The following is a 57,671-nucleotide window of genomic DNA, read 5'->3' on the forward strand; positions in this document are numbered from 1 at the left end:
TGAACTCGGCGTTCATCGCGGGGTCGTGCTGCCGGCCCGGCGCCAGGACGCTGCTCACGTCCAGGGTGCGCACGGTCCTCGGCCACCCGCGGGCGTTACGGGTACCGGCCAGATACCTCAGGCTGCCCGTCGCGAGGTCGAAGCGCAGCTCCGCCGCCTCCTCACCGCCGAGCGCGTAGCGGAACACCGGATCGCCGCCCGGATCGTCCACCCGCCAGACGTACAGCTTCTCGTGGTCCACGGCCGCGAGGAACCTTCCGTCGGGGCTGAACCGGACCTCTGCCAGCCCCGGTTGCCCGACAAGGCGCCGTTCCCGCCCCGTGGCGACGTCCCACGTACGCACCCCGTCCCCGTCGGTCAGCGCGAGAGCTTTGGAGTCGGGGGTGAAGCGCACCGCCTCGTTCACGCACCGGTCACCCGGCACGGTGGGCGCCCACGGCGTGACGAGCCTGCGCCGGCGGTCCAGGTCCCACAGCTGCACCGGCTCGCCGGGCAGGCACCGGGCGAGCAGGCTGCCGTCCGGGCTGAGGAACACCTCCTGGACAAACGGCAGTCCGCGCCCCTCCGCGCCGCGCCGGGTGCCCAGTACCGCGGATTCGGGCCCGGTGAGGCTTTCCCCGACGCGCGGCTCGCGCCAGGGCCGGGGCGGAAGGGCCAGCCGCACCGCACCGGTTGCCGCGTCACGGACCGTCGCACGCTCCTTCCGCACTCCCCGTCCCGGCGAGGAGACCGGCTCGTACGTGACGAGAAGGCGTCCGCCCGCCCCGGTCGTGGCACCGCCGACGACCTCCGTCGGCGCGGGCCCGCCCGTGGCGCCGGGGGCGAGGCCGCGCACGGTGACCCGCAGCGCGGGCGGCGTGCCCCCGGAGAACTCCAGGACGCGCGGCCCGTCGCCCCGCACCGGGGCGACCCGGTCCAGGGCCTCCCCCACACCGGGCAGGCGGCGCCGCTCCCGGCCCGTGCGCACATCCCACTCGACGACGTCCTGCCGGCCGATGCTCAGCAACGTGTTTCCGTCGTCGCTGAGTTGCCGCAGCGTGTCGCCGCTCGTGTCGGGGTCGGTGAACAGCCCCTGCTCCGGCTGCGCCGACGCCGCCAGCAGCGCGGCGCGTGTCTCGGGGAGGTCGGCCACCTGCCAGGCGGCGAGGCCGAGGCGCATGGCGGTGACCGGATCGGACAGCCGCAGGCTCTCGGCCACCCCCGCGATGCGCCGGGCCTCGTCCTCCACACGGCGCCGCTCGCCCTGCCGGTTCTGCTGCCACGCCACCAGGCTCGCCAGCAGCGCGAGCACGAGCAGGACCGACAGCGCGCCGCCGCGCAGCCGCCGGGTGCGCTGTTCGCGCGCCGACGCCCGGGTGCTCGCGGCCAGGAACCGGCGCTCCAGCGGGGAGAGCGCGCGGGCATCGGCGGGGCCCGGACCGAAGGACTCCGTGGCCGCCGACAGCCGCGCCCCCCGGTAGAGCGCACCGGGATCCCCGCCAAGCTCCTGCCAGCCGGCGGCGGCCTCGGTGAGCCGGCGGTGCAGCCGCAGCCGCTCGCGGTCCTCGTCGATCCACCCCCGCAGCCGGGGCCAGGCGGTCAGGAGCGCCTCGTGCGCGAGGTCGACGGTGTCGTGGCCGAGGGTGACGAGCCGGGCCCGGCCGAGGCGTTCCAGGACGACGGCCACATCACCGCCCGCTTCGGTGTCCTCGCCGACGGGCACGCCGAGTTCGGCCCGGGTGACGGGCCGCCGGGTGTCCTGGGTGCCGAGGCCCGGGGTGACCAGGCGCAGCAGCACATGGTGGACCGTCTCCCGCTGGGCGGGGGTGAGCCCTTCGTAGCAGTCCTCGGCGGTACGGGCGATGGCCCCGGCCAGTCCGCCCGTGGCCACGTACGCCGCCTCGGTGAGGGTGCGGCCGTGGCGCCTGCGCCAGGTCTCCAGGAGGGCGTGCGACATCAGGGGCAGGCTGCCGGGCTGTTCCCCGAGCTCGTCGATGATCCGGGCGGTCAGCGCTCGCTCGACGAGCAGGCCGCGGGCGGCGGCGGGCCCGGTGATCGACTCGCGCAGCTCGTCCTGGTTCATCGGCCCGAGGAGGAGCGCGCCGTCACCGGCCGCGTCGGCGAGGCGGCGGTCCTGGGCGAGATGGCCGTAGAAGTCGGCGCGGATCGCGATGAGTACGCGGTGCCCGTGCCCGGACCGTGCCGCGTCCAGGAGCCCGTCGACGAACCGGGCCCGCTCGGCGGGGTCCGCGCACAGGGTGAACAGTTCCTCGAACTGGTCGACGACGATCAGCGCCGGGCCGCCCGCCGCCCCGGTGGACAGGGCCTCCGCGTGCGCGGTCGCCGGGCGCGGGCCGGGGGTGAGGACCCGGATCACCGCAGGCCGGCCGGCGGGCTCCGCTCCGGGCCGGCGCAGCCGGGGGATCAGGCCGGCCCGGAGCAGGGACGACTTCCCGCTGCCGGAGGGGCCGCACAGCACGGTGAACCGCTTCTCGGCGACGAGGGCGGCGAGTGGGGCGATGACACGGTCGCGGCCGAAGAACAGGCCGCTGTCGCTCGTCTCGAACCGGGCCAGACCCCGGTACGGGGCGGAGGCGTCGTCCCCGTCGGCGGCGAGGCGTTCCGCCGTCGCCTCGTCCTCCGCCTCGACCCACCGCCGCTCCCAGTGCTCCTCGTCGCCCCCGCAGGCCCGTACGTAGGCCAGGGCCACCGGCAGCGAGGGAAGCCGCTCCCCGGCGGCGGCCTGCGCGAGCGTGGTGGTGGAGTAGTGCGCCCGTAAGGCCATCTGCCGGTACGTCAGCGGCCCGGCCTCGTCGCGCAGCTTGCGCAGTTCCAGGGCGAACCGGGCCACCGGCCCCTCGGCCGGGTCCAGTTCACGTTCGCGTCGTCCCACAGCGGCTCCCCCTCGTCCGTCGTCGGCCCGACCAGCATGCCGGGCTTTGTCCGGAGTGATGAGAGGGGCTCGCCTGACAACTCCGCGCCGCCGAAGACTCGGCATCGGGACGAGCGACATCGCATCGTCCGTGACCAGCAGAGGGGAACCCGAACTCATGCGTATGAAGCGTGCTCTCGGCGCGGCGGCCGTGATGGCCTCGGCCGTCGCCGCCCTGGCCGTCACACAGGCCGAGGCCCTGCCGGCGGCCCCGGTCCCGGTCTCGGTGAAGGCGAACTCACCGGGCGTCTCCCCCGGCACGGGCCACGCCCCGATCTACAACGACGAGGGCCTCATCTCGTGCCAGAAGGGCTCCCTGTGCACCTCCGTCTGGGACCCGGCCAGGAAGAAGTGGCGGGTCGACCGCTTCGAGCGGTGCGACACGTACGACCTGAGCTACTGGGAGGGCAGCGGGGCCTACATCAACAACCAGACCGGCGGCGTCAAGGGCGTGTTCACCCGGACGGACGGGACCACGTTGAAGGTTGCCGCCGACAACAAGGGCCACGCGATCAACTGGTCGCCCTTCGCGAAGATCAAGCCCTGCTGACCCGCCTCACAGCAGCCGTTCCGGCAGCGGCCCCGCGCTCGGTGTCCGGGCGTGGGGGCCGTCCGGGGTGACGTACTCGACGTCGCCCAGGGGGTCGGCCGTCACCTCGCCGACGACGGCGGCGTGACGGCCCCCGGGGTGGGCGCGCAGCGCGGCGAGCACGGTGTCCGTCCGTTCCGGGGGGACGAACAGGCACAGGCAGCCCGCGCAGGCCGCGTCCAGCGGTGCGAGGCCCCGGGTGGCGAGCGCTACCCGGGCCCCGGGGCGCACGGGCAGCGCGGTCTCGTCGACGCGCACGGTCAGGCCCCGGGCGGCGGCGCTCAGGCGCAGGACCTCCGCGAGGCCGCCGGCTCCGACGGGGCGGGCGTGGTGCAGGCCGGCCCGGATCTCGCGCAGGAGGCCGTTGAGGGGGGCGCAGTCGCTGGGCACGTGGTGCTCGTAGCCGAGGCCGTCGCGCAGGGAGACCAGATGGGCGGCGTGGTCGCCGAGGGGGCCCGTGACCACGACGCGGTCGCCGGGGCGGATGCGGTCCGGCCCGAGCGCGGGCCCGCCGCGCTCCCCGAACGCGGTCGCGGTGACGTAGACCCGGTCCGCCTCGCCCGCGCGGACGACCTGGGTGTCCACGGCGGCGACGGTGACCCCCGCCTCGGCGGCGGCCTCCCGGACCGAGGCGGTGAGCCGGTGGACCAGGTCGAGGGGCAGCCCGGCCTCCAGCACGATGCCGAGGGCCAGGTGGCGGGGGTCGGCGCCGGTGGCCGCGAGGTCGTTGACCGCACCGCAGACGGCGACCCGGCCGATGTCCCCGTTGCCGAAGAACGGCGGGTCGACGACGTAGGTCCCGGTCCTCACGACGAGGCCGGGCTCCTGCGGGGCGAGGGCCCGGGTGATCAGTTCGCGCACGTCCGGGCCGAAGCCGACCTGCGTGGTGTACCGGTCCCGCGTGTAGGTCACGAAAGCCACCCCCCGATGCGCGCGTCACGACCGTGCCCATCATGCTGCGGGCGCGCGAGCGCGCCTACCCGTGTTGTGGGCTAGGGGGACTACTTAGGGGCGGTCGTACGCGCGCAGCAGGAGGACCGCCGCGACGGCGGCCAGCGCCGGGAGCGCGCCGAAGCCGGCCAGGATGCCGACGCGGGCCGTGAGGGACTGTGCGGCGGCGTCGCCGGTGCCGGAGGAGACATAGCCGGTGAGCTGGAGGACCAGTCCGTAGAGGAACGGGCCGACGGCCACGCCCAGGCCCTCCGCCGTCGTGAACACCCCGGAGAGCACGCCCCCTTGGCGGCGGCCGGTCCGGGCCGTGTCCCGCGCGACGCAGTCCGGCAGCATCGCGTACAGGAAGAGCAGCTGGCCCGCGTGGCCGGTGCCGGCCAGGGCCATCGTGACCAGGACCGCGCCCTGCGGCAGCACCGGCGAGGCCAGGAAGAGCAGACAGCCGGCGATGAACAGCGCGGAGGCCAGGGCGTATCCGCGCGGGCCGCGCAGCCGGGACCACAGCGGCATGGTCAGCAGGTTCGGCGCGACGAACGCGGCCACCAGCGGGCCGACCCCGGAGGAGTCGTGCAGGACGTGGTCGGCGAAGTACGGGGCGCCCGCGAGGAGTACGCCGGTGGCGACGGACTGGAGGACCACGCAGCGCAGCAGTGCCATGAACGGCGGATTGGCGCGCGCGGCGGCGAACTGCTCGCGCAGGGTGGGCTGCGACGCGACGACGGGTGCGGTGCTCCGGCCCGTACGGGACGTGGCGTCCGGCGTACCGGCTCCGGCTCTCCCCGTACGGGTCCCCGCCCACGCCGGAGCGCTCCCGGTGTCCCCCCTACGGGTCCCCGCGCACACCCACACCGCCCCCGTCGCGACCACCACCGCGCCGAACACCCCGGCGTACCGGTGTCCCGCCAGGCCGCCGCCGCCCGCGTCCACCAGGGCGGGTGCCGCCGCCCCCGTCACCAGGGCCGCCACGCCGATCACCGCGACCCGGCCCGCGACCAGGCGCATCCGGTCCTCCTCGCGGTCCGCGAGTTCGGCGGGCATGGCGACGTACGGGACCTGGAAGAAGGCGAAGGCGGTCGCGGTGAGGAGGTAGCCGGCGGCGGTGAACCAGGCACCGGCCGGGCCCGGCAGCGGTCCCGCGAAGGTCAGCGCGAAGCCCAGGGCCATGACGAGCCCGCCCCACAGCACGTACGGGCGGCGGGAGCCCCAGCGGGTGCGCGTGCGGTCGCTGGCGCGGCCCACGAACGGGTTGAGGACGACGTCCCACGCCTTCGGCAGGAAGACGATCGCCCCGGCCAGCGCGGCGCCGACGCCGAGCGTGTCGGTGAGGTACGGGAGCAGGAGGAGCCCCGGCAGCGTGGTGAACGTGCCCGTGACGAGCGAGCCCGAGGCGTAGCCGAGCCGCACGCGGCGGCTCGGTCCGCCGGCGCGCGCCGGTGCGGGCGGGGCGGAACGGTCGCCGTCGGTGTCGGTGATGGCCATCGCGGTGCCTCCCTCGGGAAAGCCCCGCCGAGGGCGCGGGGGATGTCCCTCGGCGGGGCTGTCGGGGCACAGCATCGCGCCCCGCCCATGGGCGCCGCTTAAGCCCCGCTCCCCTGCCGAACGCACCTTCCTGCCATGCACTTTGTGGCCATCGGCGACGGGTGGCCGGGGCTTGTCAGGGACTCCACCATGTGCTGAGAGAAGGGGAGGGACATGACAGTCGACAACCGCATGACCTCGGCTCCCGCCATCCACGGACGTGCGACAGCGGCTGCGGGGAACGCGGGGGCCGCCCAGCACCTGATCCACCGCCCGGCCGCCCGGTCGTCCTACACCCTGGACGCGCCGAGCCTGGGTGAGGAGCACTTCACCCTCGTCGGCGACACCCCCGTGGCCCATCCGCTCTTCAACGACGGCCCCGGTCGCTTCCACGACCTCCAGATCGCCACCGCCGGTGTGCGGGACGTCGGCGAACTCGTCGGCCACCGCTACTTCGGCGTGCCCGGGGAACGTCCCGGCCTCTTCTACCGCTTCTCCCTCGACCTCACCGACCTCTCCGCCTGGCGCACGGACCCGGCGGGCGGCCGGGGCGTGGTCATGGAGACACGGATCAGGGCCCGGCCCGCCAACGTGGTCGCCGAAGTCCCGCGCGGGCTCGACTTCCATCTCGACGTACGGATCGACGGGCGGCCGTGCGGGACCGGGGCGGCCGGGATGGTCTTCCTGATGCCGAAGCTGTACCGCAAGCACGTCGCGCACGCCCGGCAGGCGATGCGCGCCGTGCCCGAGCTGAACGACGCCCCCGACGCCCCGCCGCGCCCGGCCGGTGCCGCCGAAGTCGGCCGGTCCGCCGGGGAGAACGTGGTGATCAGCGAGCCCGTGGACGCCTCGCGCGGCCGGATCAGCACCTGGGTGCTGTCCGCGCCGGTCAGCCCGGTCTTCGACGTCACGGACGGGCGCCAGGAGGGCCAGTTCTCCGGGCTCCACCTGCTGGAGGCGCTGCGCCAGAGCTCGCTGCTCACCGCCGGCCGCGCGCACGGTCTGGACCCGGAGCGCAGCACCCTCGGCGCCTGCCAGGTGCACCTCCGGGGGCAGGCGGAACGCGCGCTGCCGCTGCGCTGCGTGGCGGTGGCCGGGCCGCTGGACCGGGATGCCGAGGGGCGGCCCTCGGTGCCGGTGACCCTGACGCTGACCCAGCAGCGGTGGGCGGTCGCCGAGGCCCGCACCTGCGTGGTCCAGGACTACTGAGCGATGGGCGCGGTGCGTTTCGGCATCCTGGGACCCCTGGAGGTCAGCGGCGGTGCGCCGGCGGCCGCCAAGCTGCGGGGTGTCCTCGGGACGCTGCTGGTCCGCGCGAACGAGGTCGTGTCCGTGGACAGCCTCATCGACGAGCTGTGGCCCGACTCCCCGCCGCGCACCGCCGCCACCACCCTCCAGGTGTACGTGTCCCACCTGCGCAAGGCCCTGCGCACCGCCGGCCCGCACCACGACGCCGAGACGCTACTCACCCGCCGTCCCGGCTACCTGGCGCGGGTCACCCCGGACGAGCTCGACAGCACCGCCTTCCTCGATCTGTCCCGGCGCGGCCACCTGGCCCTGCACGACGGCGACTTCGCGGGGGCGGCCGACCTCCAGCGCCGGGCCCTCGCCCTGTGGCGGGGGCCGCTGCTCTCGGACATCCCGCACGGGCCGCTCCTGGAGGGCGCCGCCGTCCGCATGGACGAGGCCCGCACCACGGCGCTCGACGAGCGGGTCCGGGCCGAGCTGCACCTCGGCATGCACCGCCAACTCGTCCCCGAACTGCACGAACTGGCGGCGGAGTACCCGCTGCGCGAGGAGTTCCACGCGCATCTGATGGTGGCGCTCTACCGGTGCGGGCGGCAGGCCGAGGCGCTGCGCGTCTTCACGCTGCTGCGGCAGACCCTGGTGGACGAGCTGGGCATCGAACCGGGTCCGAGGTCCCGCCGGCTCCAACGGCTCATCCTGGCGGGCGATCCGGACCTGGCCCGCCCCGGACCGGACGGGCGCCCGGCGGCCGGCCGTGCGGGCAGTGGCGCCGGCACCGCGCTGCCCGCCCCCGACCCGTCGTTCGTGGGCCGTACGGAGGAACTCGCCGCGCTGGAGCGCCTGTTGCGTACGGCCTCCGGCGGCGATGTCGTCGCCGTGACGGGGATGCCCGGCGCCGGGAAGACGGCCCTGGCCGTCGAGGCCGCGCACCGGGCCGCCGACGCGTTCCCCGGCGGACTGCGCCTGCTGGACCCGCGCGGCGGCGGAGGTCCACCACACCCCGCCCCCGCGCGCGCAACCCTGCTGATCGTGGACGGTGTGGCCTCCGAGGCCGAGGTACGGCCGCTGCTGCCGCTCGGCTACACCCTGCTGCTCACCGCGCGCCGGGTGCCGGCCGGGCTGCCGGGGCTGCGGACCGTGCTCCTCGGGCCGTGGCGCCCGGCGGAGACCCGGCAGCTGACCCGGCTGTTCGACGGCCACGGTGAGGGCCACCGGCCGACCGCCGACGAGACCGGGGAGATCGCCGGCCTGTGCGGGCGGCTGCCGCTCGCCGTGCGGGCCGCCGCCGCCCAGCTCGCGGCCCGGCCGCACTGGACGCCCGCCACCCTCGCCGCCCGGCTGCGCGCGGAGGACGGCCGGCTCGACGCGCTGCGCACCGGTGACATGGACGTACGGGCCCGGCTGCTGACCGCGTACGTGGACTGCGACGACGGGCGGCGCCGGCAGTTCCGGCTGCTGTCCCTGCTGCCGCCGGGCCCCTTCGACGCCGCGCGGGCCGCCGCCGCCCTGGGCACCGGTGAGGCACGGGCGCTCGCCGCGCTCGAAGGGCTGGCCGACGAACGGCTGGTGGAGGCGGACCGGGGCGCGTGGCGGCTGCCCGAGCTGCTGCGGCTCCTCGCCGCCGAACGGCTGGCCGCCGAGGAGGACCCGCAGACCGTGCGGGCCGCCGTCCGGCGCGTGTGCCTGGCGTACCTGCCGGGCGCGGCGGGGCCCCGGCGCGCGGCGGACCCGGACGCTCCGGCGCTCGCCCGGCTGGCCCGGTCCGCGTACCACGCCGGACTGTGGGAGCCGGCCGTACGGCTGACGGACGGCCTCGCCGGGTGCGCGCGGCCCGACCCGGAGGCCGAGGAGGCGTGCTACGCCCTGGCCCTGGACGCCGCGCGGCGCTGCGCGGACCGCCCGGCCGAGGCGCGGATGCTGCGGCTGCTCGCCGAACTCGCCGGTCGCTACCGGCGTTTCGGGCGCTCCCGGGAGCTGTTCGCGCGGGCGCTGGAGATCGCCCGGGAGTGCGGCGCCGAGGAGGAGGCGGGGCACGCACTCGTCGGACTGGCCGAGCTCCTGCTGGACGGCGGGGCGGTCGGGGACGCGGCGGAACTGCTGGAGCAGGCCCTCGCCGCGCTGACCGCCCCCGGTCACGCCCGGGGCCGTTACGAGGCGGCGCGGGCGCGGGCCCTGGTGGCGCTCGCCCAGGACGGCCCGGAGGCGGCCCGGGTCTGGTTCGCCGAGTGCCTGGCGCTGGCGGACGCGCTCGACGACCCCCGGCTGCGGATGTACGTGCGGCGCTCGCTGCGGGCGCTGGACGCGGGTGCGCCGGAGTCGGGCTTCGGTGCCGTGGAGATACGGCCGGGTCTCTGGAGGATTCATCAGGGCGGCCCGTTCGCCGGGGCGTCCCGCTCGGTGGGGGAACCATGTCGGTAACGCTCGGCCCGGCCACGGAACCGGTCGGCAGGGAGCGGGAGTCCGCCGCCCTGCGGGAGCGCCTGCTCTCGCCCGGTGTGCGGCTGGTGACGCTGACCGGGCGGGCCGGGGTCGGCAAGACCCGCCTCGCCCGGGAGGCCGTACGGGACCTCGGCGAGGCGTTCGCCCGCGTGGAGAGCGTGGACGCGGCGGTGCCGGGCGCGCTGTCGGCGGCGGTGACGGCGCGGCGCGAGGGAGCGGCGGACGGCCGGCCCACGGGCGGCCACGAGCGGGTTCTGCTGCTGCTCGACGGCTGCGACCACGAGGCCCGGGAGCCCGCGGCGGAGGCCGCCGTGGCACTGGCCGCCGACCCGGGCGTGGTGGTCCTGGCCACCGCTGTGGAACCGCTCGGGGTCTACGGGGAACAGCTGCTGCCCCTCGGACCGCTGCCCGTGCCCGGCGAGGGCGACGGCGAGGACCCGCACGCCGTGGCGTCGGTGGCCCTGTTCGTCCGCCGGGCCCGTGACGCCGACCCGTCGTTCGCGCTGACCCTGGAGAACGGCGCGGCCGTGGCCGAGATCTGCACCCTGCTCGGCGGACTGCCCCTCGCCCTCGAACTCGCCGCCCTGCGCCTGCGGTTGCTGCCCCCGCATCTGCTGGCGGCCCGGCTGCGCGGGCGTACGACCGTCCTCGCGGGCGGACCCGTGAACGCGCCCGCCCGGCACCGCTCGCTCACCGCGCTCGCCGAGTGGAGCTGCCACGGACTGGACCCGGCGGCCCGCGCACTGCTGGGGCGGCTCGCGGTGTACGAACCGGGCTTCGGGCTCGCCGCCGCCGGGCTCGCCGAGGAGGAGGGCCTGGAACCGCTGATGGACCGGGGGCTGCTCACCGTCCTCGGCGAGGAGCGGGGCGAACTGCGGTTCGCGGTGCCCGAACCCGTACGGTCCCACGCACGTGCCCAGGCGGCGGAGACGGCGGCGGACGCGCACGCCGAGCGCTACCGGCGGCTGGTGGCCGCCGCGCTGCCGGGACTCGCCGGCACCGGCCAGGACCGGCTGCTGCGGGAGGCGGCGGCCGAGGGCGCCAACGTGCTCGCGGCCCTGCGGCATCTGCACGAGCGGGGCGACGGCGAGGCCGCGGCGGCGATGGTGCTCGGCTGCCATCTGCCGTGGCTGGCGCAGGGGCGGCTGCGGGAGGGGCTGGAGTGGTGCGACGCGGTCGCCGACGCCGGGCCGCTCCCCGAGGCACCGCGCGCCCGGCTCGCCGATCTGTCCGGGGTGTTCGCGCTGGCCCTGGGCGACCCGCAGGAGGCCGTACGCCGTCACCGGCGGGCCCTCGCCCTGGGCAAGAGCGTCGGCGACCGGCGGCAGAACGCCCTCGCCTCCCTCCGGCTCGGCGCCGCCCTGCTCAGGGCCGGTGACGCGGCGGCGGCCCACAGCGTGCTGGTCACCGCGCACAGCGCGCTGTCCACGATGGGCGTGACCGGGGGCACCGCCGAGGCCGCCGTCGCGCTCGCCGCCGCCCTGCACGCCGAGGGCGACCGGCGCAAGGCGCGGGACATGCTGGTCAGGGCCGAGGAGACGTTCCGCCGCAGCCGTGACGGACGCGGGCTCGCCGGTGCGCTGCGGGCCCTGGCCGCGCTGGACCTGGAGGGCGACGAGCCGGAACCGGCCGAGACCGCGCTCAGGGAGGCGCTGCGGCTGTACGAGGCGATCGACGAGCGCACGGAACTCCCCGGCCTGCTGGAGGAGTTCGCGCTGCTCCTGCTCCGGTCCCAGCCCGCGCAGCGCCCGCGCGCGGTCCGGCTGCTCGCGGCGGCCGACGTGCTGCGGCAGCGCACCGGCGCCGAGGTCCCCCAGGAGTGGCGCTCACAGGCCGAGCGCGCCCGTACGGAGCTGGGCGCCCGGCTCGACTGGCCCGACTTCGCGACCGCCTGGGCGGAGGGCGTCCGGATGTCCGCGCCCACGGCGGTGGCCGAGGCACTGTCCTCGCCCGTGCCCTCGCGCCGCCCGGTCGCCGGCGCTGCGGCCGAGGCGCAGTCGCTCACCCCGCGCCAGGCCCAGGTCGCGCTCCTGGTCGCGGAGGGGCTGACCAACCGGCACATCGCGGCGCGGCTCGACATCTCCGAGTGGACCGTCGTCAACCACGTCCGCCAGGTGATGCGGCGGCTCGGGTGCACCTCGCGGGTGCAGGTCGCCGGGGCGGTGGGGCGGTGGGGATGACCCGAGGCACCGGCACGGCGGAGCGCCGCCTCCTGGAGCTGACCGCGCCCGACGAGGTCGTCCGGCGGTTCCGGGCGGCCGGATGGTGGCGGGAGGAGACCTTCCTCGACGACCTGCGCCGCACGGCGGCCGGTGCTCCGCAGCGGCCCGCGATCGTCGCGGAGCGGATGCTGCGGCCGGAGGGCGAACGCCGGGTCACCGTCACCTACGGCCAACTCGCGCTGTACGTCGAACGGTTCGCGGCGGCCCTGGCCTCGCTCGGGGTGGCGCCGGGCGACCCGGTCGCCTACCAGCTGCCCAGCTGGTGGGAGACAACCGCCCTCACCCTCGCCTGCTGGCGGGCCGGCGCGGTCGCGGTGCCCGTACTGCCGACCGTACGGGCCCATGGGCTGCGGCACATCCTGGACGGCACCCGGGCCCGGGTCTGTGTGGTCCCGGACGCCTGGGAGGGATTCCCGCACGCCGAGGCGCTGGCCGATCTCGCGCCGGGGCTGCCCTGGCTGCGGCACCGCGTGGTGGTGGGGGACGCGGCGGCGACCGGGGCCGTCGACTTCACCGCGCACTTCGTGCGCACCCCGCACGAGCGGACCGCGGCGGGCCGCCGCCTCGCGCCGCTGCCGGGGCGCGCCGACCGGCCGGCGCTGCTGATCAGCGTGATGGGGCTGCGCGACGCGTACACCTCCGTGGTGCACTCCCCCGACACCCTGTACGCCAACGTCTCGGCCCAGCACCACCCCGAGGGCCCGGGGCGGCGGCCCGGCGAGGTCTTCCTGTCCACCCTGCCGCTGACCTCTCTGGCCTCGCTCATCTACACCGTGTGCTGGCCGCTCGCGGTCGGCGGCACGGGCGTCTGGCAGGACGTGTGGGACCCGGGCCGCTGCCTGGACCTGATGGCGTACGCGGGGGTCGACCAGGTGTACGCGGAGCCCGCGTACTTCGCTGAGCTGCTGACCACCCAGCGGGAGCGGCCCCGGAGCCTGGAGCGGCTGCGGCTCGTCCTGTCCGGCGGGCGCACCAGCACCCCGGAGCCGCTGGCGGCGGAGCTGCGGGAGGTGTTCGGGGTGCCGGTGCTTTCCGCGTGGGGGGCGCCGGAGCTGGGCATGGGCGCGCTGTCGGCGGCGGCCGGCGAGTCACAGTTGTTGCGGGGCCTCGAAGTACCGGCCGGGGACGGCCCGGGGCCCGTCCCGCTGCGGGTGCGCGGGCCCTCGGTGGCCCTGGCGACCTGGCGGCACGGGGAGGCGGTGCCCGTCTCGACGTGGGAGGACGGGGACGGCTGGCTGGACACGGGGGACGTCGCGACGACGGACACCGGCGGCGGCATCCGCGTCCGGGCCCGCGCGGGGACCCGGACCGGGGCGATCTTCATGGTGCCGGTCGCGGAGGTGGAGGAGTCCCTGCTGACCCATCCCCGGGTGGGTGAGGCGGCGGTGGTCGCCTACACCGACCCGGAACACGGGGAGCTGCCGTGCGCGGTGGTGGTCCCGGTCGCGTGGGACCGGCCGCCCGGCCCGGCCGAACTGCGCGAACACCTCACCGCACGGGGCGTCGCCGAGGCGTTCCTGCCCACGCGCCTGGAGATCGTGGGCGCCCTGCCCCGCGACGAGCACGGCCGCCTGCGCCGGGACGCGCTGCGCACATGGCTGCTACGGGGACGGCCGGGGAGCCCGCGGCCGGCGCCGGAGTAGAGGACGCTCGCGGAACGCATACGGGCATCCGCGTAAGCGCTCGCGGGCCGCGGCCGGCACCCCCGTAACGGCGCCGACGCCGTCACTCGCAGCCCGCCACCCTGCGGGCGAACGCGCTCAGTTCCGTGCGCCAGCGCGGGGGGACGGGGGCCTTCGACGCGACCTCGTCGGCGCGGTCCAGGAGGCCGGCGATGGTCTCCTCCGCCTTCTCGCGGGCCTGCGCGTCGAAGAAGATGTCCCGCAGGAACTGCGCGTCGCCGTCGAACCCCGGCCCGCCGCGCAGGAATCCGCGGATGCGCCACGCCGCGTGCAGGGCGCGCGCGTACGCCTCGTACGGCTCGCGCAGGTCGTCGCGGCCCGCGAGCGCGGCGCCGATCAGCAGGGCGTGGCGCAGCCCGTACCAGCCGGCTCCGCAGCCGTCGCCGCAGCCGTCGAGGCACTGGCCCGGCCACGCGTCGTCGAGGTACTCCGTCGCCGCGGCGGCCTCCGCGTGCGCGCCGATGGCGCGCTCCGCGCGCAGCCCGTCCCACAACTCCCAGGCAGGCAGCGGCAGCCGGGCCGCGAGGCGGTCCCCGTACACCGTCGCGAGGTCGCCCGCCAGGACGGCGGTGTCCTCGCCGAAGCGGCGGGACTCGCCGCGCCAGCCGTTGCGCTCGTGCTCGGCGGCGTGGCTGATGTGCAGGGTGGGGATGCCCCGGCGCAGGGTCGCGTTCTTGCGCACGTCGTCCCGGATCATCAGGCAGGTGTCGAGGAGTTCGAGCGCGGCGCACGCGGACACCACGTCCTCGCCGGCCGGATCGCCGCCGGCCGCGAGGTAGCCGGTGAGGCAGATGACCGGATGGGCCCGCTCCGCCCCGGCCTGGACCAGCTCGGCCACCCCCGCCACCAGGACCGCGCTGCGCGGATCGGCCGTGCGGCGGCTCCGGGTCTCGTCGGCGAGGAGGCGGGCCAGCCGCTCCTCGACCCGGTCGAGCAGCGCGTCGCGCAGCTGTCCGGGGCTCGCCGCGCTCCCCGCCCGCCCGTGCGTCGGTGTGGTGGTCATGGTGCCCTCCCTGGTGGGCTACGGCCTCATGACCGACCTTCCAGGCGGCGCCGCCGGTGAACCACTCCGCCTCATGTCCAGGGGTATGGACCACTGAATGTGGGGTCGGCACACAGCAGGTGTCTGCCATGGCCGGCCGCACCGGGACGCCGGGCTGCTACGACCTTGCCATGCCGTCAGATGAACTCGGCGACCCCCAGGTGGAAGTCGACCGGGAGGGCCTGGCGGCCGGGGATCTCCAGCTTGCGGTAGACGCGGGTCAGGTGCTGCTCGACGGTGCTCACGGTGATGTACAGCTTCTGGGCGATCTCCCGGTTGGTGTGGCCGTGCACGGCCAGCAGGGCGACCCGCTTCTCCGACTCGCTGAGGCTCGCCACCAGGTCGGCGTTCGGGGCCTCGGTCTCCGACGCGGCCTGCGGGGCCTCGCCGGTGTGGCCGGGCAGGATCCTCACGCACAGGGCCTGCGCCCCGCACTCCTTCGCCACGTGCCAGGCCCGGCGGTTGACCATGGCGGCGCGGGCGGGCTCGCCGAGGACGCGGAGCACCTGCCCGAAGTCGCTCATGGCGCGGGCCAGTTCGTAGCTGTCACCGGAGCGGTGCAGGTCGTCCACGGCCTTGGTGAGCATCGCCTGCCGCTCCTTGGGCTCCCGCAGCGAGGCCCGCAGCCGCAGCGTCATCCCGCGCACCCAGGGGTCGCCCGCGTCCCGGGTGGTCAGCTGGTCGGCCAGGAAGCGGTCGGCCTGCTGGGTCTCGCCGAGCCGGAGCAGCGCCTCCGCCGCGTCGGCCCGCCACGGCAGGACCCTCGGCCGGTCCAGACCCCAGCGCTTCATGTGGCGGCCGATGTCCAGGAAGTCGCCGAGCGCCGCGTGGTACCGGCTCGTCGCCAGCGCGTAGTGGCCCCGGGCCCGCAGGTAGGCCAGGCCGTGGACGCTGCCGGTCAGCCGCTCGGGGACGGGCCTGCTGAGCACGGCGGCCGCCGCCTCGGGCTGCCCCATGGCGGTCCGGGCCCGCACCAGCGTCGCCATCAGCCCGCACAGCTGGACGCCGCCGCCCCGGGCGGGCACCACGCGCAGGGCGTCCTCGGCCGTCTCCGCCGCGCCGGTCAGGTCGCCCAGGCGCAGCCGGGCCTCGGCCAGCAGCCCGGCGAAGACGGCCTGCCAGCCGGTAGCGCCGCGCTCCGCCGCCTGCCCGGCGAACATCTCGCACCACGGCACCGCCCGCTCGGCCCCGTCCAGGAAGAGCAGGGTGCGCACGGCCTGGACGGCGGGCTCGACCATGCCCTCGGCCAACGTGGCGCCGCGCAGGAAGAGTTCGGCGGCCTGCGCGGCGGCCCCCTCGTCCGGTTCGGCCGGCAGCGCCCACAGGGCGGCCGGGTGGACGGCGCCCCGGACCGCGCGGCCCAGGTGCGGTCCGGGCGCGCCCGCGCAGCGGCGTCCGGCGGCCCCCCACTGCGGGAACGCCGACAGCCCGTCGAGCGGGTCGTCGCCCGGGATCTCCCCGTGCCTGCGCTCGGCGCCGGGATGCCTGCCCTCACCGGCGGCGAGCCGTTCCAGCACCTCCGCCGACTCGTCGATGCGGCCCTGCGCGGCCAGCACCCGGGCGAGCGGGCCGAGGGCGCGCGCGTCCAGCCGTCCGGCGGCGAGGTCGGCCAGGGGTCCGGCGAGATGGCGTTCGGCGCCGGCCGGGTCGGTGCGCGCGGTGACCACGGCGAGCCGCACGCTCAGCTCGGCGCGGCGGGCCTCGTCCGCGCACGCCTCACGGGCGAGCGCCAGCAGAGCGGTCGCCCGGTCGAGCGAGGCGTCGGCCGCGTGCTGGTCGGCGGCGGCGCGCAGCACGGGCAGCGCCCAGTCCTCGCCGGTGTGCCGGGCGGCGAGGAGCTGGGCGGCGACCACCGTGTCGGGGGCACCCGCGGCGCGGGCCAGCAGGGCGGCCTCCCGGTGCAGAGCGCGGCGGGCCTCCGGCTCCATCCGGTCGAGCACGGCGGCCCGCGCGGCCGGGTGGCACAGCCCGCGCCCCCGGGTCAGCAGCCCCGCGTCCTCCAGGGCGGCGAGCGCGCGGGCGGCGGCGGGTTCGGTGGTGCCGGCGAGGCGGGCGGCGAGCGGGGCGGTCGCCAGCGGGTCCAGTACGGCGATGGCCTCGGTCAGCGCGGGGGTGGCGGGTCCGCAGCGGTGCAGGCAGGCCAGGACCGCTTGGGCATAGGCCTCGCCGGGGCGGGTGCCGGGGTCCTGGAGCAGGGCGCGCAGCAGCAGCGGGTTGCCGCCGCCGGCCCGGTGCAGCCGAGCGGTCTCGGCCTCGGGGCGGTCGGGGAGCATGGCCCGGACCGCGTCGGGCGTGAAGCGTTCGAGGCGCAGGCGCGAGAAGTGGGGCAGCCGCAGCAGTTCGGTGCGCAGCAGCGGATCGTCGCCGTGCTCGTGGACGGACTCGGTGAGGGCGAGGAGCACCTTGGCCTCGCGGGTGCCACGTGCGAGGTGGAGCAGATAGCGGCCGGACAGCTCGTCGACGTGGTGCAGGTCGTCCACGCAGATGACCACGGGCGCGGTGGCGCTCAGCTCGCGTACGGCGGAGGCGAACTGCCGCATGGCCCCGACCCGGCCGGCCTCGGCGGGCGACGGGGGCAGGGGCGGGAGCGCGCCGGGCGGGGCGTCCGCGGTGAGCTGGCGCAGTACTCCCAGTGGATGGCGCCGCTCATCGGCGGTGGCCATTCCGCGCAGCACCAGGGCCCCGCGTTTCTCTGAATTTACGGCAACGGTCTCCAGGAATTCGCTCTTCCCACAGCCGACCGCTCCTTCGATGAGAAGCAGTCCGGAATTCCCCTCCCCGCAGCCTGCGATCAGCTTTTCCAGAAGAGACAGTTCTTCGGCGCGACGGAACAACACCATGAGATCCCCCATGCCCATGCTCCGGCTCTCGGTAAAGACACGGAATGCGAACCGGATTCAGGACCGATCGAGCGGCGCTTGAGAAGCAATCGAGCTTCAGCATAGGGGCGCGCCCGGCGCGTTCACGGTGGCCGGAACCTGCCAGTCAGCTATCCCCGGGGACGGCCGGAAAGATGCGGCGGGGCGCCACCCCTGTCTGCCCCCGGTGGCGCCGCTCCCTGGGGTAGCCGACCGAGACCTCCTCGAAGCGCACGCCGTCGTACCACGTGGTGCGCGGGATGTGGAGGTGCCCGTACACGACGGCGGCGGCCCGGAAGCGGGTGTGCCAGTCGGCCGTCAGCTCGGTGCCGCACCACTGGGCGAACTCGGGGTGGCGCAGGATGCGGGTGGGGGTGCGGACCAGCGGGAAGTGGTTGACCAGCACGGTGCGCAGCTCGGGGTCGCAGGCGGCCAGGCGCTGTTCGGTGGCGGCGACCCGGGCCCGGCACCAGGCCTCGCGGGACGGGTAGGGGTCGGGGTGCAGCATGAACTCGTCGGTGCACACCACGCCGGCCTCGTACGCCTGCTCCAGCGCCTGCTCCCGGGTGGCGGCCGTGGGGGTGCGGAAGGTGTAGTCGTACAGCAGGAAGAGGGGCGCCACGACCAGCGGGCCGCCCGGTCCGGACCAGACGGGGTACGGGTCCTCCGGGGTGTGCACTCCGTACGAGCGGCAGATTTCGACCAATCTCCGGTACCGGGCGTCTCCACGCAGCGGCACAGGATCGTCGCGAAGAGTCCACAGATCGTGGTTTCCGGGTGCCCAGATGACGGTGGCATAGCGGCGGGTGAGCAAATCGAGCACCCAGCTCAGATCGTCCGGGGACTCCCCGACGTCGCCGGCGACGACGAGCCAGTCGGCGGGGCTGTCGGGATACAGCTCCTCGACGATCCGGCGGTTCTCCGGGAATGCGACATGGAGGTCGCTGATGCCCATGAGGTTTCCGTGCGCCATTCACCCAGGCTGGACGTCCCGCGTGCGGGCGAACACCCCTGACGGACCCCTGAGTTGACTGTGCGTGACCGCTCCACGGGCGGACCGCACCGGGGATGACAAGGGTATGACAGGCGTGCGCAGGGCCGGTGGCAGCCCGCCCGCAGGCGGTGCGGGCGGAGCCGTACGCATGGCAGCGGGCTGGCACGAATCGGCGCCGGAGCGGGGCTGTCCGCCCGGCCGGGGGCCGCTCAGCCGGCCGGTGCGGGGCGCCTGCGGGAGCGTGGGAAGCGTCCACCCGACGCCCCGACCTGAAGGACTGTCGTGCTCACCAAGCTCCTGCCTTCGACCGTCGCCACCGCCGAGGCCACCGCCGACCCGGCCGATGTGTTCCTCTTCCCGGAGGAGGAGTCCCTGATCGGCAACGCTGTCCCCAAGCGCCGGCTGGAGTTCGCCACGGTGCGCATGTGCGCCCGGCGGGCCATGGGGGCGCTCGGGGTGGCACCGGCCCCCGTGCTGCCGGGCCGGCGCGGGGTTCCGCAGTGGGCGCCCTCGGTCGTGGGGTCGATGACGCACTGCGCGGGCTTCCGCGGCGTGGCGCTCGCCCGCAAGGAGGACTTCCTGTCGGTGGGGATCGACGCGGAGCCCAACGCCCCGCTGCGGCCGGGGGTGCTGAAGTCGATCGCGCTGCCGCAGGAGCTGCGCCGGACGCGCGAACTGGCGTGGGCGGTGCCGGAAGTGGCCTGGGACCGGCTGCTGTTCTCCATCAAGGAGGCGGTCTACAAGACGTGGTTCCCGCTCACCGGCCAGGAACTGGACTTCACCGACGCGCTGGTGCGTGTGGACGCGGTGCAGGAGACGTTCACCGCGCGGCTGCTGCCGGACCCGGCCTCGCTGTCCCCGGCGGGGCCCACCTCGTTCAGCGGCCGCTGGTCCGCCCGGGACGGGGTGCTGCTGAGCGCCATCGCCGTGCCCGCGCGCAGACCGGCCGGGGCCGCACACGGCGATGCTCCCCGCACGTGTGCTGCGGGGAGCATTCGCTGAGCCTCGTCAGGCCGGGTGGCCCGGTATTGATCAGGTGATGGGGCCCCAGCGGTCGTCCTCCGGCCGGTCCCCACCGGTCGCTCCGAGGTCCGCGGACGCCGATCTCACCGCGCTCACCGCGGTGTGGCCGGACGTCCCGTGCGAAAGCCCCAGCATGAACTGCCCCCCGATAACGGCCAGAAGTACACCCATCAGCAAAGTCAAGCGAACCAAAGATTCTTTACCATAACTTGCCATTGCGACTCCCCTAGGTCGACGAATGAGCCTTACCTCCGGCTACTGCGTCACCCGAAACCTCCGGCTTCGGAGCTCTCCGGCGACGGGAAAAGAATCTCGAACGCCGATCATTCGCGCCAAGGGCTGCACGTTGGCGTAAAGTTACGTGGCAGCAATTACACCGACCAGTGGGGGCTGGCGTGTTCCAAGGGGAGTACGCGGATTCGGGCTTCGCCGAACTGGATGACGTGAGCGCTGCGGCATACGGGATCGCCGTCGAGTGCGGCCGCTTCGACCGGGAACGGATTGCCAAGGACCTGTCCCTCACGCACGACGAGGTCGCCCGGGTCGAGAGCGTCCTGGTCGGTGTCCGGCTGCTCCAGTCGGTGCCGGGTCACTCGCACCAGCTGACGCCCGTCACGCCCGACGCGGCCGCCGCCTCCCTGGTGGGCCCCGCCGAGCGGCAGATCCGCGATCTCCAGCAGGCCGTCACCGAGGTCCGGGCCCAGCTGATGTCGCTGACTCCCCTGTATTTCGAGGGCCGCCGGGTGCGCAACCACCTGGAAGCCATCGACATCATCAGCGACCCCGCCCGCATCCAGGCCCTCCTGGACCACCTCGGGCAGACCTGCAAGAACGAGCTGATCACCGTCCAGCCCGGCGGCGCGCGACCGGCGGACATGCTCGACGACGCCAGGGCGAGCGCCCTGTCCATCCTGGCGCGCGGGGTGCGCATCCGGACCATCTACCAGCACACCGCGCGCAACGACCTGCCCACCCGCTCCTACGTCCGTGACGTCACGGTGCAGGGCGCGGAGGTCCGGACCGCCGACGAGGTCATCGACCGGCTGATCATCTACGACCGCGAGGTGGCCTTCCTGCCGGCGCGGTCGGCCTGCGAGGGCAGCTTCCCGGGCGCGGCCGTCGTCCGCGAGCCCACCCTCGTGGCGTTCCTCTGCTCCGTCTTCGAGTACCTGTGGGAGGGCGCGACCCCGTACGTCGTGGAGTCGCAGCGCCCGCCGTCCTCGACGGACGAGCTGAAGTGGTCGATCATCCGGCTGATGACCAAGGGCTACAAGGACGAGATGGTCGCCCGCAGGCTCGGCATGTCCGTGCGCACCTGCCGGCGCCACATCGCGGAGATCACCGAGCAGTTGGAGGCCACCAGCCGCTTCCAGGCGGGCTACAACGCCGCCCGGCAGGAGATGCGCACCGGCGAATCGGCCCCCCGGACGTTCTGACCGGGGCGCCGCCGCACCGTGCCTCACGCGCCGGCGCCCCCGTCCCCGGCCTCCTCCGCGTCCAGCGCCTCCGTGATCGCGTCCACGCAGTCCTGGTCGAGCATCGTCGTGACGTGCGCGTCCTGCAGCTTGCCGAAGCCCGCGTCGTACACCGCCGCGCTCACCACGTAGCCGTCCTCCAGCGGGAAGGTGCGGAAGGTCCACTCCTCGCCGGTGCCCGGGGTGCCGTCGGGCCGCTGCACGCGCACCGGCCGCCCGTCCGGCCCGAAGCCGAACTCGGTGAAGCGGAACTGCATGCCCTGCCCGATCGCCTTGGAGTACGCCTCCTTGAGCGTCCACAGCCGCACCAGCGCGCCGTTGCGCTCCTTCTCCGGCATCCCGGACAGCAGAACAGCCTCGTACGGGGTGCAGATGTGCCGGACGAGACCGCCGCCGTACATGTCGCGGTCGGCCCGCTCCGCGTCGACGCCGATCAGCCCGCAGGTGGTCAGGCCGACGAGCAGCAGGTCCTCGGTGTGGCTGAGGCTGATGTCGATCTGGTCGCAGCCGCGCAGATACGGGCGCCCGGTCGGCCCGTACGCCAGCTCCAGGTCGGCCGGTTCACTGGCGAGCACCGCTCCCGCTGCGTGCTTGAGCAGCATCCGCGAGGCCACGTACCGGTTGCGTACGTCGGAGTGGGTCAGGTCCAGATAGCGCGTCCAGTCCCGGCCGAGGAGCTCGCGCAGATCGTCGCCCGCGGGCACGGCGGGCTCCAGGTCCTTCAGCCACGCGTAGGCCAGGGCGCTGCCGTGCGCGGCGAGGTCGTCCCTGACCCTGTTCCACGAGTCACCCCCGGGAACCACGGCGACGGGCTCACCGAGCGGTGAGCCGGGCGTGACGCTGCCCGGGGCGGTCATCGGTACTCCTTCACAAGGGTGTGGATGTCCCGGAAGCTCTGCGCCTCCAGCAGACGGTGCACCGGTACGGGATGGCCGGACTCCTCCAGGAGGGCCACCAGCCGGAGCAGGTTCAGCGAGTCCCAGCCGGGCACGTCGGTGAGGGCGAGGTCGGCACCGGCGGGGTGTTCCACGTCCAGGCCCAGGTCGTCGCCCACGATCCGCAGGAACGCGTCGAGACCCGTCAGATCGGCGGCGCTCATCGGGGTGCCTTTCCGGACTCGGTGACACGGATGTGGCCGGGGACCTCCGGCAGCACCGTCAGATCGTGGCGGTACTCCGAGACCCCGTCCCCGCGCTCCCCGGCCCCGGAGGGCCGGCGGGGGACGAACCCACAGGACGGATAGAGGTCCCGGGCCCGGTGATTGCGGGCGGTGGGTACGTAGCGGGCGCCCACGGTGTGCAGTCCGAGGCGCCGGGCTCTACCCAACAGTACGGCGACGAAGGCGTGCTCGACGCCGCGCCCGAGCACCCGGCAGCTGAGCCACAGGTTGTCCAGCTGCCACCGGTCCCCGGACCCGGTGATCAGCACCGCGCCGACCAGCCCGTTGTCCCCGAACCGGTCGGCGGTACGGGCCACCAGCAGCTGCCGTTCCGCGCCGGCCGCCAGGTCCGTCACGGCCGCCTCGGTGAGACCGCCGCCGGCGAGATTGAACTGATTGGTGCGTAACGTCAGCTGGGAGATCCGGGCCGCCTCGTGCGGGCGCGGCGGCCCGACCTCCAGCCGCACGTCCAGGGCGCGCAGGAACTCCTCGTGCGAGCCCGCTCCGGCGTGCAGCTCCGCGCGGTCGCGGCGGGCCCGGTACTCACCGGTCCTGGCCCGGTCCTCGTCCGTCAGGCTCACCGTGTCGAACCAGCCGTCCGCGAGCAGCCGCCCGATGTGCGTCGCGGGCTCCTCGTCGAGCGGCACCACGGCGACCCCGGGCAGGCCGTGGCGCACCTGCGCCCGCTCGGCCGCCGAGTCGTCCACGAAGACCAGCGCGTCGGTGGACAGGTCCAGCTGCCGGGCGATGTCGGCGAGGTTTCCGTCCTTGGGCTCCCAGTTGGCGTTGACCGCCACGAAGTCCCGCTCGCGGAGCACCAGATCGGGGTGGTCCGCCAGCACCCGTGCCACCTCCGCGGCATCGTTCTTGCTACTCACCGCGAGCAGGACGCCCTGGGAGCCGAGCTGCTTCACACAGGTCTGGAAGGCACCGAACGCCTCGCCGCGCAGGGTTCCCGCCGCGGCGATCCCGTCGGGCCCCTCCTCGGCGAGCACCCCGTCCCACAGCGTCCGGTCGAGGTCGAGCACCAGGCATTTACGGGCCCTGCCGCGCAGAGCCCGCGCCAGATGGGCGACCTCCCTGGCGTATCCGGCCAGCAGCCCGGCCCCGAGCCGCACCTTGGCGTACCGGACCAGGCGGGGGTCGGCGACCGGGCCGCCCTCGGCCACGAGCGGGTCGAGGTCGACGACCACCAGGGCCGGCGCGCGTTCGGTGAGCCGCAGCAGCCCGGCGTTGAACTCCCGCCACACCGCGCCCAGCCGGGCCCGCGAGCGGTGGTCGACGAGCTGCCTGCTGTACGTGAGGGGCAGCGGAAGGGTGTTGAGGACCAGGGTGCCCGGCGCGGCGTCGGCCAGCGCGGCGCACCGGGCCAGCACCTCGCCGGCGGCCGCTTCGACGTCCTCGGGGCGCCACACCCCGGGGACCTGCTCGAACACCGTCTCGGCGTCCAGCAGGCACAGGGTGAGGTCGGGTGCGGCCGCGTGCAGCTCGCTCGTGGGGTCGGTCAGGTCGCGCAGGTATGTGCCGTGCTCGCCGAGGACGGGGCGCAGGAGCAGTCCGTGGCGGGCGAGTTCACCCCGGAGCGGGTCGAGGACCTGGCCGACCGTGGACTGGCCGGTGACGGCGACCGTGACGACCGGGGTCGCCGGGTGGTGGGTCAGCACGGCCTCGGGATCGAGGGAGCCGAGGAGCCGGCCGGCCGCGGCGGTGTCCGCCCGTACGCCGCCGGGCTCCTCCTCGGCGAGGGCGGCGGCGACCTGGTCGTACGCCTTCTCCAGGAGCCCGCGCTTGCGGAGATCGCGGAGGTGGTCCAGTCCCGTCGTCATCGCCGCCTCACACCTTCTCCAGGGCGAACCCGGCCCGGATCCACCGGCTGGACTCGACGCACAGGCCCAGCGCCCGGTCGCCCTCGGCGAGTTCGGGCACCAGCCGGTCGAGCTGGAGGAACGGCAGGGCGTTGCCGGTGTTGCCGGTGTCGGCGACGCAGGAGACCTCCCGGGCGGCGCAGTCGGGCAGCCGCTCCACGATCCGGGCGGTCATCCGCTCGGAGAGCTGCGGCGGGAGCAGGAAGCCGATGTCGTCCAGGCTCCAGCCCAGGCCGCCGAGCAGGTCCCACAGGATCTCCGAGGCGATCGGCGGTACGTGCTCCTCGATCGCCTTGTAGTCCTCGGCGAGCATCGGCCGGTCGGAGTCGCGGTCGGTGGTGCCGTACCAGTCCAGGAGCTGGCCCGGCTGCCGGCCCCGTCCGGTCCAGGAGTTGAGCACCGACCGCACGGCGATCCGCTCGCCCTCCGGCTCGGCGGTGAGGACGGCGGCGCCGGCCCCGTCCCCGAACAGGACGTAGTTCACCAGCTCGTTGGTGGGGATCTTCGTGGCGTCCTGCCGGGGCGACAGAAAGCGGTACGTGACATCGCCGCCGATGACGAGCCCGGCGTGCCGCCCGCCCGCGATCAGGCTGCGGCCCAGGTCGAGCGCCTGCACGGCCCCGGAGCAGCCCGCCTGGATCTGGTAGACGGGCAGGTGGTCGAGGCCGAGCCGGTCGGCGACCTCGGTGGCCGTGGTGGGCAGCAGGGTGTCCGGGGTCGCGGTCGCGAGCACCAGGAACTCGATGTCCGCGAGGCCGAGCCCCGAAGCCCGTACGGCCTGGGCCGCGGCCTCGGCGCACAGGTCGGCCAGCGAGCCGTGCACCTTCCCGGTGGCCGGGTCCCAGCCGAAGTAGCGGGTCCGGGTGCCGACGAAGAGGTCGATCCACTCCTTGCTGGCGCCGAGCATCGTGGCCAGCGTGGTGTTGTCGACCGGGTCGCCCGGCAACGCCGTGCCGGTCGCGGCGATATGGACGTCGGTCATGCCGACCTCGCCATGATCACGCCGTCCAGGAACTCGGCCAGCGAACCGACCGAGCGCAGTGCGGGCAGCATCTGCTGCACGGATACCTCACCGACTCTCGGGAGCCGGGCCTCGACCCGGTTCTTGAGCTGCATGATCATCACCGAGTCGAAGCCCAGGTCCTCGTGGAAGCGGGCCTCGCGCACCACGCGCTCCACGGGGTAGCCGCCGACCTCGGTGACGGCTTCGACGACGGCGACCAGCACGGGATCGTCACCGCCGGTTCCGTCACTCTCTGTTTCACGTGAAACAACGGGCTGCGGTGGCGCCTCGGGCCGCCGTTCGGCCGACGGCCCGACCGTGGCCGGTGGCCGGTCCCAGTAGCGCTGGGCGAACGAGAAGACATACGGGTCGAGCGCCTCGGGGACCCGGTTTTCCGGCGCGTACAACTCCTCCCACTCCGGGTCGAGTCCGCAGCGGTAGAGGGCGGCGACCGTCTCCGCGAGGTCCCGGCCGGTGCCCTCGGGGCCGGGCACGGGAAGCAGCAGTTCGGCCCCGCCCAGGCGCCCCGCGCGGGCGGCGATCCGGGTGAGCTGGGGCCGCGGCCCGATCTCGATCAGATGGGTCGGGGCGATGTCCTGCACCAGGGCGCCGAGCGCCGCGTCGAACAGCACGGGCTCCTCCGCCTGGCCTGCCCAGTAGCCCGCGTCCATCGGCTCGTCGCGCAGCATCCGGCCGTACCGGGTCGAGGCCACCGGCAGCTCGGCGGGCGCGCAGGGCACGGGGGCGGCGCGCAGTCCGGCGGCGACCGGGGCCATCAGCGCGGAGTGGAAGGCGTACGGCGCTGCCAGTTCCCGGGTCCGCACACCGAGCCCGGTCATCTCCTTGCCGACCCGGGCCAGGGCATCCAGCGGGCCCGAAAGCACGGTTTCGGCGGGCCCGTTGAGCGCGGCGGCCACCACCTCGGGCTCCGCCGCCAGGGCCGGGGCCAGCATGTCCGGGGCGGCCGCGACGGTGATCATGCCGCCGCCCGGGGGCAGCGCTGCCGTGAGCCGGGCGCGCAGGGCCACGAGGGCGGCCGCCTCGTCGAGGTCGAGGACACCGGCGGTGACGGCAGCCGCGTACTCGCCGAGGCTGTGGCCGAGGACGGCGGCCGGGGTGACGCCCAGATCCGTCAGGGTGCGGGCCAGGGCGTAGCCCACGGCGAACAGAGCGGGCTGGACCAGCTCGGGCGCCCCCGTCCACTCCTCGCCACCGAGCACCGCCGCGCGCACCGAGGCGCCCAGGTGCGCGGCCAGCGCCTTGTCCGCCACGTCGAAATGGCTGCGGTAGAGCGGGGATTCGCGGTACAGGCCGGCCGTCATCGCGGGATACTCGCTGCCCTGACCGGTGAAGAGGAACGCGACCACCGGGCGGCCCCAGGGCCGGTCACCGGCGGGCCGCACTCCACCCGGCGCGGGGGTGCGCAGCGCGACCGCCCGGCGCAGTCCTTCGACCAGTTCCCCGGTGTCGCGGGCGGTGAGCGCGAAGCGGTGCGGCAGACCGGTCTTGACCCGGTTGCTGCTCCGGCACAGGGCCGCCGCCCCGCCCTTCGGCCGCGCGGCAAGCGCGTCGGCCTGGGCGGCGAGGTTGCGGCACAGCGCCTCAGGGGTATCGGCGCTGACGGTGAACACCCCGGCCGCACCGGCGTCCGCGCGGGCCCGTGCGGGGACGGCGCGCGGGGACCTGGGTGCGCTCGCGAGGACGGCGTGGGCGTTCGTACCGCCCATGCCGAAGCTGCTGACCCCGGCGATGCTCTCGCCGCGCGGCAGCCGGGCCGGGGACTTCAGGAGCCGCAGGCCGCGCTCGCCCAGCCGCAGCCGGGAGTTCTCGCGTTCCGCGAAGAGGCTGGCGGGGACGATGCGGTGGTGCAGGGCCAGCGCGGTCTTGATGAACCCGGCGATCCCGGCCGCGCCCTCGGTGTGGCCCAGGTTGCCCTTGACCGAGCCGATCGCGCAGGGAGTCTCGCGCGGGACGCCGTGCACCGAGCCGAGGGCCGCGCACTCGATGGCGTCCCCGAGCACGGTCCCGGTGCCATGCGCCTCCACGAACGCGACCTCGGCGGGGGCGACCCCGGCGCGCCGGTACGCCGCGTTCAGGACGCGCTCCTGGGACCAGCGGTTCGGGGCGATCATCCCGTTGCTGCGGCCGTCCTGGTTGACCGCGCTGCCGCGCAGCACGGCGTAGATGCGGGCGCCCTCGGCGAGCGCGTCCTCCAGCCGGCGCAGCACGACCAGGCCGACGCCGTCGCTGCGGCCGATGCCGTCCGCGTCGGCGCTGAACGGCTTGCAGCGCCCGTCGGCCGCGGCCAGCCCGAGCTGCCCGTAGACGAGGCCCAGCGAGGGCGAGAGCACAACGTTGACCCCGCCGGCCAGCGCGGTGTCGCACTCCCCGGCGAGCAGCGAGTTGGCGGCCAGGTGGACGGCGACCAGCGAGGACGAGCAGGAGGTGTCGACGGCGAGGCTCGGGCCGGTGAAGTCGAAGTGGTACGAGATCCGGTTGGCGGCCATGCCCGCGCTGCTGCCCGACCCGAGCAGCGGGGTGACCTGGGCGAGGTCGCTCATGGTCAGCCGCCCCCACTCGCCGCCCATCACCCCGACGAAGACCCCGGTCCCGGAGCCCGCGAGTGCGCCGGGAGCACGTCCCGCGTCCTCCAGGGCCCGCCAGGCACAGGGCAGCAGCAGCCGCTGGTGCGGGTCCATCGCGGCGGCCTCGCGCGGTGTGACGGAGAAGAAGTCGCTGTCGAAGACATCGGCGTCGTCGAGGAAACCGCCGCTGTCGCCGACCGCGGGGAAGTCCCGTGGATCCCAGCGCTGTCCGGGGACGGGCCCGATGCCGGCCCTGCCCCCCACCAGCAGGTCCCAGTACGCCTGTACGCCCGCCGCTCCCGGGAACGCGCAGTCGATCCCGACGACGGCGATGTCCCCCATCAGACCTGGTCCCGCGCGGCGGCCGGGTCCGCCGGGGTGTCCGGCAGCACGGCGGTCAGATGGCGGACGAGGCCGGTGACGGTCGGGAAGTCCCACAGCAGCGTCGGCTCGACCTCCAGGCCGAACTCCTCCTCCAGGTCGCCGCAGAGGCTGAGCGCCGCCACCGAGTCCATGCCGTACTCGGCGAGCGGCACGGACGGGTCGATGGTCTCGGGCGCCCGTCGCAGGTAGAGCGAGAGGCGCGCCGACAGCCACTCGTACACGCCGTCGGCCTTCGCGGTGTCGGCGGCAAGGGTGTGCCGGCCGGTGGGGATGGTCATGGCGGACTCCTTCGGTCAACCCGGGATCGGGGTCGAGTAGAGGTCGTAGCTGGTCCGGGTGGAGAAGCGGAGCTGGACCTCGTGCCTCAGGCGTGTCTCGCACTCCGCGGGGAGGGCGTCGACGCGCGTGCCGAGCCGCCCGCAGATGCGGTGCAGCGCGGCGGCGGCCCAGGACGGGTCGGCGAGGAACGGGTCGGGTCCGTAGCGGGCCTGGTCCCAGACCCCGAGCACGGCGGCCCCGGCGAGCAGCAGCGCGTACCGGTCCATCAGGGCGAACCTGGCGGGCTGCGCACCGGTGGCCGGTCCCGCCGCCTCCAGCCGGAGCACCCGGCCCCGCACGTCCCGGAACTCCTCGACGAGCAGCCCCGCGAGCGTGCGCAGCGCGCGCTCCACGGGGCCGTGGCCCTCGATGCGCGCGGCGACCGCGAGCAGCGAGGCGCTGAGCGAGTCCCGCCCGCAGGCCAGGGCGAGCCGGCCGGTGCGCAGCGGCGGCAGATCCCCGTCCAGCCGGAAGAGCCCGGCGGGTGCCTCGTCCTCGATGAACCAGGAGCGGCGGGCGAGCCGGGGCATCTGCGGGATGACGGTGGCCTGGCAGGCGACGGTCCCGGCGTGGCCGAGGCTGAGCACGGGCACGTCCCTGACGTGCTTCTGGAAGATGCCCCGGGTGCCCTCGCGGGTGTAGAAGTCGGAGCCCAGCACGATCGACAGGTCGTACATCGTCTCGCCGAGCACGCGCGGCATCAGGTACTTGAGCGCCGCCGAGGTCACGCTCGTCTCGGCGGGCAGCAGGTGCAGGGCACGGGCCGCGACCACGGCGAGCGCGTCGTAGAGCAGCAGGCTGACGAAGGCATGGGTGAGGGCCGCGCCGGTGCGGCTGTTGTCGGTGGACCGGCCCTGCCAGCCGCCGGACTGCTCGCGGTCGATGCGGACGGCGGTGCGCAGGCTGGTGTCCAGGGCGGCGACGGCGGTCGCGGCGATCACGGTCCGGCTGATCTGGAAGGAGCGCAGCGCGGTCTCGATCCCGCTGCCCTCCGGCCCGAGGAGCGCCCCGTCGGGCACCGGGCAGTCGTCGAACTCCACACCGGCGAACCGGCAGCCGCGCAGCCCGACCGGGGTCCTGCGGGCGGTGACGGCCGCGTGGGCGTCCGACAGCTGCTCCGGTGCCAGCAGCAGCACGGAGTGGCTTCGGCTGCCCGGGGCGGGGTCGGTGCGGCAGAACAGGACGAGCGCCCCGGCCCGTTCCAGGTTGTTGACGAGCGGCTTCCCGCCGCTGATCAGATAGCCGCCGCCGGGGCCGCGCCGGGCGGTGACCTGGCTGCGGACGAAGTCGTTGCTGTGCGCGGTCTCGTGCTGGGCGATGGCCGCACGGCCGCCCGCGCGCAGCAGCCCGGCCAGCCACTCCCGCTGCCGTTCGCTGCCGGTCGCCCAGACGTCGGACGCGGCCATGAAGGTCGTCATGCCGTGCCCGATGGCCAGGCCCACGTCCCGGCGCATCACCGGGCGCATGACCCGGACCAGGGTGTCCATCGCGTCGAGCCGCCCGCCCAGCGCGCGCGGCACGTACTCGTCGACGATGCCGAACTCGTCGAGCAGCGCCTCCCCCGCGGCGAACGGCACCGCGGCCCGGTCGGCTTCGAGCAGCGCGGTGTACCCGGCCGGGTTGGCCGGGTCGGAGGGGTCGCCGAACAGGTCCTCCAGCTCGGCCACCCGGGCCCGGACGGCGCTCTCTCGCCGCCGCGCGGCCGGTTCGCGGGTGTGGGGAGGCTCGGTGGGCAGGGCCGTCACCACCGCCTTCCCCCGTCGGCTCCCTCCGGCCGCAGCAGGTCGCCTCCGAACAGCACGTCCTCGGCGCGGGCCAGCGCCCACACGTCCGGGGTCAGCACCTCGTACTCGCCGCGCACCACACCGTCGAGGAACAGCGTCCGCATCAGGGTGCGCTGGACCTTGCCGCTGCTGGTGCGGCGGACGGCACCCGGGCGCACCAGCAGGACGTTGCCGGCCGGGATCTCGAATTCCTGGCCGATCAGGGCCTGGATCTTCTGGGCGACCGTGCGCAGTTCGGCACTGTTCGCGACGCCGCGCACCTCCTGGACGAGGACCAGGTGCTCCCGGCCGGCGTCCACGGAGAACGCGGCTCCGGCGCCGAAGGTCAGCGCGGGGCTGACGGTCCGGGCGGCCCACTCGACGTCCTGCGGGTAGACGTTGCGGCCGTTGATGATGATGACTTCCTTGAGCCGCCCGGTGACGAACAGCTCCCCGTCGACCAGCACGCCGAGGTCTCCGGTGCGCAGGAAGTTGCTCTCCTCGTCGTTGAGGCTCGCGCGGAAGGTCCGCACGGTCTCGGTGGGCCGGCGCCAGTAGCCGCGGGCGACGCCGTAGCCGCGTATCCAGATCTCGCCGACCGCGCCTGGCGGCATCTCGTGGTGGGTCAGCGGGTCCACGATCCGTACGTCGGCGTCCACGGGCACGCCGCAGCCGACGAGGGTCCGCCCGCGGGACTCCGCACCCGCCGCCTCGGCCCGGTCCTGCTCCAGCTCCGCCCGGTCGAACTCGCGGCGGACGTAAGGGGTGCCGGGCTCGCCGCCGGAGACGACGAGCGTGGCCTCCGCGAGCCCGTAGCAGGGGCGCAGCGCCTCCGGCCGGAACCCGGCGGGCGCGAACCGCTCCGCGAAGGCGTCGAGGCTCTCGGCGCGCACGGGCTCGGCGCCGTTGAGGGCGAGCCGCCAGCGGGAGAGGTCGAGCGCGGCGATCTGCTCGTCCTTGACCCGGTGGACGCACAGGTCGTAGCAGAAGTTGGGGCCGCCGCCGACGGTGACGCCGTACTCGTCGATGGCCTGGAGCCAGCGCAGCGGGCGCTTCACGAAGGAGAGCGGGGTGACCTGGACGCTGTGGCTGCCGAGGTACACGGGGTGCAGCAGGTGCGCGACCAGGCCCATGTCGTGGAAGTAGGGCAGCCAGCTGCCGAAGACGTCCTCGCGGGTGGTGTGCAGCAGCTTCTTCAGGCTGGCCTGGTTGGCGAGGAGGTTGCGGTGCGAGACCGTCACGCCGCGCGGTTCGGAGACCGAGCCGGAGGTGTACTGGAGGAAGACCAGGTCGTCCGCGCGGGCCGCGACCGGCCGCCAGACCTCCGGGTCGCCGATCCCGGGCACGTCGGTGACCAGGCACTCGGCGGTGGAGCGGGTGTTGCGGGCGAGCCAGAGCGCGACCTCGGGCGCGGCGTCGGTCTCGGTGAGGACGATCGCGGCCCCGGTGTCCTTGAGCACGGCGGTGGTCCGGTTGAGCCGCTTGTCGCGGCCGGCCTCGCCGGGCAGCGGTACGGGGACGGCCACGGCTCCCGCGTACAGGCAGCCCGCGAAGCCCTTGAGGAACTCCACGGTCGAGGAGTAGGCGAGCAGCACGGGCTGTTCGGCCACGCCGTAGCTCTGGAGGCAGGCGGCGATGCGTCTCGCCTCCCGGTCCAGCTCTCCGTAGGTGAGGTGCTCGGCCACCGGACCGTCCGCGGTGTCACGGAGGAAGACATGCACGTCCTCGTCGGCGAGTTCGGCCGTCCGGGCGCGGAGCAGTTCGGTGAAGGTGGCGAAGCGTGACTCTGACATCCGCGGCATCCCCTCGCGTCTGCGGGCCCGTGGATGTGCGGCCCTCGTTCCCGCCGATCCTCCGCAACCGCCCTTGCGGTTCGCTTGCGCGCCCCGGCGCACGCTCCGGAGTCAGGGGGCGGCAGGGGTGCACCGAGGGAGGGGGTACGGGTGACGCTCGGCCCATGGACACTCACACCGAACCCGCAGAGGCGACGCGGACGGCGATCGTCTTCCCCGGGATGCAGCCGACGGCCTTCTCCGAGGTCTCCCGGTTCATGCTGGTCAACCCGTACGCACGCGAGCTGTACGCGCTCGCCGACGACACCCTCGGCTACCGGCTGGCCGACCGCTATCAGGAGACCGAGGGCGACTACTCGCTCTACGGGCAGATCTCCTTCGTGGTGAACTGCCTGGCCCTGGCGCGCTGGGCCGGTGAGCGGCTGGAGGTCGACCCGTCCCATGTGACCGGGCCGAGCTTCGGTGCCCGCGCCGCCGCCGTGTACTCCGGGGTCCTGGACTTCGCCGACGCCGTGACGATGACGGCCCGGCTGGCGGAGACGGTGGACGACTACTTCGCCCGGGAGCACCCCGCCCTGGTCACTCAGTCGATGGCCCGGGTGCCGCAGGAGGGGGTTCAGGAGCTGCGCCGGGAGCTGGAGGAGCGCGGCGAGTGGAGCGACATCGCCTGCGTCGTCGACCACGACTTCACGATGCTCACCGTCCACGAGTCGGTCCTGGACTGGCTCCAGCGCCGTATCCGCTCGCTCGGCGGGATGGCGATGTACACGATGAAGCCGCCGATGCACTCGTACCTCTTCGACGGGCTGCGCGACCGGGTCGACGAGGAGATCTTCGCGGGGCTGACCTGGTCGGACCCGCGGCTTCCGGTGATCGCGGACCAGGACGGCCGTACGGTGACGACGGGCGCGGGCGTGCGGGAGATGCTGCTCGACGGCTTCGTGCGCACGGTGCGCTGGCCGGACGTGGTGGCGTCCCTGAAGGCGGCGGGCGTGGGCCGGCTCTGTGTGTCCGGGGCGGACGGGCTGTTCACCCGGGTCGCGTGCACCACGCGGAACTTCCGGGTGATGCCGGTGACCCCCCGCTCGGCGATGCAGCCGGCTCGGCGCCGGATGCCGGTGGCGGCCTGAGGGCCGTACGGACGCGGAAGGGGCCGGTGCCACGAAGGCACCGGCCCCTTCCGTCGTAGCGCTTACTTGCCGTCCACCGTGAAGGCGTAGAACGTGCCCTCGGTGCTGCTGCCGGTGGTGCCGGCGCCGTCGGCGAACCGGGCGTAGCCGTTGCCCCAGTAGACCGTGCCGTCGACGACGGCCGGGCCCGCGTTGGAGGAGTACGGCGCGGTGAACTCCCACAGGTACGCGCCCGTGGCCGCGTCGAACGCGTACATGTGGCCGCTGGTGGAGCCGCCGAAGACGACGCCGTTGGCGGCGGTCAGGGCGCCCCAGGCGAAGCCGTCGGTGCGGTCCGCGACCTGCCAGATGATCTTGCCGGTCTGCGGGTCGAGCGCGGCGAACGAGCTGCGGTTGGTGACGGTTCCGTCGGCCATCGGGTAGTCCAGCTTGTTGAAGTTGGCCTCGGCGATGTAGATCCGCTTGTCGTCGTTGGCGGTGCCCCACTCGATGCCGCCGACGTGTCCGCCGGGACCGGCCGCCGCGCTCCAGACGACCTCGCCGTTGGCGGCGTCCATCAGCCAGTACTCGCCGCTCTTCTCACCGGCGCCGATCACCTTGCGGGCACGGCCCTTGGCGTCCTTGATGGTGAACAGGTGGGCGCCGTCACCGAAGTCGTAGTCGTAGCCAGGGTTCGGCGGGCAGTTGTTCGGCGGGAGCCCCGGCAGGCAGCCGGTGTTCCAGGCGTCGAACCGCTTGGCGCCGGTGTGCCACTTGATCCGGCCCGTGGTCATGTCCAGGGCCAGGACCGTGTCGACGTAGTTGTCCTCCTGGTAGCACTGCGCGGGGGTGCCGCCGGCCGTCTGGCAGTCGGAGACCTCCTTCGGCACGGTGTAGTTGTTGCCGGTGGTGAAGTACACCGTGTGGGTCGACGGGTCCAGGGCCGGGGTGCCCCACACGGCGACACCGCTGTAGCCGCCGGTCTTCCCGCCGTTGTCCGGGGTGGTGAACTGCCGCCACAGCACCTTGCCGGTCTTCGCCGACACGGCGTTCACGCTGCCCCGGAAGGTGCAGCAGGGGTACGAGGGGTCGTAGGCGCCCTCGGACTCGCGCGAGGAGACGCCCTGGTAGATGACGCCGTCGTGGACGACCGGCGACTGCGTCAGCACGGCCTTGTACTGCGTGTCGATCTCGCTGGTCCAGATCTTGTTGCCGGTCTTCGCGTCCACGGCCATCAGGACGGCCTTGGTCCAGTCGGCTATGTAGACCTTGCCGCCCACAACGGTCGGGCTCGACCGGGAGACGGACGCCGCGTCACCGGTGTACTCGGAGACCTTGTGCGACCAGATCTCCTTGCCGGTCTTCGCGTTGATCTTGTGCAGGTAGCCGCCCCAGTCGGGGAAGTACACCGCCCCGCCCACCACCGCCGGGGTCGCCGACACGTCGCCGTGCGTGGCGTACGTCCACTTGGCCTTCAGCCGGCTCGCGTTGTCCTTGGTGATCTTGTGCTCCGCCGAGGCGGAACGGCTGTTGGCCAGGTCGTGGCCGCCGGTCGACCAGTCGACCTGCGCCGCGCACGCGTTGGAGGGGGCCATACCGAGCGTGGTCGCCAACGCCGCGGCGGCGAACAGGGTGAACCTGCGGGCCGTCTTACGCGACGACCGGGGTCTCGTGAACATGACTGACTGTCCTCCTGAGGACGGTGGTGAAGGTGGTGAGGGTGATGCCTGTGGGGTCTGTGGGGCCGTACGGGCCCTGGGTGACGCGGCCGGGCCCGCGGCGCGGGCGTCACCGCCGCTCGGGGCTCAGGCCGCGCGCGCCGGCTCCGGCGCCTTCGTGCCGTGCCGCTCCGTCGCGAGCGCGGTGAGCGCCAGCCGGTCGGTCTTCTTGTTGGTGTTGAGGGGGAACTCGTCCAGCCGGTGGTAGTGGCGCGGGATCAGCTGCGGCGGCAGGACGGCCGACAGGTCCCGGTGGAAGTCCCTCGGGGCCCGCCGCTCACCGAGGTAGTACGCGACCAGCTCGGTGCTGTTGGCCACCGGCACGCCGACCACGACCGCCCCCGTCACCGGGCACGCCGCGCGCATCGCGTGTTCCACCTCCGCCAGTTCGACGCGGTAGCCCTGCACCTGCACCTGCGAGTCCATCCGGCCGAGGTAGACCAGCTGCCCGTCGGCGAGCCGGCGGACCCGGTCCCCCGTCCGGTACCAGCGCAGCCCGTCCCGCTCCAGGTACTTGCCGCGCCCGTCCTCCTCGTCGAGGTAGCCGGCCGACAGCTGCGGTCCCGCGAGCCAGAGTTCGCCCTCGTCCGCCGCCTCCTCGCCCCGCTCGTCGAGCAGCAGTTCCGCGTGGCCCGCGTGGAGCAGGCCCAGCGGGACGACGCCGTTGACGCCGAGCCGGGTCGACTCCTCGGGCGACCAGCGGTGGCGGTGCGTGGTGATGGTCATCTCGGTCGGCCCGTAGACGTTGATCACCGCGGAGCCGGGCGCGGCCCGCTGCCAGGAGTCGGTGTCCTCGAACTGCAGGGCCTCGCCGCCGAAGTACGTCCAGCGCAGCGTGGGCATCGAGCCGGGCAGCAGCCGTCCGGTGCGCCGGGACAGCGAGATCACGCTCGGCGCCGAGAACCACACGGTGATCCCGTGCTCCGCGACGAACCCGGGCAGATCGCGGTACGCGTGCGCCGGCACCGACACCAGCGGCGCCCCGGCCGCCCAGGCGCACCACAGGTCCGACACCGCGGAGTCCCAGTTGAGCCCGGCGGCCTGCGAGAAGACGTCGTCGGCGGAGAAGTCGTACCAGGCGTCCATCAGCGCGAAGTAGTGCGCCATGTTGCCGTGGGTGAGCCGGACCCCCTTGGGACGCCCGGTGGAACCGGAGGTGAACAGGACGTACGCCACGTCCTCGGGCGCCGCGTCCCGGGGCGCGGCGAGCGCGGTGTCCGGGCCCGCCGCCAGCACCGGCAGCCCGGCGGCCTCCGCGAGCGCCTTGGCCCCGGCCGCGTCCAGGTGGGGCGCCAGCACCGGCAGGCCGCCCAGCTCCGCACCCGTACCGCCGGCGAGCAGGGCCGCGCCCTCCTCGTCGACGACCAGGGCGGAGACCTCGGCCGCGCCGAGCATCGAGGCGATCTTGCCGACGGGGAAGTCGGCCGGGACCGGGACCGCCGGCAGGCCCGCGTACAGGCTGGCCAGGATGCCGACGTACGCGGTGATGCCGCGGCCGGTCAGGATCCCGATGGCCTTGGGGGGCCCTCCGGGGGCGGCCAGCAGGGCACCGGCCCAGGCCAGGGCCGTCGCATGGGCCGTCGCGTAGTCGACGGTGTCCCCGCCCACGCGGACGGCGATTCCCGCCGGGGATTTCTCCAGGCCCCGCAGGAAACGCGCGTGCAGCGCCTTCGACGCCGTTGATTCCATTTCAGCTCCTCATTTCCCGGAACGCTCCCGGAGCACTCCCGGCACTTTCCCGGGACATTTCCGTGACGCGTTGACAGCCGCCGACGGACGCCCCCATCATTTCCCGTATGCCAGAACTCACGAATCACACCTGGGACGAAGCCTTCGAGGCCGTCGTCCGCCCGTTCCTGCCCTACCTCGACCCGGACGAGAAACTGTCCGACGATTCCCCGCTCAAGGACCTCGGCCTGGACTCCATGGGCACGATCGAGCTGCTCGCCGCACTGGAGAGCGCCTACTCCGTACGCTTCCTGGACGACGCCCTGAAGCTGGAGAATTTCGCCAGCCCGGACATCCTCTGGAACACCCTGATAACCAAAACGGAATCCGCTGCGTGAGAAAGCGGACCCACCGCCCGGCCCGACAAGGATTTCGCATCCGAGTCGGGCCGATCTCGTTCACCGGGGTTCACAAGAGACAGCGGAAGCCTTTCTCAGCTGTTCACTGAATCCGCTGGAAGCTTTCCTCCACCCGGTCGAGCACGGACCGCACATGGGGCAGTTCGAGCGGATTCTCGGCGGCCAGTGACATTTCCTGCTCCTCGGCGTTGTCGCCGTAGAGCATGCTGGTCGCGCACTTGAAGCGCAGGGCCCCCGGCTCGTCCCCGAGGAGGTGCCCCGCCAGGACCACGGTGCCCAGATCCAGCATCCGCCGGGCCAGCGACGCCGAGTCGGTCACCTCGTGCTTGCCCAGCTCCTCGCGCAGCGGCTCGAAGTCCGGGTAGACGTAGAACGCCCCGGTCGGCGGCCGGCAGCGCGCGCCGGCGCCGACGGCGATGCGGTGGACCTCCCGGGCGACGGCCCCGTGCAGCCTGGCGCTGACCCGCAGCCGCTCCCGGATCTCCTCCGGCTCCGCGAAGGCGTACTCGGCGGCCTCCTGCATCGGGCCCGCCAGCGTCGACCAGACCTCACTGGCCACCGAGAGGACCCCGGCGCGTATCGACTCGCCCCACGGGCCCTCGGGGAAGCGGGCCGCCCCGATGCGCCAGCCGCCCACGGCGAGCGACTTGCTGAGCCCGGTGCAGACGACGGTGCGGGCCGGGGCCACCTCGGCGGGGCTGAGGTAGTCCGCCTCCGGGTCGTGCATGACGTCCCGGTAGATCTCGTCCGAGACGATGAGCAGGTCCTCCTCCTCGGCGATGGCGCACAGTTCGCGGATCATCGCCTGCGAGGCGAGGGTGCCGGTCGGGTTGTCCGGCAGCGTCAGGATCATGAGGCGCGGGTCGCGGCCCTCGGCGCGCGCGGCCCGGATGTGCTCGCGCAGCACGGCCGGGTCGGGCACCCCGCCGCACTCCTCGGGGATCGGCACGGCGATCGGCCGCTTGCCGGCCAGCCGGGCCTGCGGGGCGTAGGTGTTCCACGCCGGACGCGGAATCAGCACATCGCCGGGGACCGTGTGGCCGACCGCCATGAGCAGCGGTTTGCTGCCCGGGGCGACCACGATCTGCTCCGGTGCGGTGGGCAGGCGGCGGCGCCCGAAGTACCCGGCGACGGCCTCCCGTACACCGGCCGAACCGGCCACCGGGCCGTAGGCGTTGCGCCGCGCCCCCGCGACGAGGCGCTCCACGAGCGGCCCGAAGGCGGGCAGCCGCGATTCGCCGAAGCCGAGGTGGACGAGCCGTTCGCCGGCCGCCTGCCGTTCGGCGACGAGCTGGTTGAGTGCGAGATTCGGTGACATGCCCATGGAAGTCATACCTGGCTCCCTACCCCTGCCGCGGCCGTGCGACTGCCGAACAGCTCGGGCTCCTGCGGCCGGGCGGGTCCGGCGATCGCACGGGCGATGTCGGCGGGCACCGAGTGGTCCAGGCGCAGTTCGTCCAGCCACGCCGCGTCGGCGTCGTAGTGCGCGAGGAAGGGGCGCCCGACGAGCTTCGGGTCGCGCGCCTGCATCATGCGCAGCTGGAAGAACAGCCCCTCGGCCTTCTCCACGACCCCGTCGACGGCCACCTTGCCGGGCGTCGCGGACATCACCGGTCCGCGCACCGTACGGGCCAGGCCCGGCAGCGTCGCGTAGGCGTCCCGGTAGATCTCCGCCGCCCGCGCGAGCGGCACCCGGAAGTAGTCGTACGGGCCGGTGTCGCGCTCCACGAACATGTAGTACGGCACGGCGCCGACGGCCAGTTCGGCCCGCCACATCCGCGCCCACACGTCCGCGTCGTCGTTCACCCTGGCGATCAGCGGCGCCTGGCAGTAGACCAGCGCACCCGTGGACCGGATGCGGGCGATGGCACGCCGCGCGAGGTCGGTCTCCAGCTCGCGCGGGTGGCTGAAGTGCGCCATCACGGCGAGGTTCCGGCCGGTCGCGACGACCTCCTCGAACAGCCGCAGCACGTCGTCGGCGTCCGGGTCGGTGACGTAGCGCTGGGGCCAGTACGCCACGGACTTCGTCCCGATCCGGATCGTCCGCACGCTCTCCAGCGACAGCAGCGGCTCCAGATGGCTGCGCAGCCGCGCGGTGGACATCACCATGGGGTCGCCGCCGGTGACGAGCACATCGCCCGCGTCGGGGTGCGTCTCCAGGTACGAGATGAGGCCGCGCGGGTCGGGCGCGGCGAACCGCAGTTCGCTGTCGCCGACGAACTGCGCCCAGCGGAAGCAGTACGTGCAGTACGAGTGGCAGGTCTGGCCCTGGCTCGGGAAGTACAGCACCGTCTCGCGGTACTTGTGCTGGAGCCCGGGGAGTTCGACGCCGTCGCGGGTGGGGACGTTGAGTTCCTTCTGCCCGGAGGGGTGCGGGTTGAGCCGGCCGCGTATCTGCTGCACCAGCGCGCGCAGGGCGACCTTGCCGGAGGGATCCGCGGAGAGCTTGGCCAGATCGCGTTCGTTCTGCTCGCTCAGCATCCCCTTCTGCGGGAAGACGAGCTGGAACATCGGGTCGTCGGGGATGCGGTCCCAGTCGATCAGCTGCGACAGGACGTACTCGTTGACCCGGAAGGGCAGCACCATCGACACGAGCCGGACGGTTTCCCGTATGCCGGCGGGCAGGCCGTGGCGGTCGGCGATCTCGTCGAGCTGCCGTGGCCCGTAGGCGCGGAACCGTGCCGCCTCGGCAGAATCGGTTGCCAGCAGGGACATGCGGATATTCCTCCAGCCTGGTGCCCGGCAGTCCGAGCGTCTGCTCGAACACGATGCCGATGCTAGGGACGGGAATCGGCCACCGGACCCCAGAACCGACCCCAGCCGGACCCTTACGAAGACCCCCCACCCCTGGGCCGTTCCCCCAGGCCCGCGGGCATGGCGAAGCCGCCCAGGAGCAACGGGGGACGCGCTCCTGGACGGCTGCTTTCGGCCCCCTGAGGGGGTGGGTGTTACCTGCCGGACCCGCGCGGGAACGGCCTTACGCGAGCCCTGCGCGGGTAGGCGTTACACACCGGGCCCGCGCGGGAACAGCGTTATGCGAGCCCGGTGCCCGGCTCCTGCGCACCCGCCTTCGAGGACGGGGCGCCGGCCCCCTCCCCCTCGGCCGGCTCGGCCGCCTTCGCGTGGTCCTGCTGCACGGAACGCAGCCCGACGAGCGCCACGACGGCCGCCCCGGCCATCACGACCGCGCCGGCCACGGACGCCGCGTGCACCTCGGTGGTGAAGGCGGACCGGGCCGCGTCGACGAGGTTCCCGCCCGCCTCGCCGGGCAGCCGGGCCGCCGCCGCGAGCGCGCCGCCGATCGTCTCGCGCGCCGCGTCCAGCGCGCCCGCCGGCACCCCGGCGGGGTCGTCCAGCGCGGAGCTGTTGCGGTAGGCGGTGGCGCCGATGGAACCGAGGACGGCGACGCCGAGGGCGCCGCCCAGCTCCTGGCACGTCTGGAGCAGCGCGGAGGCGGTACCGGCGCGCTCCGGCGGCACCTGGCCGACGACGAGTTCGGTGACCAGGGTCAGGACCGGGGTGAGGCCGACCGCGAGGGCGATGATGCCGATCAGGATCAGCACGAGCCCGTCCTCGTCCGGGACCTGAGTGAGCATCAGCAGCGCGACGGTCGCCAGCCCGAACCCGCTGGCGATGATGACGGCCGGGCGGATCGTCCGGACGAGCACCGTGGCGAGCGGCACGACCGCACCGACCGCGATGGTCCCCGGGATCGTCCACAGCGCGGACTTCAGGGCGCTCATCCCGAGCACGGACTGCATGTACTGCGTGGAGAAGAGCGAGTACCCGACGAGAGTGAAGCAGGCCAGCATGTTGACGGTCACCGAGGCGCCGAACGCCCGGTTCCGGAACAGCGACACGTCGATCATCGGATCGGCACTGGTGCGCTGGCGGCGCAGGAACACGGGGACGAAGGCGAGCCCGACGACGATCGCGACGACGTACGGCACGGTGAAGCCGTCCACGGCGATCTTCTTGAACCCGTAGACGACCGGCAGGATCGCGGCCAGCGAGAGCACGGCGCTCACCAGGTCGAACCTCCCGGCGGCGGGGTCCTTGAACTCCGGCAGCAGGAACGGCCCCGCGACCAGCAGCAGCACCATCACGGGCACGTTGATCAGGAACACCGACCCCCACCAGAACCCGGCCAGCAGCGCCCCGCTCACCACGGGCCCGAGCGCCGCACCCGCGGCCATGCCCGTCGACCACACCGCGATGGCGGTACGCCGCTGGGTCTGCTCCCGGAACAGGTTCCGGATCAGCGCCAGCGTCGACGGCATCAGCGTCGCCCCGCCGATGCCCTGGAACGCCCGTGCGCTGATCACCATCTCGGGGCTGTTGGCGTACGCGGCGAGCAGCGAACCGGCGCCGAAGACCACGGCCCCGATCAGCAGAAGCCGCCGGCGCCCGATGCGGTCACCCAGCGCGCCCATGGTGAGCAGGACACCGGCGAGCACGAAGCCGTAGATGTCGATCATCCACAGCTGCTGACTGCCGGACGGCCGCAGGTCCTCGCTGATGGACGGAATGGCGAAGTAGAGGACGGTCAGGTCCATGGAGACGAGCAGCACGGGCAGGAGCAGAACGCCGAGGGCGATCCATTCCTTCCGGCCCGCTCTGGCCTCCGGTCCGGTAGGTGCGTTCTCGCTCTGGGAGCTGGTCATGGAGACGGTCCAATGCTGGGGGGACGGGACGTACGTATCAGTGAACGGAAGTACTGGCGCGTAGGGGCCCCGCGCGCAAGGGAACAGGGGTGCAGTCAGGGCCCCGAATAGGGGTGGGGGACGCTTGCGACCGGGTAGCGAAGTGAAGCGCGCGTAGGTCCGAGGTCGCAGAACGCGACACCGTGGCATACTTGAAGTATGGCAACCAGGAAGATCACCATCACCGTCCCGGAAGAGCTGGTGGAGTCGATCAGAGAGCGGGTCGACTCCCGAGGCGTATCCGCCTATATCGCTGCCGCTGCCGCCCACCAGGACGCGATGGACCGGCTGCGCGATCTCGCGGACCGGCTTGAGGAAGAGCACGGTGCTGTGACAGCCGGCGAGCAGCAGGCCGCACTGGATCGCATCGCCGCGATCGATGCCTGGCACGACGAACATCGACCGGCCTCGGACGAAGCAGCATGAGCCGAGCCGTCCGGCCGAAGTCACTCCCGGCACGGCAGCGCGTCTTCGTGTTCGACTCCGAGGCGCTCTCCAAGGCGATCCGGGGAGACCGGGAGTTGACGGCGCTGCTCAAGGCGGCCCCCGGCCTCGACATCCCGGTCATCACCTCGGCCCTCACCACCCTGGAGGCCTGGGACCCGCGCGAGGGGTCCAGGCAGGCGCTGTGGAACTGGGCTCTGTCCCGGATCCGCGTCGTCCACACGGACGACCAGGTGATCATCATGGCTCGCGACATGCTGAGGGAAGCCGGCCTGCACGGCCACAAGTACGCCGTCGACGCCGTTCTGGCGGCGGTGGCCGGGCGGGAGGCCGCACGGGGTGCCCAGGCCACCGTCTTCACCTCCGACACCGACGACATGCGTCAGCTTCTCGCCGGTCACTCCGTGCGGATCGAGCAGGTGTGAGGGAAGGCCCCTACCCCTCCCCCGCCACCAACGCCGCCAGCGCGCGCCTGTCCGTCTTGCCGTTCGGGGTGAGCGGGAGCGACGGGGTCAGGGAGACCTTGCGGGGGACCATGTAGTCGGGGAGGGTCTTCTTGCAGAAGGCGCTCAGGGCGACCGGCTGGGCGTCGAAGTCGCGGCCCGGGACGACGTACGCGTACAGCTCCGGGTCCTCGCCGGGGCGCGGGCGGACCACGACCGCCGCCGCCTCCACGCCCGGGAACTCCAGGAGCCGGCGCTCGATCTCGCCCAGTTCGACGCGGTTGCCGCGCATCTTGACCTGGAGGTCGGAGCGGCCGACGAAGTACAGCTCGCCGCTCTCGCCCCGGTACGCCAGGTCGCTGGACTTGTAGACGAGCTGGCCCGAACGGGGGTTGAGGGGGTCCGGGACAAGGACGGAGCGGGTGGCCTCCGGGTCGTCCCAGTAGCCGGTGAAGAGGGACGGGCCGCGCAGGTGGATCTCGCCCACCTCGCCCGGCTCGTCGACCGGGCGGCCCTCCTCGTCGAGCAGCAGCATCTCCGCGCCCGGGTAGGCGAAGCCGATGGAGAGCTTGTCGATGGCGTCGGGGAGCGGGTTCGGCACATCGGTGAGGGAGAACGCCATCGCCTCGGTCGGACCGAAGCAGTTCACCACCCGGACCTGGCCCAGCAGCGTTTGCAGTTGACGCAGTTCGGGAAGCGGGAACGCCTCGCCGGAGAACAGCACCCCGCGGATCTGCCCGGACAGCGCCGCGAGGCCGGCCGCCTCATGGCGCAGTACCGGGCGCCAGATGGACGGCACGCCGTCGACCTGCGTGGCCCCCGTGTCCGCGAGGAAGCGCAGGAACCTGCGCGGCCAGTGCATGAGTTCGCGCGGTACGGGAATGAGCTGCGCGCCCGACCCCAGGGCGAGGCCGATGTCGAGCAGGGCGAAGTCGAACTGGAGCGGGGACGTCGTCGCCAGCCGGTCCTGCGGCGTGACGATGGAGTGCCGCAGCATGCCCCGGTAGAAGGAGAGCACCCCGCGGTGGCTCATCACGACGCCCTTGGGGCGTCCGGTGGTGCCCGAGGTGAAGATCATGTACGCGGCGTCGGTGGTGACGGCCTCGCGGCGGTGACGGGTTCGTGCCACCGGGACGCGCTCCACGGTCACCCCGTCCGGGCCGAAGCGGGCCGTGCCGACGGTCGACGGGATGCCCTCGCGGGCGCCCTTCAGCGTCTGGAGGTGCAGCGCCGGTTCCGCCGTGTCGATGATCGTACGGAGGCGCGGGTCGGGGACGTCGGGGCTCACCGGGATGAAGGTGAGCCCGAGCATCGAGCAGGCCAGCAGCGCGGCCACGGCGGCGGCCGAGTTGTCGGACTCCAGGACGACCCGGTCCCCGATGTCGAGGCCGAGGGAGTCCAGGGTGACCGCGTAGTCATGGGCTCTGCGTTCCAGTTGGCGGTAGCTGAGGACCCGGTGCGAACCGTCCTCCGCCGCCTCCCAGGCCGCCGGGCTGTCCGGCGCGGTGCGGGCCGCGGCCAGCATGAATTCGTGGATGCGCTCGGCCGGCGCGCCGACCGCCGCCGGGTGCTCCGTGCTCAGGCTCATCGGCCCGCCTCCTGCGCTCGTCCGGGTATGGGGTGGTCAACAGTCACGAGGAGATCCGCTCCTTCAGGTCCTTCAGCCAGCCGTCGATGACGGGGGCCGTCGTGTCGACGTGCTGCTCGACGATGGTGAAATGCGTGCCGGGCACGGTCGCCACGGTCTCGGCGCCCTGCCAGTCGGCCTGCCAGCCGCCCTCGCCGACACCGGCCCGCTCGCCCGCCTCGAAGAGGTCACCGGCCCGGACGAACAGCACCGGCGCCTCGATGTCCGCCTGCGTGAACTGCGGCAGCAGCTCCACGTACCGGCCCATCGCGGAGAGTTCGGCGCTGCTGAACGAGCCGAGGGTGGCCGCCTTGTCGGGGACGGCGGACGCCATCTGGTCGAAGATCGCGTCGTTCGCCGCGCCCATGTAGTACGTGTCCAGCAGGACGAGCCCGGCCGGCCGCACCCCGTGCACCCGCTCCAGACGGGCGACGGTGGCGTGGGCGAGGAGCCCGCCGGAGGAGAAGCCGAGCAGGACGAACGGCTCTCCCTCCGCCGTACGCAGCACGGCTTCGGCGAGGACGTCGACGGCCGCGTCGAACGACTCCGGCAGCGACTCGCCCCGGGCGAATCCGGGGGTCGGGATTCCGGACACCGGCACGGACAGCCTGGCCGCGAGCCGCGCGTGCTGGTGCACACCGCCCGCCACCGTCGGGGTGCTGAGGCAGATCAGCCGGGGCACCGGGACCTCGGCCTTGGCCCGAGCCCCGTACGAGACCGCCTCGGGGAGTACGTCCAGGTCGGCCGCCGTGGCGAACGAGGGCCGCAGGGCCGCCACCGAACGCAGCATCGCCAGGCCGGGCTTGATGTTCCCGGCCATGATCGCGTCCAGGAACAGCCCGTACAGGGTGTCGTCGACCGGGCTCGCGGCCTCCGGGGCGGGCGTGGCACCCGGCCCCGCCTCTCCCCCCTCGGCTGCCAGCCGGCCGGCGACGAGCCGGGCCAGCTCCAGCGGGTTCCTGCTGTCGAAGACCACCATGGCCGGCAGCGCGAGCCCGGAGGCCGCGCCCAGCCGGTTACGGAGTTCGACGGCGGTCAGCGAGTCGAAACCGGCCTCCAGGAAGCCCGCTTCGGCGTCCACCGCACCGGCGTCCGCATGCCCCAGCACCTCGGCGGCATGGTTCAGCACCTCGTCCAGCACCGCCTTGAGCCGGGCCGCCTCGTCGAGCCCGCGCACCTTCTGCCCGAGCCCGCCGGCCTCGCGGACGACGGCCGCCGCTCCCGCGCGCCGCCGTCCGGCGGGCGCGAGTGCCCGCAGCAGCGCGGGCACCTCGTCGGTGCGGGCGCGCAGCGCGGCCAGGTCGACGCGGAGCGGGACGAGCGCCGGGGCGTCGGCGGCGACCGCCGCGTCGAACAGCCACAGGCCCTCCTCCTCGGTCAGCGCCGGGGTCCCGGTGCGCCGCATCCGCTGGAGGTCCGCCTCACCGAGCCACTGGCTGAGCCCGGTCTCGGTGGCCCAGAGCCCGAACGCCATGGAGGTCGCGGCCAGTCCCTGGGAGCGGCGGTGGGCGGCGAGCGCGTCCAGGAAGACGTTGGCCGCCGCGTAGTTGCCCTGGCCGGCGGCCATGACGAGCCCGCCCGCCGAGGAGAACAGCGCGAACACGGACAGGTCTAGGTGGGCGGTCAGTTCGTGCAGATGCCAGGCGGCGTCCGCCTTGGCCCGCAGGACGTGGTCCACCTGCTCCGGGGTGAGCGCCCCGACGAGCCCGTTGTGGGCGACACCGGCCGCGTGGACGACACCGCGCAGTGGGTGGTCCGGGCCGATGCCCGCGATCAGCGCGGCGACGGCCGCCCGGTCGGAGACGTCGCACGCGGCGATCTCCACCTCGGCGCCGAGCGCGGTCAGTTCGTCGCAGAGCCCGGCCGCGTTGGGCGCGCCGAGGCCGCGCCGCCCGGCGAGCACCAGGTGGCGTACGCCGTGCTCGGTCACCAGGTGGCGGGCGACGATCGCGCCGAGGCCACCGGTTCCGCCGGTGATCAGGACGGTCCCCTCGGTGTCCCAGGGGGCCTCGCCGCCGGGCGCCGAGGAACGGGCGAGCCGGGGCGCGAGCACCTTGTCGCGGCGCACGGCCAGCTCGGGTTCGTCCGTGGCGAGGGCCGCGGCGAGCGCCCGGGGCGAGGGCTCGCCCTCCTCCAGGTCGAGGAGGACGAACCTGCCCGGGTTCTCCGCCTGCGCCGCCCGCACCAGGCCCCAGACGGGCGCCTGCCGCACGTCGACCGGGTCGCCGTCCGCGACGGCCGCCGCGGCCCGGGTCACCAGCACCAGACGCGACCGTGCGAACCGCGGCTCGGCGAGCCACTGCTGTACGGCGGCCAGGGCCCCGTCCACGGCGGTACGCGTCCCGGCCGGGATCTCGTGCTCGGTGCCGGCGCCGTCCGCGTCGGCGAGGACGGGCAGCAGCACCACCTCCGGTACGGCGTCGCCGAACGCGTCGAGCCCCGCGACCACGGGCACCCCGGCGACCACCAGACCAGTCCCGGCGACCGCCCAGTCACCGCGCGGCCCGCCGGAAGCGCCGGCCGGCTGCCAGTCGACGGAGAGCAGCGCCTCCCGGAACCCGCCGCCGCCCAGCTGGCGCGCGGCCACCGGCCGCAGTTGCAGCGCCTCCACCGAGGCCACGGGCGCCCCGGCCGGGTCGCTCAGGTCGAGCCGTACCGCGTTGCGCACGCCCTCGACCGGCGCGAGCCGGACCCGTACGGCGGTCGCGGACGCGGCGTGCAGGGTGACCCCGGTCCAGGAGAAGGGAAGCAGTGCCTGTCCCCCGTCCTCCTCGGCGCCGAGCCCGCCGAAGCCGAGCGCGTGCATGGAGGCGTCGAGCAGGGCCGGGTGCAGGCCGAAGCGTCCGGCGTCCGGGTGCGCCTGCTCGGGCAGCGTGATCTCCGCGTACAGCGCGTCGCCGTGCCGCCAGGCCGCCGTCAGGCCCTGGAACACCGGCCCGTACCCGAACCCGCGCTCCTGAAGCCCGTCGTACAGACCGTCGGCGTCCAGCTCCTCCGCGCCGACGGGCGGCCATGCGGTGAGGCCGGAGGCGGGCGCGTTCCCCGTTCCGGGGGCGAGCACACCTTCGGCGTGCCGGGTCCACGGCTCGTCCGGGTGATTCTCGGGCCGCGAGTAGACGCGGACCGTACGCCGGGCCTGTGCGTCGGGCTCACCGACGACGACCTGGAGCGAGACCCCGCCGCGCTCCGGGAGCACCAGCGGCGCGTACAGCGTCAGCTCGTCCAGCAGCCCGCAGCCGACGTGGTCGGCGGCCTGGAGGGCGAGTTCCACGAATCCGGTGCCGGGAAGCAGGATGCTGCCGTGCACCGCGTGGTCGGCGACCCAGGGCTGGGTGTCCAGCGAGACGCGGGCGGTGAGCGTCACGGCCTCGGAGTCGGGCGACGCCACGACGGCCGCGAGCAGCGGGTGGTCGAACGCGTCCTGCCCGACGGCGACCGCGTCCGTGGCCGGCTTGGCCGCGTCCACCCAGTAGCGGGTGCGCTGGAAGGGGTACGTGGGCAGCTCGACGGTCCGCGCCCCCGTACCTGCGTGGAACGCCTCCCAGTCGACCCGCGCCCCGTCCGCGTACAGCCGCCCCAGGGCCGTGACCAGGGCCTCGGGCTCGGAACGGTTCCTGCGTACGGACGGTACGAGCACGGCCGCGCCGCCCTCGCCCCGGTCCAGGACCTGCTGGGCGAGGCCGGTCAGGATGCCGTCGGGGCCGATCTCCAGGAACCGGGTGACGCCCTGCGCCTCCAGTGCCTCTACGGCGGCCACGAAGCGGACGGGTTCACGGACCTGGCCGACCCAGTACTCCGGGGTCTGCCAGTCGGTGGACGGGGCGCCAGTGACGGTGGAGACGACCGGGACGCTGGGCTCGTGGAACGTCAACTGCGCGGTCACCGCACGGAAGTCGTCGAGCATCGGCTCCATGAGGGAGGAGTGGAAGGCGTGCGAGACGGGAAGGCGGCTGGTCTTCCGGCCGAGCGCGGCGAAGTGCTCGCCGATCGCCAGCGCCTCGGACTCGACACCCGAGACGACGATCGCCTGCGGACCGTTGACGGCCGCGATGCCCACCCCGCCCGTGAGGAGGGGAAGCACTTCGTCCTCGGTCGCCTGGACGGCGACCATCGCGCCACCGACCGGGAGCGCCTGCATCAGACGGCCACGGCTCACGACCAGCTGCGCCGCGTCCCCGAGGGACAGCACCCCGGCAATGTGCGCGGCAGCGATCTCACCGATCGAGTGACCCGCGACCACGTCCGGTGTGACGCCCCAGGCCTCCACCAGCCGGAACAGCGCGACCTCGAAGGCGAAGAGCGCGGGCTGAGTGTACGAAGTGGCGTTGAGCGCCTCCGCGTCTTCCCCCCACACCACGTCCTGCAACCCACGATCGAGATGCGCGTCCACCTCCGCGCAGACCGCGTCAAACGCTTCCGCGAACACCGGGAACGCGTCATGCAGTTCACGGCCCATCCCCAGCCGCTGCGCACCCTGCCCCGTGAACAGGAACGCCGACTTTCCGCTCCGGCGGGCCTGGCCGCTGGCGACTGCGGGGGCGTTGCGGCCCTGTGCCAGGGCGGTCAGGCCGCGCAGCAGCTCTTCGGTGTCCGCGCCGAGGACGACGGCCCGGTGGGGGAAGGCGGTGCGGGTGGCGACCAGCGACAGGCCCAGGTCGGCCGGTGACAGCGCGGGCTCGTCCGTGAGCCGGTCCAGCAGCCGTTCGGCCTGGGCGGCCAGGGCCTGCGGGCTCTTCCCCGACAGCACCAGCGGAAACACCGGGAGTTCGCGGTCGCCGGCGGTCGCGGCCACGTGCTCCGGTGCCTCCTCCACGATCACATGCGCGTTCGTCCCGCTGATTCCGAAGGAGGAGACACCGGCGCGGCGCGGCCGGTCGGCGGGCTGCCACGCGCGGGCCTCGGTGAGCAGCGCGACGTTGCCGGCCTCCCAGTCGACCTGGTCCGAGGGAGCGTCCACGTGCAGGGTCTTCGGCAGGACGCCGTGGCGCATGGCCATGACCATCTTCATGACGCCCGCGATGCCCGAAGCGGCCTGTGTGTGGCCCATGTTGGACTTGATGGACCCGAGCCACAGGGGCTGCTCGTCCGCGCGCCCCTGCCCGTAGGTGGCGAGGAGCGCCTGCGCCTCGATCGGGTCGCCCAGGGTCGTGCCCGTGCCGTGCGCCTCGACCGCGTCGACCTCCGCCGCCGTCAGGCCCGCGTTGGCCAGGGCCTGGCGGATCACGCGCTGCTGGGACGGGCCGTTGGGGGCGGTCATCCCGTTGCTGGCGCCGTCCTGGTTGAGGGCGGAGCCACGGAGGACGGCGACGACGGGGTGGCCGTTGCGGCGCGCGTCGGACAGCCGCTCCAGGAGCAGGACACCGGCGCCCTCGCCCCAGGCGACGCCGTCCGCCGACGCGGCGAAGGACTTGGACCGGCCGTCCGGGGCGAGCCCTCGCTGCCGGCTGAACTCGATGAACATGCCCGGGGTGCCCATGACGGCGACCCCGCCGGCCAGCGCCAGCGCGCACTCACCGGAGCGCACGGCCTGGGCCGCCATGTGCAGGGCGACCAGCGAGGACGAGCACGCGGTGTCGACGGTGACGGCCGGGCCCTCCAGGCCCAGCGTGTAGGCGGTACGCCCGGAGACGAGGCTGCCGCCGGAGCTGGCGGCGGCCTCCACGCCGAGCGCGTAGTCGTGGTACATCAGGCCGGCGAAGACACCGGTCGACGAGCCCTTGAGCGTCGTCGGGTCGATCCCGGCCCGCTCGATCGCCTCCCAGGACACTTCCAGGAGCAGCCGCTGCTGCGGGTCCATCATCAGCGCCTCGTTGGGGCTGATCCCGAAGAACACCGGGTCGAACTCGGGGGCGTCGTAGAGGAAGCCCCCCTCGCGTGCGTAGGTACGGCCGGGCGTTCCGGGCTCGGGGTCGTACACCTCCGCGTCCCAGCCCCGGTCGCCCGGGAAGTAACCGATGGCGTCGACCCCGTCCGCGACGAGCCGCCACAGCTCCTCCGGAGTCGTCACCCCGCCCGGGTAGCGGCAGCCCATGCCGACGATGACCACCGGGTCGTCGTCCGCGTCGGTCCCGCCCGCCGCCGGAGCGCGGGTGGGCGCGGGAAGGGCGCGGTCCGAACCGGCCACTTCCTCGCCGATGTGGGCCGCGACGGCGTCCGCGGTCGGGTAGTCGAAGATCAGCGTCGCGGGGAGCCGGAGGCCCGTCGCCGCGCCGAGCCGGTTGCGCAGCTCGACGGCGGCGAGCGAGTCGAAGCCCAGCTCGCTGAAGGCCCGCTCCGGCTCGATCGCGTCGGCCGACGCGTGACCGAGGACCCCGGCGACGTGCGTCCGTACGAGGTCGAGAAGCGCGGCAGCGCGTGCCTCCGCGTCCAGACCCGTCAGCCGGGCGAGGAGCCCGTCACCCCCGTCCGTGGATTGCGCGGTCCTGCGCACGGGTACGCGGACGAGTCCTCGGAGCAGGGCGGGGAGTTCGGTGGCCCGGTCGCGCAGGACGTTGGTGTCGATGCGGAGGGGGACAGTGGCCGCGAGACCCGACTCCAGGGCGGCGTCGAACAGGGCCAGGCCCTCCGCCTCGGACAGCGCGGGCAGCCCCTGGGCCGCCATGCGCTCCTCGGCCAGGCCCAGCATGTCGATGCTGGTCATCCCGGTGTCGACGCCCCAGAGCCCGAAGGCCATCGAGGTCGCCGGAAGTCCCTCGGCGTGGCGTTGGGCGGCGAGCGCGTCGAGGAAGACGTTGGCCGCCGCGTAGTTGCCCTGCCCGGCCGCCAGGACGAGCCCGCCGGCCGAGGAGAACATCACGAACGCCGACAGGTCCAAGTCCCGGGTCAGCTCGTGCAGGTGCCAGGCCGCGTCCACCTTCGGCCGCAGGACGGCGCCCATCCGGTCGGGGGTCAGGGCGCCGACCACACCGTTGTCGACGACACCGGCGACATGGACGACACCGGAGAGCGGGTGCGCCGGGTCCACGGACGCAAGGGCGGCGGCCAGGGACTCCCGGTCCGCGACGTCGCAGGCCGCGACGGCGACCGAGGCGCCCAGCCCGGACAGCTCGGCGACAAGGTCACCGACGCCCGGCGTGCTCGCGCCCCGGCGTCCCACCAGCAGCAGCTGCCGGACCCCGTGCTCGGACACCAGGTGGCGGGCCACCCGCGCGCCCAGACCGCCGGTGCCGCCGGTGATCAGTACGGTCCCGTCCGCGTCCCACACGGGGACGGCGTCGGCTCCCGGCGGGGCGAGCACCAGACGCGGCACCCACACCTCGCCGTCGCGTACGACCAGTTCCGGTTCACCGAGCGCGGTCACCTGCTCCCAGGGCACGGAGCCGTCGGAGTCGACGAGCACGAAGCGCCCCGGGTTCTCCGCCTGCGCGGCCCGGACCAGCCCCCACACGGGCGCCTGGCGCACATCCACCGGTTCGCCCTCGGCCACGGCCACCGCGCCGCGCGTGGCGACCGCCAGCACCGCACCCTCGGGCCGGTCCTCCGCCAGCCACTCCTGTACGGCCTCCAGCGCCTGGTTCACCAGCCCGTGCACGGCGCCCGGCATGTCCGCGTCCAGGCCTCGCGTCCCAGCGGTGAAGACGACCGGCGCGGGCGCGTCGGACGGCGTGCGGGCGGGGGCGGTGGGCAGCTTGTGCCAGGCGATACGGAACAGGGAGTCGTTCCCGCTTGTGGCCAGCTGCTCGGTGGAGACGGGCCGGCCGACGACCGCGCCCACGGTGGCCACGGGGGCCCCGGTGGCGTCCGCGACCTGCAGGGACAGGCTCTCCGGGGTCGGCTGCGTGATCCGTACGCGGACGGCGGAGGCGCCCGCCGCGTGCAGGGACACCTCGCGCCACACGAACGGCAGGACGGTCTCGTCGCCGCCGGTGCCGTTGACGAGGGCCGCGTGCATGGCGGCGTCCAGGAGCGCCGGGTGCAGCCCGAACTTCTCGGCCTCCGGGTGCGCCTGCTCCGGCAGCGCGACCTCCGCGAACAGCACATCACCCACGCGCCAGGCGGCCTTGAGCCCCTGGAACGTCGGGCCGTACCCGAACCCGCGCTCGCGCAGACCGTCGTACGCGCCCTCCAGGGACAGTTCCTCCGCCCCGGCCGGCGGCCAGGCCGCGAGGTCGAACGCGGCGGTCTCCGTACCGGGCGCGAGTACGCCGTCGGCGTGCAGGGTCCACGGCAGGTCCGGGCGGTCCTCGGCGCGCGAGTACACGCTCACCGAACGCCGGGCGGTCGCGTCGGCGGCCCCGACGACCATCTGCACGGTCACGGCCCCGCGCTCCGGGAGGATGAGCGGCGCCTGAAGGGCCAGCTCCTCCAGGACCGCGCAGCCGACCTGGTCACCGGCGCGGATCGCCAGCTCCACGAAGCCCGTGCCCGGCAGCAGGATGCTCCCGAGGACGTCGTGGTCGACGATCCAGCCGTGCGTACCGGCCGACAGCCGCCCGGTGAACGTCACCATGTCCGTGTCCGGGGACGGCACGACCGCCCCGAGCAGCGGGTGCCCGGCATCGGTCAGCCCGGCCGTCGCCATGCTGCTGCCGCCGCCGATCCAGGAGTTGGCGAGGTACTCCTCGGTGCCGATCCAGTAGCGGGTGCACTGGAAGGCGTACGTGGGCAGCCCGACGGTCCGCGCCCCGGCACCGGCGTAGAACGCCTCCCAGCCGACCCGGACCCCGTCCACGTACAGCCGGCCCAGGCCCGCGATCAGCGACTCGGCCTCGGGCCGCTTCTTGCGGACGAGCGGGGTGAAGGCGCTGGTGACCTCGGCGGCGGATGCGGCGCCGAGGGCGGTGAGAATCGCGTCCGGGCCGACCTCGACGAAGGTGCGTGCGCCGAGCGCTTCGGCGGTGTTTACGGCGTCGGCGAACCGGACAGGGCTGCGGACCTGGTCGACCCAGTACTCGGGGGACTGCCAGTCGGTGGAGAGCTCGCCGCTGACCGTGGAGACGACCGGGATGGTCGGCTCCTTGAACGTCAACTGCGAGGTGACCGCACGGAACTCGTCGAGCATCGGGTCCATCAGCGAGGAGTGGAACGCGTGCGAGACGGAAAGACGGCTGGTCTTCCGCCCCAGCGCGGCGAAATGCTCGCCCACGGCCAGCGCCTCGGAATCGCTACCGGAAACCACCACGGACTGGGGGCCGTTGACGGCCGCGATGCCCACCCCGTCCGTGAGGAGAGGAAGCACCTCGTCCTCGGTGGCCTGTAGGGCAACCATCGCGCCACCGGCCGGAAGCGCCTGCATCAGACGACCGCGCGCAACCACAAGACGAGCGGCATCCGCGAGGGACAGCACCCCGGCGACGTGGGCAGCGGCCAGCTCACCGATCGAGTGACCGACCACCACGTCAGGTGTGACGCCCCACGCCTCCACCAGCCTGAACAGCGCGACCTCGAAGGCGAAGAGGGCGGGCTGAGTGAAGCCGGTGGCGTTCAGCGCCTCCGCGTCTTCCCCCCAGACGACCTCGCGCAACCCCGAACCGAGGTGCGCGTCTACCTCCGCACACACCGCGTCAAACGCTGCCGCGAACACCGGGAACGCCTCGTACAACTCACGGCCCATCCCCAGCCGCTGCGCACCCTGCCCCGTGAACAGAAACGCCGACTTCCCGACCGCCCGCGCGACTCCGCGCACCAGCCCCGCGTGCTCGCCACCCGCCGCAAGCGCGGCCAGCGCGGCCGTACGGTCGCCGAAGACGACGGCCCTGTGCTCGAAGGCGGGCTTCGACGTCACCAGGGAGTGGCCGATGTCCTCGGCGCGGTGGTCACCCGCCACGGTCAGCAGCTGCGAAGCCTGGCCGGCCAGCGCCTCGGCGCTCTTCGCGGACACCACCCAGGGGGTGATGGCCAGGTCATCACCGGCCTCGGTCACGACGGCCTCGGGGGCCTCCTCCACGATCACGTGGGCGTTCGTGCCGCTGATGCCGAAGGACGAGATGCCCGCGCGCCTGGGGTGTCTGGCCGGCGCCCACTCCCGGGCTTCCGTCAGCAGCTCGACGTCACCCTCGGACCAGTCGATCTGATCCGAGCGCTCCTCCGCGTGGAGGGTGGGCGGGAGGACGCCGTGGCGCATGGCCATGACCATCTTGATGATGCCCGCGACACCGGCGGCGGCCTGTGTGTGACCCATGTTCGACTTGATGGAGCCCAGCCACAGCGGCTGTCCGTCCGGCCGGTCCTGCCCATAGGTGGCGAGGAGCGCCTGCGCCTCGATCGGGTCGCCCAGCGTCGTGCCCGTGCCGTGCGCCTCGACCGCGTCGACCTCCGCCGCCGTCAGGCCCGCGTTGGCCAGGGCCTGGCGGATCACGCGCTGCTGCGAGGGGCCGTTGGGGGCGGTGAGGCCGTTGCTGGCGCCGTCCTGGTTGAGCGCCGAGCCACGGACCACGGCGAGGACCGGGTGGCCGTTGCGCCGCGCGTCGGACAGGCGCTCCAGGAGCAGCATGCCCGCGCCCTCGCCCCAGCCCGTGCCGTTGGCGCCGATACCGAAGGACTTGCAGCGGCCGTCCGGGGCGAGGCCCCGCTGCCGGCTGAACTCGACGAAGACCTCGGGCGTCGCCATGACCGCGACACCGCCGGCGAGGGCGAGTGAGCACTCACCCGACCGCAGCGCCTGCGCGGCCATGTGCAGGGAGACCAGCGACGACGAGCACGCCGTGTCGACGGTGACGGCCGGGCCCTCCAGGCCGAACACGTACGAGACGCGGCCGGAGGCGATGGCGCCCGTGCTGTTGTTGGCCGCGTAGTCGTGGTACATCATCCCGGCGTAGCACCCGGTCATGCTGCCCCGCAGGGTCTCCGGGTCGATCCCGGCCCGCTCGAAGGCCTCCCAGGCCGTCTCCAGCAGCAGGAACTGCTGCGGGTCCATGATCGCGGCCTCGTTGGGGCTGATCCCGAAGAACGCCGGGTCGAACTCGCCCGCCCCGTGCAGGAATCCGCCCTCGTTGGCGTACGTGGTGTGCGGGCGCTCGGAGGTCGGGTCGTACACCCGGTCCAGGTCCCAGCCGCGGTTCGCGGGGAAGTCGGAGACCGCGTCCACGCCGTCCGCGACGAGCCGCCACAGCTGCTCCGGGCTGCGTACCCCGCCCGGGTAGCGGCATGCCATGGAGACGATGACGATCGGGTCGTCGTCGTTCCCCGCACCGGCACCGCCCACACCTCGGGCAGGGGCCACCTCGGCGAGGGAGCCGTCGAGTTCGCTCAGCAGGTGCCGGGCGAGGGCGCGCGGGCTCGGGTAGTCGAAGGCGAGGGTGGCGGGCAGCCGGACCTCGGCGGCGGCGCTGACGGCGTTGCGGAACTCCACGGCGGTGAGCGAGTCGAAGCCCAGCTCGCTGAAGGCCCGCGTCTCGTCCACGGCGTCCGCGTCCGGGTAGCCGAGGGCCACCGCGACCTGGCTGCGCACCAGGTCGAGCAGGACGCGCTCCTGCTCCTCCCGGCCGAGCCCGGCCAGTCGGCCGCGCAGCGCCCCGGCCGCCTCCGGCGCGGAACCGGCGGTGCGCCGGGCCCGTACGCGGACCAGCTTCCGGAAGAGCGGCGGCAGCGCCTCACCGGCCTCGGCGAGGGTGCGCACGTCGAGCCGGATCGGCAGGACGAGGGGCGCGTCCACGGTCAGCGCGCGGTCGAACAGGTCGAGGCCGTACGCGGCGGTGAGGGCGCCGATGCCGGTGCGGCTCATGCGCTGGAGGTCGGCGTCGGTCAGGGTGCCGGACATCCCGCTCGCCCACAGGCCCCACGCGAGGGAGCGGGCGGGCAGCCCGTGGGCCGTGCGGTGGGTGGCGAGGGCGTCGAGCAGGGCGTTGGCGGCGCCGTAGTTGCCCTGACCGGGGACGCCCAGGACGCCGGTGGCGGAGGAGAACAGGACGAACGCCGACAGGTCCGCGTCCCGGGTCAGCTCGTGCAGGTGGAGCGCCGCGTCGGCCTTGGCGCGCAGGACGGTGTCCAGGCTCTCCGGGGTCAGCGAGGCGATGAGCGTGTCGTCCAGGACACCGGCGAGGTGCACCACACCGGTGAGCGGCACCCCGTCGAGCGCGGCGGCCAGGGCGTCCCGGTCCGCCACATCGCAGGCGGTGACGGTGATCTCGGCGCCGAGCGCGCGCAGCTCCGCAAACAGCTCCGTCGCACCGGGGGCGTCCGCGCCGCGCCGGGAGACCAGCAGCAGGCTGCGGACGCCGTGGGTCTCGACGAGCTGCCGGGCCACCAGGCTGCCGAGCGCGCCGGTGGCGCCGGTGACCAGGACCGTGCCGGTGCCGAAGTCGGGGCGGACGCGCGTCTCGGGGTCGTCCGTGAGGCGGGCGAGGCGGGCGCCGTACACGGTCGTGCCGCGTACGAGGGCCTGGGACTCGCCGGTGGCCAGTGCGGCGGCTGCCTGTGCGTCGTCCGCGAGGTCGTCCAGGTCCGCGAGGACGACCCGCCCGGGGTGCTCGGCCTGTGCGGAGCGCACGAGCCCCCAGACGGCGGCCCCGGCCAGGTCGGTGACGTCCTCCCCCGGCCGGGCCACGGCACCGCTGGTCGCGACGAGCAGACGGGAGCCTGTGAAGCGCTCGGCCGAAAGCCAGTGCTGGAGTGCGGCAAGGATCTCGGTGGTGGCGGCCCGGACGGCTGCCGGGTCCGCACCGCTGTGCCGGGACCGCAGGACGACGCTCTCGGGCACGGGCCCGTCGGCGCTCAGCTCTGTCCAGTCGACGGGAGCCGAAACCTGTTCGCCCGCCGGGAGTTCGGCCCAGTCCAGGCCGAACAGGGACTCGTGCGCGACCGTGCGTGCGGCGGCGAGCTGTTCGGCGGAGACCTCGCGCAGGACGAGCGAGTCGACGGACAGCACGGGCCGGCCGGTCTCGTCGGCGACGGACAGGGCGACGGCACCCGCGCCGTCCGGGGCGATCCGGACCCGCAGCCGCGCGGCCCCGGAGGCGTGGAGGCGTACGCCGGTCCAGACGAAGGGCAGTACCGGACCGGTCGCCTCCGCGAACAGGTCGGTGAACACGGAGCCGTGCAGCGAGGCGTCGAGCAGCGCCGGGTGCAGCCCGAACTTCCCGGCGTCCGCACGCGCCGTCTCCGGCAGCGCGACCTCGGCGCAGATCTCGGTCCCGGAGCGCCAGGCGGCCGTCAGCCCCCGGAAGGCGGGCCCGTAGGCGAGTCCGGCCTCGGCCAGGGACGCGTACACGCCCTCCGTGTCGATGGCCTCGGCACCGGCGGGCGGCCAGGCGGCGAGGTCGAAGGGGGCCGGGTCCGTGGTGGTGGCCGCCAGGACCCCGGCCGCGTGGAGCGTCCAGGGCTGGTCGGGCTGGTCGTCGCGGCGCGAGTGCACGCTGAACGGCCGCCGCCCGGACGCGTCCGACGCGCCGACCTCGACCTGGAGCGCGACCGCACCGCGTGCGGGCAGCACCAGGGGGGCCTGGAGCATCAGCTCGTCGAGCGTCTCGCAGCCGACCTGGTCGCCGGCCCGGACGGCCAGTTCGACGAAGCCGGTTCCGGGGAAGACCACGGAGTCCCCGACGACGTGGTCGGCGAGCCAGGGCTGCGCGGACACCGAGACCCTGCCGGTGAGCACGACACCGCCGGAGTCCGCGAGCGAGACGACCGCCCCGAGCAGCGGGTGCCCGGCCACGGCGAGCCCGGCGGCGGAGAGGTCGCCGGGGGCGTTGGTGCCTTCCACCCAGTAACGGGTGCGCTGGAAGGCGTACGTGGGCAGCTCGGCCTTCCGCGTACCGGTACCGGCGTAGAACGCCTCCCAG

General features: G+C 74.1%; 32 protein-coding genes (2 of these 32 cut by a window edge). 11 read left to right on the forward strand and 21 right to left on the reverse strand.

Annotated elements, in window-relative coordinates; translation table 11 throughout:
- Positions 1–2,872 carry the 5' portion of a hypothetical protein gene (locus tag EAO73_RS33015; protein ID WP_147975136.1) on the reverse strand. The gene continues 1,013 nt to the left of window position 1, outside the view, so the window shows 2,872 of its 3,885 coding nt (coding positions 1–2,872); the start codon lies at positions 2,870–2,872; its stop codon lies off the left edge, out of view.
- Positions 2,873–3,029: 157 nt separating this feature from the next.
- Between EAO73_RS33015 and EAO73_RS33020 the strand changes: the two genes are divergently transcribed.
- Complete coding sequence (locus EAO73_RS33020) at positions 3,030–3,461, forward strand: hypothetical protein (protein ID WP_147975137.1); 432 nt, start codon at positions 3,030–3,032, stop codon at positions 3,459–3,461.
- Positions 3,462–3,467: 6 nt separating this feature from the next.
- Here the strand turns inward: EAO73_RS33020 and EAO73_RS33025 are convergent, their stop codons facing one another.
- On the reverse strand, positions 3,468–4,412 hold the full coding sequence (locus EAO73_RS33025; protein WP_224756545.1) for an AIR synthase-related protein: 945 nt from the start codon (positions 4,410–4,412) through the stop codon (positions 3,468–3,470).
- 93 nt (positions 4,413–4,505) lie between these two features.
- Positions 4,506–5,930, reverse strand: coding sequence for an MFS transporter (locus tag EAO73_RS33030; RefSeq protein WP_147975139.1), 1,425 nt, complete (start codon positions 5,928–5,930; stop codon positions 4,506–4,508).
- Between the two features lie 213 nt (positions 5,931–6,143).
- Between EAO73_RS33030 and EAO73_RS33035 the strand changes: the two genes are divergently transcribed.
- The 4 genes from EAO73_RS33035 to EAO73_RS33050 are packed head-to-tail and all read left to right on the forward strand — an operon-like array spanning position 6,144 to position 13,521.
- The gene (locus EAO73_RS33035; RefSeq protein ID WP_147975140.1) at positions 6,144–7,178 is read left to right on the forward strand and encodes an AfsA-related hotdog domain-containing protein; all 1,035 of its coding nucleotides are present in this window, start codon (positions 6,144–6,146) and stop codon (positions 7,176–7,178) included.
- Positions 7,179–7,181: 3 nt separating this feature from the next.
- Positions 7,182–9,635, forward strand: coding sequence for a BTAD domain-containing putative transcriptional regulator (locus tag EAO73_RS33040; protein WP_147975141.1), 2,454 nt, complete (start codon positions 7,182–7,184; stop codon positions 9,633–9,635).
- Positions 9,626–11,836 (forward strand): ATP-binding protein, encoded by a 2,211-nt coding sequence (locus tag EAO73_RS33045; protein ID WP_147975142.1) that lies wholly within the window; start codon positions 9,626–9,628, stop codon positions 11,834–11,836. Before EAO73_RS33040 ends, EAO73_RS33045 begins: the two co-directional genes overlap by 10 nt.
- Positions 11,833–13,521: an AMP-binding protein gene (locus EAO73_RS33050; RefSeq protein ID WP_147975143.1), complete on the forward strand. Its 1,689-nt coding sequence runs from the start codon at positions 11,833–11,835 to the stop codon at positions 13,519–13,521. Before EAO73_RS33045 ends, EAO73_RS33050 begins: the two co-directional genes overlap by 4 nt.
- Before the next feature lie 82 nt (positions 13,522–13,603).
- Here the strand turns inward: EAO73_RS33050 and EAO73_RS33055 are convergent, their stop codons facing one another.
- The 3 genes from EAO73_RS33055 to EAO73_RS33065 all read right to left on the reverse strand — a co-directional run bounded on the left by EAO73_RS33055 (position 13,604) and on the right by EAO73_RS33065 (position 18,433).
- Complete coding sequence (locus EAO73_RS33055) at positions 13,604–14,563, reverse strand: polyprenyl synthetase family protein (protein WP_224756546.1); 960 nt, start codon at positions 14,561–14,563, stop codon at positions 13,604–13,606.
- A 176-nt stretch (positions 14,564–14,739) separates the two neighbouring features.
- Positions 14,740–17,460: a helix-turn-helix transcriptional regulator gene (locus EAO73_RS33060; protein WP_318153309.1), complete on the reverse strand. Its 2,721-nt coding sequence runs from the start codon at positions 17,458–17,460 to the stop codon at positions 14,740–14,742.
- Between the two features lie 127 nt (positions 17,461–17,587).
- A complete protein-coding gene (locus tag EAO73_RS33065) occupies positions 17,588–18,433 on the reverse strand; it encodes a metallophosphoesterase family protein (RefSeq protein WP_224756547.1) in 846 nt (281 codons plus the stop codon).
- 303 nt (positions 18,434–18,736) lie between these two features.
- Between EAO73_RS33065 and EAO73_RS33070 the strand changes: the two genes are divergently transcribed.
- Positions 18,737–19,456 carry a 4'-phosphopantetheinyl transferase family protein gene (locus EAO73_RS33070; RefSeq protein WP_147975144.1) on the forward strand — a complete coding sequence of 240 codons (720 nt, stop codon included), beginning with the start codon at positions 18,737–18,739 and terminating at the stop codon, positions 19,454–19,456.
- A gap of 464 nt (positions 19,457–19,920) precedes the next feature.
- The gene (locus tag EAO73_RS33080) at positions 19,921–20,913 is read left to right on the forward strand and encodes a LuxR C-terminal-related transcriptional regulator (protein ID WP_224756548.1); all 993 of its coding nucleotides are present in this window, start codon (positions 19,921–19,923) and stop codon (positions 20,911–20,913) included.
- A gap of 23 nt (positions 20,914–20,936) precedes the next feature.
- On the opposite strand, the gene EAO73_RS33085 is transcribed toward EAO73_RS33080, so the two are convergent.
- From EAO73_RS33085 to EAO73_RS33120, 8 genes are read right to left on the reverse strand one after another with little or no spacing between them, the layout of a single operon-like run.
- Positions 20,937–21,809 (reverse strand): 4'-phosphopantetheinyl transferase family protein, encoded by an 873-nt coding sequence (locus EAO73_RS33085; protein WP_147975147.1) that lies wholly within the window; start codon positions 21,807–21,809, stop codon positions 20,937–20,939.
- Positions 21,806–22,051 carry a phosphopantetheine-binding protein gene (locus EAO73_RS33090; RefSeq protein WP_147975148.1) on the reverse strand — a complete coding sequence of 82 codons (246 nt, stop codon included), beginning with the start codon at positions 22,049–22,051 and terminating at the stop codon, positions 21,806–21,808. The genes EAO73_RS33085 and EAO73_RS33090 overlap by 4 nt, the downstream gene beginning before the upstream one ends.
- Complete coding sequence (locus tag EAO73_RS33095; RefSeq protein WP_147975149.1) at positions 22,048–23,937, reverse strand: HAD-IIIC family phosphatase; 1,890 nt, start codon at positions 23,935–23,937, stop codon at positions 22,048–22,050. Before EAO73_RS33095 ends, EAO73_RS33090 begins: the two co-directional genes overlap by 4 nt.
- A gap of 7 nt (positions 23,938–23,944) precedes the next feature.
- Positions 23,945–24,958 (reverse strand): 3-oxoacyl-ACP synthase III family protein, encoded by a 1,014-nt coding sequence (locus tag EAO73_RS33100; protein WP_147975150.1) that lies wholly within the window; start codon positions 24,956–24,958, stop codon positions 23,945–23,947.
- Positions 24,955–27,906, reverse strand: a complete 2,952-nt coding sequence (locus tag EAO73_RS33105) for a type I polyketide synthase (protein ID WP_147975151.1) — start codon at positions 27,904–27,906, stop codon at positions 24,955–24,957. Before EAO73_RS33105 ends, EAO73_RS33100 begins: the two co-directional genes overlap by 4 nt.
- The gene (locus EAO73_RS33110; protein ID WP_147975152.1) at positions 27,906–28,226 is read right to left on the reverse strand and encodes an acyl carrier protein; all 321 of its coding nucleotides are present in this window, start codon (positions 28,224–28,226) and stop codon (positions 27,906–27,908) included. The genes EAO73_RS33105 and EAO73_RS33110 overlap by 1 nt, the downstream gene beginning before the upstream one ends.
- Positions 28,227–28,241: 15 nt before the next feature.
- Entirely contained in the window at positions 28,242–30,011 is a 1,770-nt protein-coding gene (locus tag EAO73_RS33115; protein ID WP_147975153.1) for an acyl-CoA dehydrogenase family protein, read from the reverse strand.
- Positions 30,008–31,822, reverse strand: a complete 1,815-nt coding sequence (locus EAO73_RS33120; RefSeq protein WP_224756549.1) for a fatty acyl-AMP ligase — start codon at positions 31,820–31,822, stop codon at positions 30,008–30,010. The genes EAO73_RS33115 and EAO73_RS33120 overlap by 4 nt, the downstream gene beginning before the upstream one ends.
- A 164-nt stretch (positions 31,823–31,986) precedes the next feature.
- On the opposite strand from EAO73_RS33120, the gene EAO73_RS33125 reads away from it, so the two are divergent.
- Positions 31,987–32,952 carry an ACP S-malonyltransferase gene (locus EAO73_RS33125; protein WP_147975155.1) on the forward strand — a complete coding sequence of 322 codons (966 nt, stop codon included), beginning with the start codon at positions 31,987–31,989 and terminating at the stop codon, positions 32,950–32,952.
- Positions 32,953–33,014: 62 nt separating this feature from the next.
- Here the strand turns inward: EAO73_RS33125 and EAO73_RS33130 are convergent, their stop codons facing one another.
- Together EAO73_RS33130 and EAO73_RS33135 are read right to left on the reverse strand one after the other, a co-directional pair.
- Positions 33,015–34,610 carry a PQQ-binding-like beta-propeller repeat protein gene (locus tag EAO73_RS33130; RefSeq protein ID WP_147975156.1) on the reverse strand — a complete coding sequence of 532 codons (1,596 nt, stop codon included), beginning with the start codon at positions 34,608–34,610 and terminating at the stop codon, positions 33,015–33,017.
- Between the two features lie 126 nt (positions 34,611–34,736).
- Positions 34,737–36,338, reverse strand: a complete 1,602-nt coding sequence (locus EAO73_RS33135; protein WP_147975157.1) for an AMP-binding protein — start codon at positions 36,336–36,338, stop codon at positions 34,737–34,739.
- Positions 36,339–36,445: 107 nt separating this feature from the next.
- Here EAO73_RS33135 and EAO73_RS33140 point away from each other — a divergent pair, with 107 nt between their 5' ends.
- Positions 36,446–36,715: a phosphopantetheine-binding protein gene (locus EAO73_RS33140; RefSeq protein WP_147975158.1), complete on the forward strand. Its 270-nt coding sequence runs from the start codon at positions 36,446–36,448 to the stop codon at positions 36,713–36,715.
- Positions 36,716–36,818: 103 nt separating this feature from the next.
- Here the strand turns inward: EAO73_RS33140 and EAO73_RS33145 are convergent, their stop codons facing one another.
- The 3 genes from EAO73_RS33145 to EAO73_RS33155 all read right to left on the reverse strand — a co-directional run bounded on the left by EAO73_RS33145 (position 36,819) and on the right by EAO73_RS33155 (position 41,400).
- Positions 36,819–38,069, reverse strand: a complete 1,251-nt coding sequence (locus tag EAO73_RS33145) for a pyridoxal phosphate-dependent aminotransferase (protein WP_147975159.1) — start codon at positions 38,067–38,069, stop codon at positions 36,819–36,821.
- Complete coding sequence (locus EAO73_RS33150) at positions 38,066–39,451, reverse strand: KamA family radical SAM protein (protein WP_147975160.1); 1,386 nt, start codon at positions 39,449–39,451, stop codon at positions 38,066–38,068. Before EAO73_RS33150 ends, EAO73_RS33145 begins: the two co-directional genes overlap by 4 nt.
- A 317-nt stretch (positions 39,452–39,768) precedes the next feature.
- Positions 39,769–41,400 (reverse strand): MFS transporter, encoded by a 1,632-nt coding sequence (locus tag EAO73_RS33155; RefSeq protein WP_147975161.1) that lies wholly within the window; start codon positions 41,398–41,400, stop codon positions 39,769–39,771.
- A gap of 198 nt (positions 41,401–41,598) precedes the next feature.
- On the opposite strand from EAO73_RS33155, the gene EAO73_RS33160 reads away from it, so the two are divergent.
- Together EAO73_RS33160 and EAO73_RS33165 are read left to right on the forward strand one after the other, a co-directional pair.
- Positions 41,599–41,865, forward strand: a complete 267-nt coding sequence (locus EAO73_RS33160) for a hypothetical protein (RefSeq protein ID WP_147975162.1) — start codon at positions 41,599–41,601, stop codon at positions 41,863–41,865.
- Positions 41,862–42,308 carry a hypothetical protein gene (locus EAO73_RS33165; protein ID WP_147975163.1) on the forward strand — a complete coding sequence of 149 codons (447 nt, stop codon included), beginning with the start codon at positions 41,862–41,864 and terminating at the stop codon, positions 42,306–42,308. The genes EAO73_RS33160 and EAO73_RS33165 overlap by 4 nt, the downstream gene beginning before the upstream one ends.
- 10 nt (positions 42,309–42,318) lie before the next feature.
- Here EAO73_RS33165 and EAO73_RS33170 read toward each other — a convergent pair whose 3' ends face one another.
- A complete protein-coding gene (locus EAO73_RS33170; RefSeq protein ID WP_147975164.1) occupies positions 42,319–43,914 on the reverse strand; it encodes an AMP-binding protein in 1,596 nt (531 codons plus the stop codon).
- 43 nt (positions 43,915–43,957) lie between these two features.
- A protein-coding gene (locus EAO73_RS33175; protein WP_191134331.1) for a type I polyketide synthase crosses the window boundary here: on the reverse strand, positions 43,958–57,671 show its 3' portion. 2,672 nt of this gene lie beyond the right edge of the window; only the last 13,714 of its 16,386 coding nucleotides appear in the window; its start codon lies off the right edge, out of view; its stop codon occupies positions 43,958–43,960.

Origin of the sequence: Streptomyces sp. col6 (assembly GCF_008042035.1) — a bacterium.
In the GTDB taxonomy this organism is placed as follows: domain Bacteria; phylum Actinomycetota; class Actinomycetes; order Streptomycetales; family Streptomycetaceae; genus Streptomyces.

Bases quoted from the DNA above. Each gene is read 5' to 3' on its own strand.
- EAO73_RS33020 (WP_147975137.1), top strand. From the start codon at position 3,030: ATGCGTATGAAGCGTGCTCTCGGCGCGGCGGCCGTGATGGCCTCGGCC.
- EAO73_RS33030 (WP_147975139.1), bottom strand. From the start codon at position 5,930: ATGGCCATCACCGACACCGACGGCGACCGTTCCGCCCCGCCCGCACCG.
- EAO73_RS33035 (WP_147975140.1), top strand. From the start codon at position 6,144: ATGACAGTCGACAACCGCATGACCTCGGCTCCCGCCATCCACGGACGT.
- EAO73_RS33040 (WP_147975141.1), top strand. From the start codon at position 7,182: ATGGGCGCGGTGCGTTTCGGCATCCTGGGACCCCTGGAGGTCAGCGGC.
- EAO73_RS33045 (WP_147975142.1), top strand. From the start codon at position 9,626: ATGTCGGTAACGCTCGGCCCGGCCACGGAACCGGTCGGCAGGGAGCGG.
- EAO73_RS33050 (WP_147975143.1), top strand. From the start codon at position 11,833: ATGACCCGAGGCACCGGCACGGCGGAGCGCCGCCTCCTGGAGCTGACC.
- EAO73_RS33055 (WP_224756546.1), bottom strand. From the start codon at position 14,563: ATGACCACCACACCGACGCACGGGCGGGCGGGGAGCGCGGCGAGCCCC.
- EAO73_RS33060 (WP_318153309.1), bottom strand. From the start codon at position 17,460: ATGGGCATGGGGGATCTCATGGTGTTGTTCCGTCGCGCCGAAGAACTG.
- EAO73_RS33065 (WP_224756547.1), bottom strand. From the start codon at position 18,433: ATGGCGCACGGAAACCTCATGGGCATCAGCGACCTCCATGTCGCATTC.
- EAO73_RS33085 (WP_147975147.1), bottom strand. From the start codon at position 21,809: ATGACCGCCCCGGGCAGCGTCACGCCCGGCTCACCGCTCGGTGAGCCC.
- EAO73_RS33090 (WP_147975148.1), bottom strand. From the start codon at position 22,051: ATGAGCGCCGCCGATCTGACGGGTCTCGACGCGTTCCTGCGGATCGTG.
- EAO73_RS33095 (WP_147975149.1), bottom strand. From the start codon at position 23,937: ATGACGACGGGACTGGACCACCTCCGCGATCTCCGCAAGCGCGGGCTC.
- EAO73_RS33100 (WP_147975150.1), bottom strand. From the start codon at position 24,958: ATGACCGACGTCCATATCGCCGCGACCGGCACGGCGTTGCCGGGCGAC.
- EAO73_RS33105 (WP_147975151.1), bottom strand. From the start codon at position 27,906: ATGGGGGACATCGCCGTCGTCGGGATCGACTGCGCGTTCCCGGGAGCG.
- EAO73_RS33110 (WP_147975152.1), bottom strand. From the start codon at position 28,226: ATGACCATCCCCACCGGCCGGCACACCCTTGCCGCCGACACCGCGAAG.
- EAO73_RS33120 (WP_224756549.1), bottom strand. From the start codon at position 31,822: ATGTCAGAGTCACGCTTCGCCACCTTCACCGAACTGCTCCGCGCCCGG.
- EAO73_RS33125 (WP_147975155.1), top strand. From the start codon at position 31,987: ATGGACACTCACACCGAACCCGCAGAGGCGACGCGGACGGCGATCGTC.
- EAO73_RS33130 (WP_147975156.1), bottom strand. From the start codon at position 34,610: ATGTTCACGAGACCCCGGTCGTCGCGTAAGACGGCCCGCAGGTTCACC.
- EAO73_RS33135 (WP_147975157.1), bottom strand. From the start codon at position 36,338: ATGGAATCAACGGCGTCGAAGGCGCTGCACGCGCGTTTCCTGCGGGGC.
- EAO73_RS33140 (WP_147975158.1), top strand. From the start codon at position 36,446: ATGCCAGAACTCACGAATCACACCTGGGACGAAGCCTTCGAGGCCGTC.
- EAO73_RS33145 (WP_147975159.1), bottom strand. From the start codon at position 38,069: ATGACTTCCATGGGCATGTCACCGAATCTCGCACTCAACCAGCTCGTC.
- EAO73_RS33150 (WP_147975160.1), bottom strand. From the start codon at position 39,451: ATGTCCCTGCTGGCAACCGATTCTGCCGAGGCGGCACGGTTCCGCGCC.
- EAO73_RS33155 (WP_147975161.1), bottom strand. From the start codon at position 41,400: ATGACCAGCTCCCAGAGCGAGAACGCACCTACCGGACCGGAGGCCAGA.
- EAO73_RS33160 (WP_147975162.1), top strand. From the start codon at position 41,599: ATGGCAACCAGGAAGATCACCATCACCGTCCCGGAAGAGCTGGTGGAG.
- EAO73_RS33165 (WP_147975163.1), top strand. From the start codon at position 41,862: ATGAGCCGAGCCGTCCGGCCGAAGTCACTCCCGGCACGGCAGCGCGTC.
- EAO73_RS33170 (WP_147975164.1), bottom strand. From the start codon at position 43,914: ATGAGCCTGAGCACGGAGCACCCGGCGGCGGTCGGCGCGCCGGCCGAG.